This is a genomic window from Eubacterium sp. BL-380-WT-2B (assembly GCF_009696115.1).
GTDB lineage: Bacteria > Bacillota > Clostridia > Eubacteriales > Eubacteriaceae > Eubacterium > Eubacterium callanderi.
The window spans coordinates 57,672-114,158 of record NZ_VUMP01000004.1 but is presented as its reverse complement, the minus strand read 5'-3'; the positions used below and the strand labels follow the sequence as shown (position 1 = coordinate 114,158).

56 protein-coding genes and 1 tRNA gene (2 of these 57 running past the window's edge) are annotated in these 56,487 nt (G+C 50.4%); 15 read left to right on the top strand and 42 right to left on the bottom strand.

Annotated features, from left to right (window positions below; translation table 11 throughout):
* On the bottom strand, positions 1-775 hold the 5' portion of the coding sequence (locus FYJ53_RS21820) for a site-specific integrase (protein ID WP_148427894.1). It extends 140 nt beyond the left edge of the window; the window shows 775 of its 915 coding nt (coding positions 1-775); its start codon is at positions 773-775; the stop codon falls past the left edge of the window.
* Between the two features lie 754 nt (positions 776-1,529).
* Between FYJ53_RS21820 and FYJ53_RS08840 the strand changes: the two genes are divergently transcribed.
* A complete protein-coding gene (locus tag FYJ53_RS08840) occupies positions 1,530-1,739 on the top strand; it encodes a hypothetical protein (RefSeq protein ID WP_013382505.1) in 210 nt (69 codons plus the stop codon).
* A gap of 43 nt (positions 1,740-1,782) precedes the next feature.
* Here the strand turns inward: FYJ53_RS08840 and FYJ53_RS08835 are convergent, their stop codons facing one another.
* From FYJ53_RS08835 to FYJ53_RS08805, 7 genes are all read right to left on the bottom strand, one after another.
* Positions 1,783-1,983 carry a cold-shock protein gene (locus FYJ53_RS08835; RefSeq protein WP_013382506.1) on the bottom strand — a complete coding sequence of 67 codons (201 nt, stop codon included), beginning with the start codon at positions 1,981-1,983 and terminating at the stop codon, positions 1,783-1,785.
* 321 nt (positions 1,984-2,304) lie between these two features.
* Positions 2,305-3,948, bottom strand: coding sequence for an ABC transporter substrate-binding protein (locus FYJ53_RS08830; RefSeq protein ID WP_090410608.1), 1,644 nt, complete (start codon positions 3,946-3,948; stop codon positions 2,305-2,307).
* A gap of 29 nt (positions 3,949-3,977) precedes the next feature.
* Positions 3,978-4,664, bottom strand: a complete 687-nt coding sequence (locus FYJ53_RS08825) for an ABC transporter ATP-binding protein (protein ID WP_013382508.1) — start codon at positions 4,662-4,664, stop codon at positions 3,978-3,980.
* Positions 4,654-5,565: an ABC transporter ATP-binding protein gene (locus FYJ53_RS08820; protein ID WP_148427896.1), complete on the bottom strand. Its 912-nt coding sequence runs from the start codon at positions 5,563-5,565 to the stop codon at positions 4,654-4,656. Before FYJ53_RS08820 ends, FYJ53_RS08825 begins: the two co-directional genes overlap by 11 nt.
* Positions 5,562-6,413, bottom strand: coding sequence for an ABC transporter permease (locus FYJ53_RS08815; protein WP_148427898.1), 852 nt, complete (start codon positions 6,411-6,413; stop codon positions 5,562-5,564). The genes FYJ53_RS08820 and FYJ53_RS08815 overlap by 4 nt, the downstream gene beginning before the upstream one ends.
* Complete coding sequence (locus tag FYJ53_RS08810) at positions 6,403-7,395, bottom strand: ABC transporter permease (protein ID WP_090410605.1); 993 nt, start codon at positions 7,393-7,395, stop codon at positions 6,403-6,405. The genes FYJ53_RS08815 and FYJ53_RS08810 overlap by 11 nt, the downstream gene beginning before the upstream one ends.
* On the bottom strand, positions 7,392-8,273 hold the full coding sequence (locus FYJ53_RS08805) for a class I SAM-dependent methyltransferase (protein ID WP_148427900.1): 882 nt from the start codon (positions 8,271-8,273) through the stop codon (positions 7,392-7,394). The genes FYJ53_RS08810 and FYJ53_RS08805 overlap by 4 nt, the downstream gene beginning before the upstream one ends.
* A 292-nt stretch (positions 8,274-8,565) precedes the next feature.
* Between FYJ53_RS08805 and FYJ53_RS08800 the strand changes: the two genes are divergently transcribed.
* Positions 8,566-9,213: a DUF3786 domain-containing protein gene (locus FYJ53_RS08800; protein ID WP_148427902.1), complete on the top strand. Its 648-nt coding sequence runs from the start codon at positions 8,566-8,568 to the stop codon at positions 9,211-9,213.
* Between the two features lie 367 nt (positions 9,214-9,580).
* Here FYJ53_RS08800 and FYJ53_RS08795 read toward each other — a convergent pair.
* Both FYJ53_RS08795 and FYJ53_RS08790 read right to left on the bottom strand, forming a co-directional pair.
* Positions 9,581-9,657: transfer RNA gene (locus FYJ53_RS08795), tRNA-Arg, on the bottom strand.
* Positions 9,658-9,778: 121 nt separating this feature from the next.
* Positions 9,779-11,398, bottom strand: a complete 1,620-nt coding sequence (locus FYJ53_RS08790; RefSeq protein ID WP_013382517.1) for a hydantoinase/oxoprolinase family protein — start codon at positions 11,396-11,398, stop codon at positions 9,779-9,781.
* Between the two features lie 168 nt (positions 11,399-11,566).
* Between FYJ53_RS08790 and FYJ53_RS08785 the strand changes: the two genes are divergently transcribed.
* Both FYJ53_RS08785 and FYJ53_RS08780 read left to right on the top strand, forming a co-directional pair.
* The gene (locus FYJ53_RS08785; protein WP_148427906.1) at positions 11,567-12,604 is read left to right on the top strand and encodes an asparaginase; all 1,038 of its coding nucleotides are present in this window, start codon (positions 11,567-11,569) and stop codon (positions 12,602-12,604) included.
* A gap of 103 nt (positions 12,605-12,707) precedes the next feature.
* Complete coding sequence (locus tag FYJ53_RS08780; RefSeq protein WP_148427908.1) at positions 12,708-14,177, top strand: NAD(P)/FAD-dependent oxidoreductase; 1,470 nt, start codon at positions 12,708-12,710, stop codon at positions 14,175-14,177.
* An 88-nt stretch (positions 14,178-14,265) separates the two neighbouring features.
* Here FYJ53_RS08780 and FYJ53_RS08775 read toward each other — a convergent pair whose 3' ends face one another.
* Complete coding sequence (locus FYJ53_RS08775; protein ID WP_013382520.1) at positions 14,266-14,412, bottom strand: hypothetical protein; 147 nt, start codon at positions 14,410-14,412, stop codon at positions 14,266-14,268.
* Positions 14,413-14,422: 10 nt separating this feature from the next.
* On the bottom strand, positions 14,423-15,568 hold the full coding sequence (locus tag FYJ53_RS08770; RefSeq protein WP_038351062.1) for a uroporphyrinogen decarboxylase family protein: 1,146 nt from the start codon (positions 15,566-15,568) through the stop codon (positions 14,423-14,425).
* Positions 15,569-15,709: 141 nt separating this feature from the next.
* On the opposite strand from FYJ53_RS08770, the gene FYJ53_RS08765 reads away from it, so the two are divergent.
* On the top strand, positions 15,710-16,357 hold the full coding sequence (locus tag FYJ53_RS08765) for a TetR/AcrR family transcriptional regulator (protein WP_038351063.1): 648 nt from the start codon (positions 15,710-15,712) through the stop codon (positions 16,355-16,357).
* Between the two features lie 38 nt (positions 16,358-16,395).
* Here the strand turns inward: FYJ53_RS08765 and FYJ53_RS08760 are convergent, their stop codons facing one another.
* From FYJ53_RS08760 to FYJ53_RS08735, 7 genes are all read right to left on the bottom strand, one after another.
* Entirely contained in the window at positions 16,396-17,598 is a 1,203-nt protein-coding gene (locus FYJ53_RS08760) for an MFS transporter (protein WP_148427910.1), read from the bottom strand.
* 324 nt (positions 17,599-17,922) lie between these two features.
* Positions 17,923-19,314 carry an SLC13 family permease gene (locus FYJ53_RS08755; protein WP_038351065.1) on the bottom strand — a complete coding sequence of 464 codons (1,392 nt, stop codon included), beginning with the start codon at positions 19,312-19,314 and terminating at the stop codon, positions 17,923-17,925.
* An 84-nt stretch (positions 19,315-19,398) separates the two neighbouring features.
* Positions 19,399-20,820, bottom strand: coding sequence for an MFS transporter (locus FYJ53_RS08750; RefSeq protein ID WP_013382526.1), 1,422 nt, complete (start codon positions 20,818-20,820; stop codon positions 19,399-19,401).
* A gap of 76 nt (positions 20,821-20,896) precedes the next feature.
* Entirely contained in the window at positions 20,897-21,031 is a 135-nt protein-coding gene (locus FYJ53_RS21650) for a hypothetical protein (RefSeq protein WP_013382527.1), read from the bottom strand.
* A gap of 21 nt (positions 21,032-21,052) precedes the next feature.
* On the bottom strand, positions 21,053-22,207 hold the full coding sequence (locus FYJ53_RS08745; protein ID WP_227929811.1) for a uroporphyrinogen decarboxylase family protein: 1,155 nt from the start codon (positions 22,205-22,207) through the stop codon (positions 21,053-21,055).
* Between the two features lie 255 nt (positions 22,208-22,462).
* Entirely contained in the window at positions 22,463-22,612 is a 150-nt protein-coding gene (locus tag FYJ53_RS08740) for a hypothetical protein (protein WP_013382530.1), read from the bottom strand.
* A 10-nt stretch (positions 22,613-22,622) separates the two neighbouring features.
* Positions 22,623-23,762 (bottom strand): uroporphyrinogen decarboxylase family protein, encoded by a 1,140-nt coding sequence (locus FYJ53_RS08735; protein WP_148430233.1) that lies wholly within the window; start codon positions 23,760-23,762, stop codon positions 22,623-22,625.
* Between the two features lie 327 nt (positions 23,763-24,089).
* Between FYJ53_RS08735 and FYJ53_RS08730 the strand changes: the two genes are divergently transcribed.
* On the top strand, positions 24,090-24,740 hold the full coding sequence (locus FYJ53_RS08730; RefSeq protein WP_013382532.1) for a TetR/AcrR family transcriptional regulator: 651 nt from the start codon (positions 24,090-24,092) through the stop codon (positions 24,738-24,740).
* A gap of 83 nt (positions 24,741-24,823) precedes the next feature.
* On the opposite strand, the gene FYJ53_RS08725 is transcribed toward FYJ53_RS08730, so the two are convergent.
* From FYJ53_RS08725 to FYJ53_RS08690, 8 genes are all read right to left on the bottom strand, one after another.
* Positions 24,824-25,576, bottom strand: a complete 753-nt coding sequence (locus FYJ53_RS08725; protein ID WP_090410595.1) for an amino acid ABC transporter ATP-binding protein — start codon at positions 25,574-25,576, stop codon at positions 24,824-24,826.
* A gap of 9 nt (positions 25,577-25,585) precedes the next feature.
* On the bottom strand, positions 25,586-26,242 hold the full coding sequence (locus FYJ53_RS08720) for an amino acid ABC transporter permease (protein WP_013382534.1): 657 nt from the start codon (positions 26,240-26,242) through the stop codon (positions 25,586-25,588).
* Between the two features lie 58 nt (positions 26,243-26,300).
* A complete protein-coding gene (locus FYJ53_RS08715) occupies positions 26,301-27,116 on the bottom strand; it encodes an amino acid ABC transporter substrate-binding protein (RefSeq protein ID WP_090410594.1) in 816 nt (271 codons plus the stop codon).
* A gap of 148 nt (positions 27,117-27,264) precedes the next feature.
* Positions 27,265-27,702 (bottom strand): hypothetical protein, encoded by a 438-nt coding sequence (locus FYJ53_RS08710; RefSeq protein WP_148430231.1) that lies wholly within the window; start codon positions 27,700-27,702, stop codon positions 27,265-27,267.
* A 146-nt stretch (positions 27,703-27,848) separates the two neighbouring features.
* Positions 27,849-28,496, bottom strand: coding sequence for a dihydroxyacetone kinase subunit DhaL (dhaL, locus tag FYJ53_RS08705; protein ID WP_013382538.1), 648 nt, complete (start codon positions 28,494-28,496; stop codon positions 27,849-27,851).
* 156 nt (positions 28,497-28,652) lie between these two features.
* Positions 28,653-29,669 carry a dihydroxyacetone kinase subunit DhaK gene (locus tag FYJ53_RS08700; protein ID WP_013382539.1) on the bottom strand — a complete coding sequence of 339 codons (1,017 nt, stop codon included), beginning with the start codon at positions 29,667-29,669 and terminating at the stop codon, positions 28,653-28,655.
* A 48-nt stretch (positions 29,670-29,717) separates the two neighbouring features.
* The gene (gene dhaM / locus FYJ53_RS08695) at positions 29,718-30,116 is read right to left on the bottom strand and encodes a dihydroxyacetone kinase phosphoryl donor subunit DhaM (RefSeq protein WP_013382540.1); all 399 of its coding nucleotides are present in this window, start codon (positions 30,114-30,116) and stop codon (positions 29,718-29,720) included.
* A 126-nt stretch (positions 30,117-30,242) separates the two neighbouring features.
* Positions 30,243-32,258 carry a sigma 54-interacting transcriptional regulator gene (locus FYJ53_RS08690; RefSeq protein ID WP_013382541.1) on the bottom strand — a complete coding sequence of 672 codons (2,016 nt, stop codon included), beginning with the start codon at positions 32,256-32,258 and terminating at the stop codon, positions 30,243-30,245.
* Positions 32,259-32,457: 199 nt separating this feature from the next.
* On the opposite strand from FYJ53_RS08690, the gene FYJ53_RS08685 reads away from it, so the two are divergent.
* From FYJ53_RS08685 to FYJ53_RS08675, 3 genes are all read left to right on the top strand, one after another.
* Complete coding sequence (locus FYJ53_RS08685) at positions 32,458-32,907, top strand: RpiB/LacA/LacB family sugar-phosphate isomerase (protein ID WP_013382542.1); 450 nt, start codon at positions 32,458-32,460, stop codon at positions 32,905-32,907.
* A 13-nt stretch (positions 32,908-32,920) separates the two neighbouring features.
* Entirely contained in the window at positions 32,921-33,694 is a 774-nt protein-coding gene (locus FYJ53_RS08680) for a triose-phosphate isomerase (RefSeq protein ID WP_013382543.1), read from the top strand.
* A 93-nt stretch (positions 33,695-33,787) separates the two neighbouring features.
* A complete protein-coding gene (locus FYJ53_RS08675; RefSeq protein ID WP_148430229.1) occupies positions 33,788-34,852 on the top strand; it encodes a hypothetical protein in 1,065 nt (354 codons plus the stop codon).
* Between the two features lie 59 nt (positions 34,853-34,911).
* Here the strand turns inward: FYJ53_RS08675 and FYJ53_RS08670 are convergent, their stop codons facing one another.
* On the bottom strand, positions 34,912-35,523 hold the full coding sequence (locus FYJ53_RS08670) for a GyrI-like domain-containing protein (protein ID WP_148430227.1): 612 nt from the start codon (positions 35,521-35,523) through the stop codon (positions 34,912-34,914).
* A 145-nt stretch (positions 35,524-35,668) separates the two neighbouring features.
* On the opposite strand from FYJ53_RS08670, the gene FYJ53_RS08665 reads away from it, so the two are divergent.
* The gene (locus FYJ53_RS08665) at positions 35,669-36,202 is read left to right on the top strand and encodes a ferredoxin domain-containing protein (protein WP_148430225.1); all 534 of its coding nucleotides are present in this window, start codon (positions 35,669-35,671) and stop codon (positions 36,200-36,202) included.
* 3 nt (positions 36,203-36,205) lie between these two features.
* Positions 36,206-36,367 carry a hypothetical protein gene (locus tag FYJ53_RS08660; RefSeq protein ID WP_013382547.1) on the top strand — a complete coding sequence of 54 codons (162 nt, stop codon included), beginning with the start codon at positions 36,206-36,208 and terminating at the stop codon, positions 36,365-36,367.
* Positions 36,368-36,415: 48 nt separating this feature from the next.
* On the opposite strand, the gene FYJ53_RS08655 is transcribed toward FYJ53_RS08660, so the two are convergent.
* The 4 genes from FYJ53_RS08655 to FYJ53_RS08640 all read right to left on the bottom strand — a co-directional run bounded on the left by FYJ53_RS08655 (position 36,416) and on the right by FYJ53_RS08640 (position 40,237).
* Complete coding sequence (locus tag FYJ53_RS08655; protein WP_154557265.1) at positions 36,416-37,222, bottom strand: metallophosphoesterase; 807 nt, start codon at positions 37,220-37,222, stop codon at positions 36,416-36,418.
* A 459-nt stretch (positions 37,223-37,681) separates the two neighbouring features.
* A complete protein-coding gene (locus FYJ53_RS08650; protein ID WP_148430222.1) occupies positions 37,682-38,629 on the bottom strand; it encodes a glycosyltransferase family 2 protein in 948 nt (315 codons plus the stop codon).
* 285 nt (positions 38,630-38,914) lie between these two features.
* The gene (locus FYJ53_RS08645; protein ID WP_090410588.1) at positions 38,915-39,319 is read right to left on the bottom strand and encodes a hypothetical protein; all 405 of its coding nucleotides are present in this window, start codon (positions 39,317-39,319) and stop codon (positions 38,915-38,917) included.
* Positions 39,320-39,757: 438 nt separating this feature from the next.
* The gene (locus FYJ53_RS08640; protein ID WP_148430220.1) at positions 39,758-40,237 is read right to left on the bottom strand and encodes a YbhB/YbcL family Raf kinase inhibitor-like protein; all 480 of its coding nucleotides are present in this window, start codon (positions 40,235-40,237) and stop codon (positions 39,758-39,760) included.
* A 131-nt stretch (positions 40,238-40,368) separates the two neighbouring features.
* Between FYJ53_RS08640 and FYJ53_RS08635 the strand changes: the two genes are divergently transcribed.
* The gene (locus FYJ53_RS08635; protein ID WP_148430218.1) at positions 40,369-41,319 is read left to right on the top strand and encodes an alpha/beta fold hydrolase; all 951 of its coding nucleotides are present in this window, start codon (positions 40,369-40,371) and stop codon (positions 41,317-41,319) included.
* 209 nt (positions 41,320-41,528) lie between these two features.
* Here the strand turns inward: FYJ53_RS08635 and FYJ53_RS08630 are convergent, their stop codons facing one another.
* The 3 genes from FYJ53_RS08630 to FYJ53_RS08620 all read right to left on the bottom strand — a co-directional run bounded on the left by FYJ53_RS08630 (position 41,529) and on the right by FYJ53_RS08620 (position 46,904).
* On the bottom strand, positions 41,529-43,058 hold the full coding sequence (locus tag FYJ53_RS08630; RefSeq protein WP_148430216.1) for a Ppx/GppA phosphatase family protein: 1,530 nt from the start codon (positions 43,056-43,058) through the stop codon (positions 41,529-41,531).
* Between the two features lie 184 nt (positions 43,059-43,242).
* Positions 43,243-45,360, bottom strand: a complete 2,118-nt coding sequence (locus tag FYJ53_RS08625; RefSeq protein WP_090410584.1) for an RNA degradosome polyphosphate kinase — start codon at positions 45,358-45,360, stop codon at positions 43,243-43,245.
* Entirely contained in the window at positions 45,357-46,904 is a 1,548-nt protein-coding gene (locus FYJ53_RS08620; RefSeq protein WP_227929814.1) for an exopolyphosphatase, read from the bottom strand. The genes FYJ53_RS08625 and FYJ53_RS08620 overlap by 4 nt, the downstream gene beginning before the upstream one ends.
* 150 nt (positions 46,905-47,054) lie before the next feature.
* Between FYJ53_RS08620 and FYJ53_RS08615 the strand changes: the two genes are divergently transcribed.
* Entirely contained in the window at positions 47,055-47,759 is a 705-nt protein-coding gene (locus tag FYJ53_RS08615; protein WP_154557264.1) for a DUF554 domain-containing protein, read from the top strand.
* A 1,202-nt stretch (positions 47,760-48,961) separates the two neighbouring features.
* Positions 48,962-49,405 carry a MerR family transcriptional regulator gene (locus tag FYJ53_RS08610; RefSeq protein ID WP_090410582.1) on the top strand — a complete coding sequence of 148 codons (444 nt, stop codon included), beginning with the start codon at positions 48,962-48,964 and terminating at the stop codon, positions 49,403-49,405.
* 93 nt (positions 49,406-49,498) lie between these two features.
* Here the strand turns inward: FYJ53_RS08610 and rd are convergent, their stop codons facing one another.
* Together rd and FYJ53_RS08600 are read right to left on the bottom strand one after the other, a co-directional pair.
* Positions 49,499-49,663, bottom strand: a complete 165-nt coding sequence (gene rd / locus FYJ53_RS08605) for a rubredoxin (protein WP_090410581.1) — start codon at positions 49,661-49,663, stop codon at positions 49,499-49,501.
* A 158-nt stretch (positions 49,664-49,821) separates the two neighbouring features.
* On the bottom strand, positions 49,822-50,769 hold the full coding sequence (locus tag FYJ53_RS08600) for an ROK family protein (RefSeq protein WP_090410580.1): 948 nt from the start codon (positions 50,767-50,769) through the stop codon (positions 49,822-49,824).
* Positions 50,770-50,909: 140 nt separating this feature from the next.
* On the opposite strand from FYJ53_RS08600, the gene FYJ53_RS08595 reads away from it, so the two are divergent.
* Positions 50,910-51,422, top strand: coding sequence for an ECF transporter S component (locus FYJ53_RS08595; protein WP_187367999.1), 513 nt, complete (start codon positions 50,910-50,912; stop codon positions 51,420-51,422).
* 25 nt (positions 51,423-51,447) lie between these two features.
* On the opposite strand, the gene FYJ53_RS08590 is transcribed toward FYJ53_RS08595, so the two are convergent.
* The 5 genes from FYJ53_RS08590 to FYJ53_RS08570 all read right to left on the bottom strand — a co-directional run.
* Positions 51,448-52,107, bottom strand: coding sequence for an alpha/beta fold hydrolase (locus tag FYJ53_RS08590; RefSeq protein WP_148430211.1), 660 nt, complete (start codon positions 52,105-52,107; stop codon positions 51,448-51,450).
* A 93-nt stretch (positions 52,108-52,200) separates the two neighbouring features.
* On the bottom strand, positions 52,201-53,151 hold the full coding sequence (locus FYJ53_RS08585) for a cation diffusion facilitator family transporter (protein WP_333559713.1): 951 nt from the start codon (positions 53,149-53,151) through the stop codon (positions 52,201-52,203).
* Positions 53,152-53,304: 153 nt separating this feature from the next.
* Positions 53,305-54,132 carry a deoxyribonuclease IV gene (locus FYJ53_RS08580; RefSeq protein ID WP_148430209.1) on the bottom strand — a complete coding sequence of 276 codons (828 nt, stop codon included), beginning with the start codon at positions 54,130-54,132 and terminating at the stop codon, positions 53,305-53,307.
* A 16-nt stretch (positions 54,133-54,148) separates the two neighbouring features.
* Positions 54,149-54,958, bottom strand: coding sequence for a ZIP family metal transporter (locus FYJ53_RS08575; protein ID WP_148430207.1), 810 nt, complete (start codon positions 54,956-54,958; stop codon positions 54,149-54,151).
* 179 nt (positions 54,959-55,137) lie between these two features.
* Positions 55,138-56,487 carry the 3' portion of an alpha-amylase gene (locus FYJ53_RS08570; RefSeq protein WP_013382575.1) on the bottom strand. It continues 93 nt past the right edge of the window, so only the last 1,350 of its 1,443 coding nucleotides appear in the window; its start codon lies beyond the right edge, outside the window; the stop codon is at positions 55,138-55,140.

Sequence of the window (56,487 nt, the reverse complement as noted above, 5' to 3'; positions counted from 1 at the left end):
CTCGGGTGGCAAAGCTGTGGCGCAGGCTGTGGAAGGTGACGCCGGGCCGCAGCCCCAGCTCTTTTTTCACGGCCTGAAACCGGCGCTGGAGGGTGCGGGCGTCGTAGGCCCTGCCCTGCCGGTTGGCGATCAGGGGCTTTTCTTTATCGGGGTTTCCCATATTTTTCAGATAGTGCGCCAGCGCGTTTTTGAGCGCGGGATGCAGGGGGATGCTGCGGCAGCTTTTCTGCGTTTTGGGGGTCTGCTCCCTCACCGGATAGGTGTTTGTTTTGGGATCGTAGATACGCTGGCGGTTGGCCCGCACATGCAGCACGCTGGCCCTGAGATCAACATCCTTTACCCTCAGGCCCAGCACCTCCCCCAGCCGCAGGCCAGTGGACATGGCCAGCAGAATGCCCATATCCACTGGCTTCTGGCTGTACCTCAGTTTTTCGCTCAGAGCCTTGTGCTCCTGAAAATCCGGAACCTCCTTTTCACGCCATTCCACCGCTGTTTTCGGGGTTTTGATACACACCGTGTAGCCTTTCTGCTTCGCCCTTTTGAGGAGGGTGCGCAGATAGGATAAAATATCCCGCACGGTTTTATCTGCGAGGCTTTCACACAGCTGCTTTTTAAAGGCTCTCTGCTTTTTAGCTGTAATTTCGGCCAGATATAAATGACCCAAAAAAGGGCGTATATGGACCCGCTCATAGCTCTTATAGGTTTTAAGGCTGCTGCCCTTAACGTCGGCCTCCTGCTCCCCGAGCCAGGTCTCTAAAGTGATGTCTGTCTTCACTGTAAAACTCCTTTATTCTGCTTTTCTCAGCTTCTATTGTACACCCGGATTATTATAATCTGTTTGATTTTCAAACACAAAAAACCCCCGGCTTAAAAACCGGGGGTGCTTGAAAGGAAAAGTATTGGGGGAGATTAGGTATTTCGCTTAATCTAAGTAAGAGGTATGTGTGTTCAGAACTATTTATACCCCTGGGCGGGGAGTTTAAACATACGCTCTTCTTTTTAGTCTCTTTTAGGCATGTCTTAAGGATTTTTGCATAACAGACGCAGATGTGGTATAATTAAAAAGTAATTAGAAGTCTAACGTTTTTCTCAGAGCACGGTACTACCCCTATCTTTTTTAGTAGACCGCAGCCATCTGAGACAAACCTGTTAGATTTTTATTGATGTCCAGCGCTGGCTGGTCTTTTTTTATGCCTGAAATAAAAAAAGCCTCCGGCTCTTGACCGGAGGCTGCTAAAAGGGAGAGTAAAATTTGGGGGAGATGTAAATTAAATTTGAGGTATGTTGTTCAGAACTATTTATATCCAATACAAAAGCATTTAAACATAAAGCCACTCTGGAGAGTGGCTTTATGGGGGTCCCGCAGGGAGACTGAGCTAAATGAAAAGAGGTTACCATACAAATTATAGGAGATTTGTATATGCTGACAAGAATATTTATACCCTTTTAAGGTAATTTTAAACCATCTTATAGCAGTTAAAAAAAATTTCTTTTGGATATATTTATAAAAAAAACAAGGAGGCCTGTACATGAAACGATTAGCAGCTATTAAAGATTACATCATTGAACAAACCTTACACAAAACCTTTAATCCCAAAGGACAGTTAACGCTTTATTTTTCCAACTGTTGTTTACCGGACGAAATTGTCCTCGCGGCCAGGGAGCTTGGCTACACCATTCACTTGAAATCGGAACAGGCCAGTGCCTGGATATTGGAAGAACCGCCAACAAAAAAATAAGCCGGATTTTAAATCCGGCTTAAAGCTTTTTACAGCGTTTTATTTAGATAACAGATACGTTTGAAGCCTGAAGGCCGCGGGCGCCCTGTTCGATATCAAAGCTTACCTTGTCGCCTTCATTTAAAGTCTTGAAGCCGCCGCCCATGATTGAGGAAAAATGAACGAATACGTCATCGCCTTCTTCTCTTGAAATAAAACCAAAACCTTTGTCACTGTTAAACCATTTTACTGTACCATTATTCATTAATTGGTACCTCCTAAGATATTATATTATATTTGCAATCGTAGAATAAAAAAACACATATTTTTGCAAACCCTCTTGTCACCAAGCTTACATTGAACTTAAGTAGACAAAAACGACTTGCAAAAATATGTGAAATCAATTGATACTCTCTTAAATACACTCTTAGTATACCTGAATAAATATGCTTTGTCAAATTTTCTTTATAAGTCTGCAGAATCTCTTAAGAAAGCTCCAATCTCAAGCTGGAAATGCCTGAGCAAAATAAAAGCTGCATCGGCTCTTGTGGCGCAGTGCAGCTTTTATAAATTCAGGCTTCGCGTATTATTTTGCGACGGCCTTGTACCAGGTCTCGCCGTTGATCACACCGCGTGATGGGTAGTTTACCCAGCCGGTGATCTTATCGGTGCGGTAAGGGAAGTAGGTTTTCATGATGGCCAGGGCAATACCTGGGGCTTCCTGAGCGTTCATTTTCTGGATATCCTTGAAGGCTGCGCTGTACTCGTCGTAGTTTTTGGATTTCATCATTCCTGAGTAGGCGTCCAGATAGGCCGGGTCGGCGTAGGTTCCAAAATGCTGGTTGCTGGTCATGGTAATATCGGCAATGTAGCTGGCAATGCCTGTCCAGCTGGCAATGCCGACGGTGGTCATGCCCAGATAGATCTCATACGCGCTGTTGGTTCTCAGCTGTTTGGTATAGTCGGGGTTTGAAATGGTCTGCTCGTCAACGGATACCCGTATTCCTGCTTCTGCCAGGTTGGTCTGGATCATCTCTGCGATACGCTTATAGATTTCGGTTGATCCCTGGAGGGCGATTTTTACGTTCATGGGACTGCCGTCCGGAAGCTCGCGCATGCCGTCGCCATCTTTATCTACAAATCCTGCCTGGTCCAGCAGCTCGGCCGCTTTTTTGAGATCCCGTTTGTTTTCCGGGAGGCTGCTGTCATAGCCCAGGCATGCCGGAGATACAGCGCCTTCATTGGCGATCTGGCCGTGGCCGCCGCCAATGGACTGCGCAAGAAGTTCATAATCCAGGGCATAACGCACGGCCTTTCTGAAATTAAGGTCATTTGTCGGGTATTGATTGAACCCGAAAACGATCTGATAGGTGGCGGAATTCAGGCTTTCTCCCGGGTCGATATTGGGGTCGCTTTCGATGGTTGGCAGCAACGTGGTGTCCAGTGAGGAGGAGTAGCCGTACATGACGTCGATCTCCCCGGACTGCATTGCCATGATCAGGGAGGACTGGTTATCAAAGCTCTTCAGCTCAACTTTATCCACGGTGATCTCTCCCAGCGGGTAATCGCTCACTGCTTCATAATAGGAGGTCTGGGCATCCGCGTCGGCTGAAACGAATTTATAGGGTCCGCAGCCGACTGCGGCGTTGGGCTCTGTATACTTTTTGGACTCTGTGACGTTTTCCCAGATATGTTTTGGTAAAATGTAGTAAGACAGGGTTGCCTCATTCATAAACGCAAAGGCTTCGTCCTCGTCAAAATTCAGACGGATACTGGTATCGTCAATCTGGTCGACAGAAGTGATCTTTAAGAACCAGGTCATGTTCTGCTGTTTGTAGTAGTCGAAGGTGAACAGCACATCTTCAATGGTCACGGGCTCGCCGTCATGCCATTTCAGGCTGCCCAGCGGGTCGAAATGGAGGGTAACCTGCCTGTTATCATCGCTGATCTCCCATTTTTTGAAAAAGCAGCCGTCTCCGGTCAGCTTTCCTTCCTCATCAAAACGCCACAAATTCAGCTGCGAAAAGGAATGGTAGTTGAGACGGCCATAGGCACTCTCGCTGTTCATGGCGCTGTAGCCATCGTTTTTGTAGGTTGTCCCGATGCGCAGCACCTCTACATGCCCTGATCCGTTTCCCTGCTGCTCCCCGCTGGAATTTCCACAGCCCGAAAGGGGCAGCACCACCATCACGGCCGCTAAACAGGCCGCAATCACTCTTTTAATTTTCATTTCTTTTTACTCCTTTGTAAATGGTTATTTTAAACAACAGCCGGATTGAGCTGTTGGTCTTTAACAATGACGCCCTCTTCAATGGTATATATCTTATCTGACACATAACGGCAGAGGGCTACGTCATGGGTAATAAAAAGATAGGACAGCTTTCTTTTTTTCTGCAGCGCGAGCAGCATCCGCATGACCTGCGCCTGCGAGATCACATCCAGCATGGACGTGGGCTCATCCAGTATGAGGATGTCGGGCTCTGGCAAAAGCGCCCTTGCAATGGCAAGGCGCTGGAGCTCACCTCCTGAAAGCTGTGCCGGCACCCGCTTCAGCTGCTCTGGATAAATACCAAATTGCCCGGCCATTTCACGCCGCGCTTCTGTGTTATACGCTTTGCCGCAGAGCTTATAAACTTCTTCCATACTTTTATCCAGTGAAAGTCTGGGATTAAAGGACACCTCTGGGTGCTGGAAGATCATCTGGATACGCTTCCGCCTTTTTTCCCTGGCGGGCAGGGCCTGAAAGGGCTCATCATTATAGAGCACTTTTCCCTGTGCTGGTCGGAGCAGACCGGCGGCGATCTGTCCCAGTGTTGATTTTCCGCTTCCACTTGTTCCTAAAAGACCCACAATCTGGCTGTCTTCCAGTGTGATTGAAACATCCTTCAGGACAAAATCCTCCTGCTGGGGATAGCGGTGTGATACGTGGTCAATTTTAAGCCCCATAGAGATGACACCTCACATTATGCTGTTCTACTCTGACCATCTCCGGTGTTTTAAAGCATTTTCCGCTGGCCTGTGGACAACGGTTCGCAAAGGCGCAGGCGAAGCGTTTGTCAATGGAAGGCGCATACCCGCCCGGGCAGTTTAATCCGTTTTCCGGCAGCGCTTCCAGCAGCATTTTACTGTAGGGATGCTTTGGTTTTTTAAAAAACGCTTTGGCGGGGGCCACCTCAACGGTTTTTCCGCCATACATGACACAGACGGTATCGGCGATTCTGCTGGCAAAACGAATGTCATGGCTGACGCACAGCAATGTGCGGTCATCCATTGACAGCAAAAGCTTTTCCACCTCTGCGATCCTTTTTTCATCCAGGCCCTTTGTGGGCTCATCTGCCAAAAGGATTCTGGCGCCTCCGGCTGCGCCCATTGCCATGAGGGCGCGTTGGCGCATGCCGCCGCTCAGGGTATGAGGGTATGCCCTTGCCAGTTTATCGGCTGGCGTCAGGCCCAGCCTTTCCATCCACGCTTTTGCCTTTTGAAGGGCTTCGTCTTTTTTGAGGCCGCTGTGTTCAACGAGGGGTTCGGACACCTGCTCCCCGACGGTCATCAGCGGGTTCATCCCGTTTCCGCTTCCCTGCGGAATATACCCGATGACCTTTCCTCTTATTTTGCGCAGCTCACGCTCTCTGAGGCCCAGCACCTCGGTCCCGCCGATTTTTATGCTTCCCCGCACTGCGGCGTCACTCGGCAAAATGCCTAATATAGCCGCGAGCGTCACACTTTTGCCGCTGCCGGATTCGCCCAGAATAATGGTGCGTCCTCCCTCTGGCACGGTAAGGCTCATATCCTCCACCACTGGCGGCTGTCTGTTAAATTGTATGGTCAAATTTTTGATCTCAATCATTGTATCACCTGATACTCCTCACTTTTTCCCAGGCTCTTGGTTCCCAGCCCATAATAGCCGATCAGCACAAAGGCAAAGATGCAGAGGCTGATGCAGATGATTGGCGGCACGTACCACCAGGTGTAGCCCGCCACGACACCGTTTTTATGGAAGGCGTAGTATAAAATGGAGCCCCAGCTTTTCTGGTCATAGACGCCGAGCCCCAAAAAGCTCAGGCTCGCCTCGGTTACCATTGAGGTCGCTACTGCCAGAGTTGCCCGCATCAGGACAATGTCGCTCATATTGGGTAAAATGTGACGCAGCATAATAACGCTGGATTTCTGTCCCATCATCTCCTCGGCCCGGACAAAGGGGAGCTGACGGACTTCCAGCACCTTTGCCCGGACGAGGCGGGCTGTGGTCGGCCACGCGGTCACGCAGATCGCGATTACAATGTTCCACATGCTCGGCTCCATAAACGCTACAAATACGATGGCGAAGGGCAGCTGCGGGATGGTCATCCCTACGGCTGTCAGGGACTGCAGGGCCTGATCCAGCCGGCCGCCAAAATAACCGCCTGCCAGACCGATGCCTGTGCCGATAATAATGATACACGCCGCCGCGGTGATTCCTGTCAGCAGGGTTGTCCGGGTACCGAGAATGAGCTCGCTGAAAATATCCTGCCCAATATCATTTGTTCCAAGCAGGTGCTCCGGGGACGGCCTCTGAAAGGGCGCTGTGAGGGCTTCCATCCCATATGGCATAAGCTGTTCTGCAAAAACAGCCACAAAGACAAAGAAAACCAGAATCGCCATCCCGATCCAGACACAAAGGTGCACTTCTTTCAAGTTCTGTTTTTTAAGCTTCATGAATGACCGCACCGTCCTTTATTCTCGGATCAAATTTCCACGCGAGAATGTCCGCAATGAACTGAAAAAAGATGACACAGACCGCAATGAGCAGAAAGCACAGCTGAACGGTTGGATAGTCATGCTGGATAACACCGTCGTAAATAAGGGTTCCCAGGCCTTTCCATGAAAAAACAACCTCGATCAGCATTGAGCCTGCGAGCATATAGCCAAACTGCATACACAGCAGTGTCACATAGGGGACGGCCACGTTGCGCAGCACATGCCTGAACAGCACCTTGTGCCGGGGCAGCCCCTTGGCCTCAGCGGTGAGAATGTACTCTTCATCCCGAATCTGCGAGACAAAGCTTTTCATCATCAGAAAATTGGTCGAGGTTTTAAACAGGGCTAACACGCTGACCGGAAGCACCATATGGTAGAGCGTATCCGCAAATTTCGCCCACCCTGTCAATCCGCCCGAGGCCATGCCCCCAACGGGAAACCAGTGGAGGTTAAAGGCAAAGATCACCAGAACGATGAGTGCCAGGCAGTTGGCGGGTATTGTCTCGAACAGCAGAAAAACAAATGTCAGCGCCGAATCTGCCCGTCCGCCTTTATGGTACCCTGCAAAAATGCCTAAGGCACCGCCCACAAAGGCGGACAGAATAATAGCGGTAACCGACAGAACCAGGGTCCAGCGGAGCCGGAACAGCACCACCTGAACCACATTCTGGCCGCTGATATAGGATTTTCCAAATTGAAAGGTGACGGTATTCCAAAGGAAGCGGATATACTGCTCAAAAAGAGAGCCGTCCAGAGCGTACTGAGCTCTCACTTTATCCAGAATCTCCGGGTAATTGTAATAGAGTGTAAAATACTCTTCCTCTCCCAATATGTGCAGCAGCGGGTCTCCGGGCATCAGATGGACTAATAAAAAGTTCAGGCTGATTGCGACCAGGATTAATGCAAGGGCGCGGAGAAGATAATAAAGCACTTTTCTCATACAGTCATCTCCATCGCTGTTTCTTCTGATTTCAGCGAGCAGACTAAAACGCCCATAACGGTTTTCCCCTCGTTGATAAAACGTCCATCCTGTAAAGCGTCTTTTACATAAGCGCGGATCGCCTCACGCCAGTTTTTAACAATGATCCCTGTTTCCACGGTCTCATAATGGCGGATGAGGCGGCCTACTGCCAGAGCTTCCTCCTCCTCGCAGCGCCACTGGCACTGTACTGGCAGCACAACGGGTCTGTAGCCCATCGCTTTTAAAAGCTGACAGGGGTACTGCACGTGGTTGCTGCCGCTGTGAGTCATGGTGTGACCAAGCAGGATTTCGTCTAAGGATTTACAGCTCCCGTTGTCTTTCTTTTTAACGGGCGTATCGCAAATACCCACATATACCACCAGATCCCTGCTGAGGCTCAGCATTCTTAAAAAGGGTTCTGGATGGTAAAGGCCCGGATTCATGCTTCCGATTACCAGATCATAGGCCCGCGTTTCAAACGGCAGCCGGTTAAAGTCGCCAGTCTGTACCTTCACATTAAGGTCCTTTTCCCGAGCTTTCTGACGGACAATGCGGTTCATCTCCGGCGAGCAGTCCAGGGCTGTTACCGCCGCGCCACACGCCGCGAGGGGCAGCGCGAAAGCGCCTGTCCCACTGCCTATATCCAGTATTTGTTTTTTCGATCCATTCCAAAAGCCCTGTCGTTTTAAATACCCGAGCAGGACATCTACCCGTTCGTTGCTGCTGCCCATACCCGCATCATAATAATCTGCCGTGGCATCCCAGCATTTACGTTCCTCTGGAAAGGTTTCCCGGTACAGAGATTTTTCCGCTGCGTCCCTCCAGCATTTCACCCAAAATTCTTCTCTTCGATTCACTGAACTCTACCTTTACTTTTTTATTGCACAACAAAAAAAGCTCAAAAGCCATGATTACAATCAAATCAACAGCCTTCAAGCTTCAATATTTTTTATTCACTTTTAAAATTTTTCTGTACGTTTATAAGCTATAGTATAGCAGAGATAAAAGGTTTTCACAAGCTTTTTTTGTGTTTTTACGCATACTCAGTATCACCAGTACTTTCCGGATTGATTTTTACAGAGGAATAAGCTACTATAGTAGTAACCCGATGAAGGGGCAATTTTATAAAAATTCAAGGAGAAACCGCACATGGCCAACCAAAAAAAACAAAAACAAGCCCAGGATAACCGGGCCTTTAATGAAATGCTCAAGTCTGCAAAAAAGCGGCTGGAACAGCGTCCGCCGGATGACCTTGCCCGTAAGGCAGGCGCTGCCTTTGCTCCGGAGGCTGCGGTTTTCACGTTCCCAAGCCTTGGATGCACCTACACCATCACTTATCCAGGATTTGAATGTAAGGAGGCCATCGACGAGTGGTTTCACCTTGTTCTGCTCCACTATATGGATCTGGCGGACGAAACACCAGTTTCCGACGCCTTTGTTCCCTTTGCCGACCAGCAGGAGGGCCTGATCCGCGGCACTAAGTTTGACCACACTGCCGCGCAGGCCCTGCGCGCCTTTCTTACAGGCAGACGGCCTGAGCAGGTGAAAGCCGCCCTCCAGAAACTGGACGCGGCCTTTGTGCCGTCAAACGCAGACCTCTGCGCTGTCCTTCCATTTCTTCCCTTTTACCCCATCGCGCTAAAGATCTGGTTTGACGATGATGAGTTTCCACCCGAGGGTAAGCTGCTGCTGAGCAAAAGCGCCTCCCACTATCTGACCATTGAGGACGCGGTTGTGGCAGGTGAGTTCATTTTGAGGGAATTGGAGACTGCGGTTGCTTCCCAGGGAAAAAGCTGATCAAGTTTGATCAGCTTTTTATTATGCGGCATCACGATAAGTATTAAACTCAAAGGTCAGGCAGGTCTTTAATTTTGAAGGAAAACCCAGGTGAAGATTCTCGATTATAATGCCATTCTCCTTATTTTTCCCCTTTTTAACCGCTGTCATTGCAGCAACCTCCAGTAAACTCCTTACATATCCTTGCCAGCGGTTCGTTTTGTCATTCCCTTTATGCTTTTTTATGATTATAGCATAACTTTCTTAGATGTTGAACTTTTTTTCAAATGCGTATGTTTTGATAAATCTTTGTTTTGATTTTTTGAAGTCTTAATGAAAATGGGTAAAAAAATAACAGGCTCGAAAGCCTGTCTGTTTACTGTATATATGGCGTGCCACGAGGGATTCGAACCCCCGACCTTTCGGTTCGTAGCCGAACGCTCTATCCAGCTGAGCTAGTGGCACGCATTGTGAGCACCTGTCGTGCTTACCTTTCATATTATAACAGCTTTCCAAAAGATTGCAAGTCTTTTTTGAAAAAAGTTTTAAAAAATTTCAAGCAGCGCGTATTTTGCCGCTAAAATTCTTATGGACGTCTTTCGTCCTTTTCCTCCTGCATTTTCAGCTTGAGGGTGGTGGCCTTGGCGACGGCCTTTACGCGGGTCTCAATATAGCGCTCACGCCAACCGATTTTTTCCACAATGTCATCGCAGAATACCTGGACGCTGATGTCTGGGGCCCCCTGCGCCTTCGCGGCGGCAGCGGCCCGGGCTTCGGTTTCCTGCTTCACAAAGTCTACGGCTTCGGCTTTATCTTTAAAGCTCCGGCACTGGCCCGCCACATGGGCCACATAACCGTCGTTTTCCTCGTCGGGGCGCACCAGTGCGGTCACGCGCTCCTCAACAGCGGCCATGGCTGCGCCCACAGCGTTGGCGACCTCGTAATGCTCTGGGACAATGACCGTGCAGCCTGTTTCCTCGTGAATTTTCTCATACCAGGTTTTGGCCGGTGCCCCGATGGCGATGATGGGGACCGGATGCGCCTCGTACAGGCTGAGCACCTCTGTCCTGATGGTTTCCAGTATCTGCGCTGCGGCCTCGTCGACGTAGGCGTCGGGGGCTTTATCGGTCTGGGCGTCCACAGCGCCGACGACCAGCTCACGGTCCCAGCCCTCAAAATCTCCGGTGTAGTGCAGCAGATCCGTGGGGGTCAGCCCATCTCTGCCGCCGCGGCAGGCTGGTAGGACGCGCCGTCCTGTCAGGGTCGGGTGCCCGTCCACTGCGATGATCTGCGTATCGCCGCCCAGGCCGCAGGTATTGATCTGGGCGGAGTCGATCTGTGTCTGCCAGTCGCCGACACGGGCGCCGATGGGCGCAAGGGTCAGGGTATTGTCTAAAACAATGCCGCTGTCGGTCGTGGTGCCGCCCATATCGACAACCACGCCGTCTCCGCAGCCTGCCAGACTCAGCGCGCCGATGATGCTGGCTGCCGGGCCGGACAGAATAGACTCGATGGGCTTTTCCCGTATAAAGGAAAGGCTGGCCAGATTGCCGTCGCCTTTCACCATATACACGGGCGCGTCAATGCTCTGGTCGGCCAGCGTCACCTCCACCGCGCGGATAAAATCCTCGAGGATGGGGATCAGGCTGGCGTTGAGGACAGTGGTGACGGTTCGGTCATGGAAGCCCAGCTGACTGCTGAGCTCGTGGCCGCAGACCACTGGCAGGGCGCACTGCTTTTTGATGATATCCTTGACGGCCAGCTCCTGGCTGGCGTTGCGCACGCTCATCATTCCGGACACGGCAAAGGCCTGCACCTGGGGCGCGATGGCTGCGCAGGCCTCAATGACCTGCGCCGTATCCAGCGGAATAACTTCCTTCCCCTTGATATTGACCTTCCCCTTGACCTGGGCCCTGTGCGCGTCGGGCAGCTCGCCCTTTGGCAGCTCGCCGATGATGATCAGGCCTGTGGGGCGCCCTTCGCCCTCGACAATGGCGTTGGTTGCCAGCGTGGTGGACAGCACCACCTTCTCGATGGTATCTGCCGGGTCAAGGCAAAGGCCGCGGATACTCTTACCGATACCGACAGCCAGATTGTCTCTGGTGGTCGGTGATTTTGCTTTTTTCAGCACTTTCTTTGTTTTTTGTTCCAGTAAAACGGCGTCGGTATACGTTCCGCCGGTATCAATTCCTAATACTGTCTGCATCGAAATTTCCTTCCTGTCTTAAAACCTGTCTGTAATAAACCCATTATAACAAATATCCGCCTGGAAGTCTCTCCTGTTTCGCGTTCTTTCCACGCGCTTTTATCAGTGGCCTCTGGCCCTTTTCTGTGTTAAAATGATCTAAAACAAAACGAAAAGCAAGGAGTGCCTATGTATCCCACCATCCAAAATATTTTTCTGCTGCAAACCGGCGGCACCATCGGCAGCGCCATTCATGACGGCTGCATTGACGTAGACCCTGAAAAGGGCGACGCCCTGATCCAGACTTACCTGAAAAGCGCGTCCCGGCTGGTCGATTTTGAGGTCAGCCGTCCATTTACCATTCTGAGCGAAAACCTGGTGCCCGCCCACTGGTCCCAGATCATAGATGCCCTGAAAACCGTTGATTTTGACCGGTACAAGGGTATTATCGTGACACACGGCTCCGATACCCTGCCCTACACAGCGGCGGCTTTAAGCTACTTTTTTAATACCACGCCCATTCCCATTGTGCTGGTCTGCTCGAACCATCCCCTGGGCCACCCTGAGAGCAATGCCCTGCCCAATTTCAGCGGCGCGGTGGATTTTATCCTGAACACCGGCCTGCCAGGCATTTTTACCGTCTATGAGAATAAAGACGGCAAAACGCAGATCCATCTGGGGACGCGGCTTCTGGAGGCGGACTGGATCAACGACAATTTTCTGAGCTTTGGCGGACGTCCCTTTGCTGTCAATGACCGTCACTGCCTGTCTCACGGAAACGCGCGTCTTAGCCCGTCCATGGACGCCTTAAAGAAACGCGCGCACCACACCGGCTGGGTATCCACACCAGTTTTTACCGAGAAGGTGCTGGCTCTGCGCGTTTACCCGGGCATGGATTACCGTTATATTGATCTGGGCACCACGCCGCCGGCCGCGGTTCTCCACGCCCTCTACCACTCAGCCACCGGCAATGCTGAGGGCCCTGGCGGCGCTTCTCTGGCCGATTTCATCGCCAGCCATCCGTCGGTCGACCACTACCTGATCTCTTTTAAAAACGCCCAAGGCGACCTCTACGCCACTGGCCACGACCTGATCGGGCAGGGCGGTATTCCGCTGGAAAACATTTCCTTTGAGGCTGCGGTCACCAAGCTTTATTTTGCCTATAACCAGAAAGAAACCAATCCAGTGGCCTATATGCGCGCTGAACGCTTCTTTGAGTTCGTGTAAATTAAAATAATTCGTATTTAGCAAAAATTTGCATTTATCTTTTCTGTTTTTCGTTATAAAATAAGGATATATATTAAGGTAACGAATCTAGGAGGTAATATAAATGTACGATGTTGTAATAATCGGTGCTGGAATCATCGGAACGAGCATTGCCCGTGAGCTCTCCCGCTATGATCTCAAAATCGCCCTGCTTGAAAAGGAAAACGATGTGTCTATGGGCTCCACCAAGGCAAACTCTGCCATTGTCCACGGCGGCTACGCCGAAGCCCACGCCAAGCTCAAAGGCCGCGTGTGCTACCAGGGCCGCAGGCAGTTTGAAAAACTGAATGAGGAGCTGAATTTTGGCTTTGCGCCCATCGGCTCGCTGGTGCTTGCCTTTGAGGAGGAACAGAAAAAGGGGCTGGAGGACCTGCTTGAAAACGGACGCCTCAACGGCCTCCCGGACCTTGAAATTCTGGACCACGACGCCATTATGGAAATTGAGCCAAATGTCAACCCTGAGGTCAAGTACGCGCTGTACTGTAAAGGCGCTGGCGTCTGCTCACCCTACGAAATGGCCATCGCTCTGGCCGAAAACGCCGTGGCCAACGGTGTGGAGCTCTACCTTGAAACCCCTGTAAAAGCCATCGAACAGACCAAAACCGGCTTTGACGTCATCGCCGGTGACGACCAGGTCTTTAACACCCGCTACGTGGTCAACGCTGCCGGGCTGTACTCGGACAAAATCGCCGCTATGGTGGGCCTGAATGACTTCCAGATCCTCCCGCGCTCTGGCGAGTATCTGCTCATGGTGCGCGGCTCCGGCTCTGCCATCAACCAGGTGCTGTTCCAGATGCCGACTAAGATGGGCAAGGGCATTCTGGTCACTCCGACCTATCACGGCAATCTGCTCATTGGCCCGGACGCTGTCAATGAGGAGAGCGTTGACCGCGATACCCACGCCGAGCGCCTTCTGAAAATTTTCAAGGAGGCGACGCTGACCACGGACAAGCTGAACATCAAGCAGTTTATCCGCAGCTTTACAGGCGTGCGGGCGGTCAGCACCACTGACGACTTTATCATTGAGGAAAGCCGTGTGCCGCATTTCATCAATGTTGCCGGTATCCAGTCGCCGGGTATCACCTCCTCACCGGCCATCGCTCAGATGGTCGCCGGGATTCTGAAGGACGCTGGCCTTGCGCTAAAGGAAGACCCAGGCTTCAACCCGCACCGCGATCCCATCATCACCAAGAAGGAACTGGCGCCCATGAAGGAAATCCTGCCGCTTTTAGATTTGCCGCTGGGCGATCCTGAGCGCATGGTCTGCCGTTGCGAACAGGTTACCGAGGCGACCATTTTAGACGCCATGCACCGCGGTATTCCTGTCACCACCATTGATGGCATCAAACGCCGTACCCGTGCGGGTATGGGCTGGTGCCAGGGCACCTTCTGCCGGCCGCGTGTCGCTGAGGTTATGTCGAAGGAGCTGGGCTACGAAATTGACCCGGGCTTTGACATTGAGCACAGTGGGGTCAACCGCATCGGCAAAAATGAAATTGTCGCTTACATCGAAGCGCACATGAACGACGAATAAGCCTGCGTACAGCGCAGTGAAGCTTATATTATAAGTCAAAAAAAACGGTACGGTCCAAAAGACCGTACCGTTTTTTGCTGATAACCTCTTAAACCATTAAACTCATGACAAACTGAAAAACAGAATCCTCATTTTCATCCCAGAAGGATTGCATGATCTCTGTGTTTTCTTCTTTTTCAATGCCCTTTTCCACCTGGCCTTCCCAGGATTTAATTGCTTCTGATTTAATTTCCATGATTTTCCTCCTATTTGTAAATGCCGTATTCGTGCACAAACTCGTTGACTGCGCGGAAGTTTTCTGCTTTAACGTCCTTGACGGTGAGCAGGGATTTATCCGTGGTAAAGAGGTAGCCGCCGTTCGGCGCTGCCTTGTCAATGATTTCCTTGGCGGTATCGACACACTGCTGTACGGTGCCGGTTCTCAGGATGCTGAGCGGCATATTGCCCATGATACACATTTTCTTGCCCAGTTTTTCTTTGACCACGCCCAGGTCATCCTCTTCAAAATAGCCGATAACGCCCTTTGGCAGATCCTGAAGGAATTCGTAATAGCGGGTCCAGTTCTTTTCAAAGAATACCTGAATGGTGTAGCCTTCGCCCACCAGCTCGTCGATAAGCGCTTTAAAGCTTGGCCAGTAGAGCTTCTCAAAGTCTTTTGTGCGCATGTAAGAAGGCATGTGCAGCGGCATGAAAATGGAGGCGCTGCCGCCCGGTGTCGGGTTGCTCAGACGGGCAAGTTTAGCCATGAGCGGTGTTGAAACCTCAGCCGCCTGGCGAATCTGCTCGGAATGCCGGCGGATATCCATGGACGCGCCGCTGAAGCCGCGCAGCTGGTCTGCCACAAAGTCAAAGGGCGCTTCGGTGATACCGCGCCGCAGGTTTGGAACCCCGTATTTTTCAGCCACCAGGTTATTGCCTGCCACAATTTTGCCCATGATACGGTTATTGGCGTTGATGGCTCTCGCCCAGTTCAGGCCGCCCTCCATGCCTTCTGCCGCCAGCGCCGGGTACAGTCTCGGCACAACCTTGTTGACAATGGTTTTATAAGGGTCTGCGATGTACTCGTCATATTCCTCTGCCTCGAGACCGGATACCTCTGGATGCTGCACGTAGCCGTTGCTGTCGTTGGGTACAAAGGATTTAGACTGCATAACCTTGTAGAACAGCGGGAAACGGCCCATGTATCCGCCGCCGTCAAAATAAAAGTCCTCATAAACCTTTGAATATGCCTCCGCGATGCGGTCCACATTCCAGAGGGCTTCCTTCATGTCAAAGCCCGCGTACTCGATGGCAAAGGTCGGATCGACCTTACAGATGACCGGAATGCGGTCTGGTTGTTCAAGATTGACTGCCTTCTGGCATCTTTCCAAGCTTTCCTGATATTTACTCATTTTACACCTCGTAATGTTTAAAATTATTATAATTTTTTTCCAAAATTGTAATCTTATTTAAATTAATTCACAGGCATAAAGCTTGTCCTTTTCCGGAAAATGTGATATTCTGATTAAAATCTTATGAAAAGGAGCCGCTTTATGTACGAAAAAGGGGTTCAGACCCGTAACATGATCTATCAAACTGCCAAGCAGTTATTTTATGATAAAGGCTATGAAAAGACCAAGATCAAGGAGATTGCCGACACGGCCGAGGTCCCCATCGGTCTTTTTACCTATTATTTCAAAACCAAGGATAAGATTGTTCAGTACATTTATTCTGAGTTTTTTGCTCAGATCAGTCTCCGCATCACCGAAGAGCTGAAAAGCGGTCTGGACAATTCCATCCTGCGCCATGCCATTCACGCCTGGCTGTATTATGATATTATCCTAAACAATGAAAACAACCGCCGATTTTACTATGAAAACCTCAAGAAAACCTCAAACTTCCGGATTCTTGATAAAACTGCCTCGCAGATTTTCAGGCGTTTTGTTGAAGATTTTAACATTATCATCTCAGATCACGACTTTGATAACCTTGTTTATCTTGATTTTGGTGCCCGCCGGGAGTATTTCTTAAATTACTTTGAACAGCCTGAGCCCGACAGCGTGGACGATGTTGTCTTTCTACTTAATGGTATTTTTCCCAGACTGCTCGGCATCGACCAGAACAGTGTCACCACTACCCTATACAAGGGCATCAGCACCGCTAAAACTATCCGTCATCACGATATCCCCTTCCTTGTATAAAGGAGGGTACAGCCCGCTCCCAGGAGCCGGGCTGTTTTTTATTCCTCGGCCTTCCTGGCGTTTTTGGCTGCCAGCAGAACCAGAATCCCCAGAAGCGGGCCTGCCGCCATGGCGACCCAGACCGACGCGAAGCTGCCAGTGCTGTCCGACATGAAGCCGAATACCAGCGGCCCGATAAGAGACGCCAGCTGGAACATGACATTGGTAAAGCCTGTGGCCGTGGCCGAAAAGGCTGCGCCGGAATAGTCAATGACAATGGCGTTGAGATGCGGGTTGGCTGTGTAAGAGAAAAAGCCAAACAAAAAGCCGGTCAGCATCAGAGCGCCCACGCTGGTCTGCAGCCCAAAGACAATGGTCATCACGATCAGCACCAGGTAACAGCCCATGATAAATTTACGGCGGTCCAGATGGAACTTGTCAACGATCAGGCCGGATACCACAGAAGCGATAATACCGCCCGCGCTGTAGAGCATCATGACCTGGCCGGCCACAGAGCTTTCGATCCCGAGAGAGCCCATATAGGCGTTTGCCCAGGTCGCGGTGCCAAGGGAAACCCACATCAGGCCAAAACCTGCCAGACCCACAAGCACAACGCCCTTATTTTTCAGAACATCGCCCAGGCTCGAGAAAAAACCGACCTTTGCGATCTGGCTTTTATCCACCTTTTCGCTTTTAACCAGAACAAAAACTAAAACGGCAATAATCATGGCGATAATGCCGATCACTCTGAAAGCGCCCTGCCAGCCCATGCTGCTCAGCAGAACTGGTCCAAGATAATTGCTTAAGAGTAATCCGGCTGTGGGGCCGACAAGTAAAATACCAAAAGCCATACTTCTCTCGTTTGGTTTGAAATATTTACTGATCATCTTTCCGCAGCAGGCCATGATACACCCCGCGCCAAGACCAGTCGCCACTCTCAGGGCAAAGCCCATCTCATAGGTTGTCATCATAGACAAGAAGAAGGTGGCCACGCCGCCGATCAAAAGCGAGATGGACATGACAAACTTGACGCCAAAGCGGTCTGCCAGCATGCCGCCCGGAATCTGTGTGATCAGGTAGCCGGTGTAAAAGGCCGACATATAAGCCCCAGCCTCGGTGGCCGACAGACCAAATTCCTTACTCATGGTAGGAATGAGCGGCGACCAGATAAACCGTGTCATAAAGGTGACAGTAAAACTGGCCAACAAAATAAATAACATAAACCAACGGAAACCAGAGCTTTCTTTTGCTGCTTTTTCCATTTTCCCCTCCAAATTTTCTCACAATCAAATTTTATAAACCTCATGAAATTTACAATATTATTGTATTCGCTATCAACTGTTTTGTCAACTATAATTTTGTATTTTTTAAAACTTTTATAATTTTTATCTTTGAAATTTTCATATCTTTTTTCATTTTTTAGCTATTTCAAAGGATTTTTAAGTTCTTTTATGGCAGAATGGTCATTATTGACTTTTATAGATTTTATAATTCATTCTATTTTTATAATATTATTTTTTCGATTCAAAAAACAAAAAGAAGCCGAAATCAAAGGATTTCGGCTTCTAAAAATGACAGAAGCAGCGCTACCAGCCCATGAGCCCGCCGGCCAGCGGCACCCATATTGCCACCAGCGCCGCCAGCGCCAGCTGGATAAAGGCTGTGGATTTCGGCATGTCCATCATGGTGTAGTATTTGGTGGAATAGGTGATGAGCGGCACCGTATCCAGAGGGAAAAGGTAGCAGTTGCTCGCGCAGATCCCCATAGCCACCAGTAGGATAATGGCGCTCACGCCCGTGGTGCCCGCAAAGCTGACCATCGCCGGCGCCAGGACCGCAATGAGCGCCGGCGCCACCGGTATGACCAGCAGCATCAGAAATACAATGATGCTCACTGTAAACACCACGCCTATGGTCGGCAGGCTAAGGGTGGCGGGCAGCACGGTGTCGATAAACCAGGCGCTCACGCCGTTGGCCACAATGCAGTTGGCAATGCAGAGCACTGTCCCCACCAGGAAAAAAGCCTCCCAGCTCACACTCTTCACAAATTCTTTCCAGGTCAGCACCTCAACGCCTGGCAGAAAGTAGCAGACAAAGCCAAACAGGGCGATGATGGTCACATCCAGAAACGGGAGCCAGGAGCTCGCAATCCAGAAAACCAGCATCCCCAGTGTAATGATGATGACCAGCGCTTCCTTTTTCTCGATCCTGTCCGGCACTGCGATGGTCTCCAGGTATGCCTGTATTTTCTCCTGCCCGACCTCTGCGGGCTTGTAAGCCTTGACGATGGCAAACCACGCGATGGGCAGGAGGACAACGGCAATGGGAATTCCTACGAACATCCACTGCACAAAGGTAATGTTCATGCCTGCCAGCTGGTCTAACAGATCCATGGTCAGCAGATTCAGCGAGGTGCCCGCAGGCGTCATGATGCCGCCGATCATGCTGGACACTGGAATGGCGATCATGATGGCCTTTCCGGTGCGCTTCCGGTCTGCCTCCGACTCAAAAATTTCCAGGAAGCCCAGCCCGATCCCCATGAAAATGGCAGTGGTAGGCACATTGGAAACCAGCGAGGAAATGGCCGCTGCGCAGATCATAATGGCGAGCAGGATCGTCTTGACGTTTTTGCCAAAGATCCGCATGAGCCCGATGAGTATGCGGCGGGACAGCGGTACCTTGGCTACCGCCTCCGAGATGCCAAAGGATACCAGCACAAAGTACAGAATCGGCGTAGTGTAGCCGCTGAGCGCGGTCTTCAGGCTGTCTGCCGCACCCAGTGCGGGCAGCAGCGCAAGGCAGAGAATACAGATAACGCCAATGGGAAGTGCTTCTGTCACCAGAAGCATCAGGAACGCCAGCAGGATACCAATGGTGGTAAAGCCTTCATCCGTCAGGCCCTGGGGCGTCTTTAAAACAAAAACGGCCACTAAAAGAGCAATACTCACTATCAAGCCCAAAAGCTGTCTTTTTTTCATCTTATTCCTCATTCTTATTTTATTGATGGTATAAAAAAAGAGCTCCCGAAAAAAGAGAGCTCCTATGTACTTTTCTATGAATACTTATTCTGCCGCTGCCTGATCGTCTGCTTCTGCTTTTTCAATGGCGGCTTTTTTTCGGAGGGCAATTTCGCCGTCCATTTCCATGACTTCCTTGTCGTCCAGCTTATAGAACAGCAGCGGGATGATGGCAACCGCGATAAAGATGGCTGGAACGATAAAGCACATGATGGTCGCGCCGCCTGCCAGGCTGTCCGTAATGGCTGCTTCGGCAGAATAGCCGATAATGCCAAGACCAGTCGTGATGACCAGGCCTCTGAGCACAATGGACATCTTAATGGAGAATGAGCACAGACCCATGATAAAGCCTTTGGTGTTTTTGCCGGTCTTGTACTCGCTGTAGGTGGCACAGTTGGTGTAAAGACTGGTGGTGAGTCCGTAAGCCACGCCAAAGAATACCTGGCTCACAAAGATCAGCACGATCACGGCAATCTGGCTGCCTGCAAAGAAGTAGGCAATGGCCGTAAAGACAACACACCCTGCCATACCGATGATGGTTGACATCTTTGTTCCAAATTTGGCGACCGCGTGCTTGGAGAGCAGGGAGCCGACCAGTGTACCGAGGTTAAAGGCCAGCAGAACATTACCGGTTACGGCTGCTGAGCTTTCCGGGAACATAACCTTTGAATAGTAAGCTACAAAGGCCATGAGCGCATAGTAACCGATGAGACGGATAAAGTCACAGAACACTGTGGCTACCAGCGGCGGGTTGGCGAACACGCCCTTAAGCATATCCAGCACCGATACCTTTTCCACTGTCGCCAGCTCTGTTCCTTTTTCTGCCTTTGGCTCTGGCAGGTCGTAGCCGTTTGTAATAAAATAGTGCACATAATAACCAACAAGCATCAGCGCCGCGCCAACAAGGGCTGTACAGGTATAACCCCAGACAGCGCCGCCGCCGCCAAACAGACCGGCGAAGGCAACCGCCATGAGCGGAACAAGCTTCGATGCGAACAGTTTACCAATACTGGAGCCTGCTGAGATACGGCCGGATAAGTGGGCGCGCTCGGTCGGTTCGTCGGTCAGGGCGCCAACCAGTGAACGGTTAGCGGTCCAGGCGATATTCCAGATAAAATGACTGATGATGAATCCTAAACAAATGACAATCGCGGCGGTGAGATCCGTCCCGACCTTGGTAAACTGGAGTGCGAAAAAGACAATGACAAAGGGTGGTCCGTAGAGCAGCCAGGAACGATATTTACCGTGCTTCAGGTTGCATTTATCAACGATAGCTCCGGCAACAATGGCGGAAACCGTGTCGCAGACACCGGTCAAGGTTGAAATAATAGCCGCCCAGGCCAGTGGCAGGTTCGCGACGTCTGTTAAAAAAATGAGGAAGAATGACGTTTCGACCGTGGTCATGAATGAAAATCCGGCGTCCCCCAGGCCAAAGAAATTCTTAATCTTACTGTTAATACGCTTCATAATTTTACTCCTCTTTCCCCTGTTTTGAAGCTGGAGCCGGCCTTACCCGGCTCCGTAACATTTCCGTGAGTGAACTTTATAAAAACAACTGGAACACAAAGCGGTAGATGGCTTCCTCGTAGGACTGTACGACCTCAGCCTCCGCAATCTCCTCTAATTGAGGGCGTTCCTTGACATATTCTTCCCAGGTTGTGTAGTATTCGCTGTTCATGATTTTCTCTCCTTTAAATTCTTAGTAAACCCCATAGGTTCTGACGGTTTCGATGACGGCCTTCAGGTTGTCGGCAATTGGCCCTGCCAGTGAGTACAGGCTCTTGTCTGTGTTAAAGATAAAGCCGCCGCCCGGCGCCAGAATGTCGATGAGCTCTTTGGCCTTGTCCACACATTCTTTTTCGGTTGCGGTCTGGAGCATGGTAATCGGGAAGAAACCAGAAATAATGTGTTCCTTGCCCACCTTTTCCTTGGCAAGCTTTGGATCGCCGAACTCAAACTGCATTTCGACGCGGTCCTTGAGGGAAGCCAGATAATCAATCTTCTTCATCCAGTCTTGCTCAACAAACAGCTTGACGCCTGCGCCGTGGTCGGACAGGTACTGCATCAGCTGTTCAAAGGTCGGCCACCAGAATTTGGCAAAGTCTTTTTCCTTCATGAACGGTGCCATGTGCAGCGGAATAAAGGTTCTCGCGTAGCGTGAGGAGGCTGGCACAATCCCGATTTTTTCCATATGCGGCAAAATGGCCTCAACCGCTGCCACAACCTGTTCCTTGTTTCTTCGCATATCCTTGATGATCCCTGTGAAGGAACGGATAAAGTCTGCCATGAAGTCCAGCGGCGCTTCTGTCATACCGCCCTTTGGCAGTGCAGCAAATCCGTACTTGTTGGTCATTTCCACCGCGACGCCGCCCATGGCCGCGTCGATATCGCATTTTGCCTTATAGCCCTTGGCAAAGTTGAGCGCCGCGCGCATGGGTTCTGTGTCCAGCGCTGCGAACAGACGCGGCATCAGCTTTTCAACCATACATTTGTAAGGGTCAGCGATGAATTCATCGTATTCTTCTACTTCCAAACAGTGGACCTCAGGGTGCTGCATGGTACCGGTCTTGCTCATGATAATACCCTTCGCGCCTAAGATTTCGTAAAATCCAGGTGGGCGCAGCGTAGGGGCGATAGGCGCTTTATCCGTTGGGAACTCCGCGCAGACCTTGTCGAAAAAAGTCTCGAAAGTTTCAGGATTCCACTGGGCTGTTTTCATATCCATACCCGCGTACGGAATGGCCGCGTCCCACGTAATAGACAATTCGATGGGCACACGCTTTGGCTGCCTGCCATCATAAACATCTTTGAACAGCTGGGTTCTTTCCTCTTGCAGTTGTTTTACATCACTCATTTTAATTCCCTCTCTTAAAAACCAGTACATCGCTCCGGATCAATGTACTTTTTAGTATAATCTTTTTTGCTTATTGTTTTTTCAGTAAATTTCTTTTTGTTTACTGAAATGATAAACCTTTTCAGATTTTTTGTCAAGGATTTTTTTATTAAATATTTTATTTTTTACTGTTAAAACAGTAAAAAATAACACTTTTCCTGAAAAAAGGCTGTATCCAGCCCTTTTCAAAAAAAGTGCTTTTTCTTTTTTCTTAAGCTATTGCAGCAGTCCGACGACAAAATTCATGAACGCCGCTTCATCACCCTCCCAGATTTCGCGCACAAGTGCTTCCCTTTCCGGGTCAAGGGACATGGTTTCCTTTACATCCTCAAAAGGGAACAGCCCTGTTTTTACATTGGTATCCATTCTGCACCTCCTAGTATTTTCCATACTCACGGACATAAGCGTTGACCGCGGTAATGTTTTCCAGGTTAATATCCCGCACCGATGTGGTGATCTTGTCAAAACCGAAGGCATAGCCGCCGCCCGGCGCCAGAATATCCATCAGCTCCTTGGTCTTATCGATACAGGCCTCCTTTGTCCCCTGGGCAATGGTCGTCACAGGGAAAAAGCCCGTAACGCTCATGATCTTACCAAGGCGCTCCTTGATGATCCTGGGGTCTGCGTACTCAAAACGCCCCAGAATCCGTCCGGCAGGCAGCTCCTCCAGATAATCGTAATAGCGGGTCCAGTCGCCCTCAAAGAAAATATAGAGATAATGGCCTCTTTCCACCAGTGCTTCAACCATTTTTTTAAAGGTCGGCCACCACAGCTCGCCAAAGACCTTTTCGCTGAGGTACGGCGGCATGTGCAGCGGCATAAAGACCATCTGGTCCACTGCCGGGGGCGCGACACAGGCCTTCTGAATCATCAGTGGCAGCAGGGCTTCGCAGGCTTCTTTTACCTCACTCTTATGGCGGCGTACATCCTTTGAAATGCCCGTAAAGCTCCTGAGCAGATCGGCTAAGAAGTCAAAGGGCGCCTCCGCTGATGCGGAAGTGATAAGCGGCAGCCCGTTATCTGCAAGTATCTGTCCCACCGCTGCATTAAACGGCCCGAAGGTCCGGTTAAAGGTCATCATGCCTCTGGCCAGCGCCATACCGCGGTAAGGCTCAGGCTTGTCAAAGACCTGATAGAGCCGCGGCAGGCATGTGCCCGCCAGAAAGGCGGCCGGATCCGCGATCAGCTCTGCGTATTCCGTGTCCTCCATGGCGTGCACCTCCGGGTGCTGGACATAGCCTTCCTTGCTCTGCACAAAGGATTTGGCTTCCAGTGCGCTGTAATACCGCGGTGAACGGTAAAAGGTGCTGCGGATAAAATCGCCGTCATAAGCTGGAATGGCTTTACCCATCGCGTCGATAATGAGGCTGGTATCCCAAAGCCCCTCAAACATAGGATACCCTGCGTACTCGATTGCCAGCTCCGGCGTGACCACGTGCTCAATCGGCACATAATCTGGTGTTTCCAGCGCCACAACCTTGCGGATATTTTCAATCCGCTCCTGTTTTTGATTCATTTGATTACCCCTTTCTCTCTCTTGCTTTTTAATGCCTCATGGGCTTTTTCCGAAAAAGCCTTTGATTGATTCGTATTATAGGGCTAGTTTTAGTAAAAGTCAAATATTTTATTTATTTTTTATTAAATTTTATGAAATTTACTGTTATTTCATAAAGAACTTGAACTTCCAAAGCTTCATTCAAAAATAAAATCCCTGGTCTGAAATCCGAGCTAATATTTACATTGACACGTCAAAATTCTGCCCGATTCAGCAGGTTTATCCCTTGTCCTCCCCTAAAATCCATGTTAAAATTTGGGTTAGAACTTTTTTATAAGGAGCCCATCTATGCGAAAAATGACAAAAGGCGAAATGACGAAGGAGCGTATTCTCGCGAGCGCCAAGGAGCTGTTTTACGAGCAGGGCTATGACGCAACCACCATCCAACAAATCGCTGACCGTTCTGGTACAACACTTGGCTCTATGACCTACCATTTTGCGACAAAGGCCACCTTTGTGAGCCGTCTGTTTGACGACTACTTCACAAATCTTGACGCGGCCATTCGCCAAAAACAATACGAACCGTGGAATTCCTTTGAGAGTCATTTCCGGCTGACCATGATCTATTATCACAACCTTTTATCAGACCCGCACACGCGGAACTTTTACTATGAGGTTTTTAAGAACGATACGCTTTTCAGCTCTCTGCACGGAAATATCAGCCAGATCTACCATGATTTTATAAGAGACTACAGCCTGCGCATTCGCCCCATCGAGTTTGACGCTATTGTGACTGCTGACTTCGGGGCCCGCCGCGAATGTCTGCTGTCTTATTGTGAGGAGCGCCTGAAGATGCCCATCGAGGATTTCGGTATTTTTCTCCTGACCAATACCGCCCGCTGCATCGGCATTCCCGAGGCTGCCATCTATAAAACCAGCTATCAGTCTCTGGTTTTTTACAGAAGTCATGATTTCTCAGACGTTCAGCTTTTAAAATGACATTCTTTCCTGAACAGGGGTCAAAAAATACAGAAAAGTCCAAAACGCATTTTGATTTTGGACTTTTCTGTATTTTTTATGGCTTATTTGCGCGTGATACTGCTTAAAAATTCCTTTGTCCGGTCATTTTTCGGGTGCTCAAAGATGTCCTCAGGCGCGCCCTCCTCCAGAATGATGCCGCCGTTCATAAAGAGGATCTTGTTGGCGACCTCTCTGGCAAAGCTCATTTCATGGGTTACGACGATCATGGTCATGTGTGCCTCGGCCAGCTGCTGCATAACGTTCAGAACCTCACCGGTCAGCTCTGGGTCCAGAGCGGAGGTAGGTTCGTCAAAGAGCAGAATGTCCGGGTTCATCATAAGCGCCCGAGCGATGGCCACACGCTGTTTTTCACCGCCGGAAAGGGTGGACGGCATGGCGTCGATCTTTTCCAGCAGGCCAACCTGGGCCAGGTGCTTTTCACAGCGCTCATCCATTGCCTCGCCCTTTTCCTTTTTGACGACCTTGGGGGCAAGCTCGAGATTCTGGCGGACGGTGAGGTGCGGAAAGAGATTAAAATGCTGGAACACCATCCCCATTTTCATGATAATTGCCCGGATCTCGTTCTGTGAGGCGTAGACGCCATCCTTCATCAGGTCTTTGCCCTCCATGGTGATCGTGCCGCTGTCGGCCTTTTCAAGGTCGATCAAACAGCGCAAAAGGGTCGATTTCCCAGAGCCGGAGGAGCCGATCACAGCCACAACATCGCCCCGGTTCACCTGAAAGGAGATGCCCTTCAGCACATGATTGGTGTCAAAGCTCTTGTTCAAATTGGATACATTGATGATTTCTTTCATGGCAGTCTCCTAAAATTCATATTTCTTTTCCAGCTTTTTAAAGATAAAGGTGAGCACAAAATTGATGACCAGATAAATCGCTGCTGCCACCACAAAGGCAAAGGGGTTGGCGTCCCGGTTCACCGCTGTTTTGGCATAGTGAATAATTTCCGCCACACCGATGGTGGTGACCAACGCTGTATCCTTGAGCAGCGTGATGGTCTCATTGCTGATGGAGGGCAGGCAGACCCTGATCATCTGCGGAATCACCACGCGGGTCATGGTCTCAAACTTGGTCAGCCCCAGCACCTTAGACGCCTCATACTGCCCCTTGTCGATGGCCAGGAGCCCGCCTCTGAAAATCTCGGCAAAATAGGCAGCATAGTTGAGTCCAAAGGCGATGCAGGCAGCCGAAAAGCGGTCAAACACCAGAAATTTGCCAACGCCCGGCAAAAGCGGCAGGCCAAAGTAGACAAACATCAGCTGTAAGAGCAGCGGCGTCCCTCTGAGGATATAGATATAGACTTCTGCAAAGCCCCGCAGTACCATAATCCTGCTTCTGGACATCAGGGTAAACAAAAATCCCAGCGGCAAGGACGAAATGATCGTTACCGCAAAAACAGCCAATGTCACCAGACACCCCTGGAGCATTGGCGTAAGCACATTCATAAAATAGGTTGAATCCATAATATCTCCCGTAATTATCAAATGGAGAATGGAAGGTCCTTCCATTCTCCATTACTATTTAGTTTCCTGTATAGAAAATATCTTCGCCGAACCATTTCTTGGAAATTTCAGCCGCAGTGCCGTCAGCGACCATGTCGTCGATGGCTTTCTGAATTTTTCCCTGTAATTCGGTGTTGCCTTTCTTGACGGCAACCGCGTAGGTTTCCGGTGACAGGCTTTCGTCAAGGATGACATAATCGGCGTTTTCGCTTGAAATGTAGTAGCGCGCGACAACAGAATCCACGATGACTGCATCGATACGGCCAATGCCCAGATCCTGGAGAGCCGATACATTTTCAGGGTATTCGTTCATGCCTGCAACCTTGGTGTGGATATCGTCCGCTTCAAAGGCGTCATAAGCTGAGGAGCCCTTCTGGAGGCCGACGTTCTTACCTTCAAGATCTGCCTTTTTAGTGATGCCAGAGTCTTTTTTAACCACGATCACCTGGTCGTTTTTCAGGTACGGCTTGGTCATCAGCATGGCTTCCTCGCGTTCCGGTGTGACAGACAGGCCGTTCCAGATGGCGTCGATGTTGCCGCTGTCCAGTTCAAGCTCTTTGGTATCCCAGTTGACTACCTGCATTTTAGGTTCCATTCCCATACGTTTGGCGGCTTCGGTGGCTAAGTCCACATCAAAGCCGACAATGTTGTTCTGATCATCGCGGAAGCCCATAGGCGGGAAAGAATCGTCCAGACCAACCACAAAGGTCGCATCGTCATTGGCACTGTTTCCTGCTGCCTGGTTGTCGTTTCCGCCGCTGCTGCTGCAGCCTGACAGCATCGCCAGGGCCAGAAGCGCAACGAAGAGTAAGGTCATCATACTTTTCTTTTTCATTTCTCTCTCCTTTTAAATGACAGTATTCATATACCTGTATTATACACTTCATTACAGTAAAATGCTACTACAAAATACATATTTTTTTATTATTTATTTGTTGCGCTTATTGATTGGCCATTAGCCTCAGAGTGCCTTTTCCTCACAATCAATCCTCACCGTCCAGGGGCGAAAAGGCTGAAACCGCCTCGTAAAGCTGCTTCTCGCCACACTCCGGGCAGATACACGCTGTCAGGTCAATGGTGTCGGGATCAACCGCTTCAAGCGTTTCACCGCATTCACAAATATATTCCGGCATGGTTTTCTGTCCATCGGCTTTCTCCACCGCATAGGCAAAGTGCTTGTAAAAAGCGCCGCAGGCCGGGCAATGGTAAACCCCGTAGCGGTAATCAGTGATGAGGGTGCCGCCCTCCTCAGTCACCATGCGTTTTATCCGGGCCAGCGCCTCCGGATCCCTGACCAGCCTCGGCAGCACAGCGTACTCCGAATCAAAATCCGGCTCCCCAAAGTGGAGCAGCCCGACCCCAAGATAAAAATCTTTTTCATAGCCGCATTTCCGGCAACTGATTGCCAGCGTATTTTTCATATAATGTTCCTCCCGTGTTTTTATCTTTCAGATGCAAACAATGCGGACAGGGTCTGGGCCGCTTATCGGCATTGCTTGCACCTCAAAGTGTTATAAAAAAACAGGTGCGCCTGTAACACGGCGCACCTGTCTGCTTTTTCGTTCTCTTACGGCATATGGTTGTAGAATACTTCCAGAATTTCTGCGGAGGATGCAGCACCCGGGTCCAGATGGCCGATGGCACGTTCGCCGAGACGCATGGCTCTACCCTTGGTTGCAACGATGTTGCGGGTCGATTCCAGGCCGTCCTTGCCGGCTTCTACTGCCTTCGCCATGGCTTCCTTCGGAGCTGCGCCGCCTTCATAGGCGGATTTTAAGGTTTCTACAGCTGGTACTAAGGTATCCAGCATTGTTTTTTCACCAGTAGTGGATTTCCCACGTTTTTTAATAATGTTGACGCCGGTTTCCATCATTTCGATGAATTCTTCAAAAGTTACGCCATCATCCGGGCCCTTTGTCTTGACCGGCAGGCCAAATTTCATGAAAAAGCTGCCGTATAACGGTCCGGAGGAACCGCCAACCTTGTCGAGCAGCGCGGTGCCGACTTTTTTGTAAAAGCCGTTTACGCTTTCTTTCTGCCATTCGTCCAGGTTTTTATCAACTTCTCTGAAGCCGATGGACAGGTTCATACCGTGGTCGCCGTCGCCGATGGCAGAGTCCAGCTCGGTAAAGTATTCCTTGCGGTCCTCCGCCAGTTTGATCAGATCTTTGATGACATCTACAAAATACTGTTTATCTAAAACATATTCGCTCATTTTATGGTCTCCTTTTTGTTCTTATTTCACCAAATGCGCCCTGTCCTATCGATAGGGACATAGGACAAGACGTACTTTGTGAAGTAAAGAATCCCGGACCCCGCAAAGGGCCCGAGACACGGTTAAAATTTATTCTCTTAATGCGTTAACGTCTTATTATTTTACCTGTGTGAAGTAAGGTGTGTCACATGGATAGTCTAATAATTCTTTCAGTTCGTCATCCAGTTTACATAAGGTAACGGACATGCCAGCCATATCCATGGAGCATGCGAAAGGACCAACTAAAGCTCTGTGAACCTTGATGCCTTTTTCTTCCAGGATCTGGGCAACGCGTCTGTAGCAGATATGTAAGTCAAGAACTGGCGTTGCGCCTAAGCTGTTAACCAGTACATAAACTTCATCGCCAGCTTCGTATGGCAGGTCTTTCAGGATTGGGTCCATGATTTCGTCAATAACTGCGTCAGCCGGTTCGATCTTGCCTCTTCTGACACCAGGTTCGCCGTGAATACCCATACCGATTTCCATGTCGCCGTCTTCCATGTCAAAGATTGGGCCGCCCTTAGATGGTAAGGTAGCGGAAGACATTGCAACGCCCATGCTGCGGGTGTTGTCATTACATTTTGAAGCAGCAGCAACAACAGCGTCCAGGTCTGCGCCCATAGCAGCTTTTGCGCCGGCAGCCTTGAATACGAAGAAGTCACCTGCAATACCACGACGGTCAGGGATATTTTCTGAGGAAACAACGTCATCTGTTACCAGAACGGTTTCAACACGGATATCGTCTTCTTCATCGGCCTTTTCTGCGCCCATGTCAAAGTTCATAACGTCGCCTGCGTAGTTACCATATAAGTAGATAACGCCTTTGCCATTGTCAACTGCTTTAGCGGCTGCATAGCATGGGTCCGGAGAAGGAGAAGTATTGATATTACCAATTACAACGCCATCTGCAAAATTTTCACCGACATAACCGATGAACAGCGGTTCATGACCGGAGCCACCACCAATAACAACACCAACTTTGTCTTTTGTTCCAGCATCTTTTGCCACAACGACACGGCCCTGTGCTTCTTCAAGGTCACACATTTTTACATAACGGTCATGCGCTTTGACATATCCTTCCACCATTTCTTCCACTACGTCGTAGGGATCGTTGATCAAACGTTTCATTGTCATGATAAATTTCCTCCTGAAATTCTTTATTTTAACGGGTGACTCCCGTTATTAACATTTACACAGCTCTTTGGCTGATTTGGACACATTCATGATTTCTTCCGGGTCATCGGTGATAGTCGCCTGTACCACACCAGCGAAAGCACCCTCCACGATGGGGCAGTCCACCATATGAACTCTTTCCTGCAGATCATCATCGAGCATATCGATGGCGGTTTCCGCACTGATGATCGAGCTGCCCATATCGGCGTAAATCAAAATGTTCTTGCAGTCCTCCAAGGACTCGATGGCGTCCTGAATCTTAATCGCGCTGGTTCCGATTCTTCCGCCGTCAGCACCGCCTGCCGCGATTACCTTTACACTACCATCATTCATTTCTTCGACAATTTCTGCCAAACCTTCTGCCAGCTTTGCGCTGTGAGAAACGATTACAACACCTGTACCTGCCATAAATATCCTCCTAAAATTTGATTCACTTAGCCATGAAGCTTCTTTCGCGCCTGCTGGGCACTGCCAAATAGGCACGCTGATTATATAACGCAAGATGCGTGCCAAAACTTATATTAACGCTTGTTTTTATGTTAACCCATATTTCTTAGCTTTGGCTGAAACCGTCTTGTGGTCAAGGCCAAGGGCCTCTCCAGCTTTTCTGAAACTTTTATATTTAGACAGGGCTGAAGCGATAAGATCCCGCTCCATTTCTGCAAATGTGGGTATCTTTTCCCCACTTTCGTCCGAAGCGCCCGAAAATCCGGGGATATTTTCCCCAATCGCTCGGACGTAGGACGGCAGGTCGTCCACACCGATCCACTCACCCGCGCTCAGGGTAACCCCACGCTCGATAATGTTCTCCAGCTCGCGGACATTTCCAGGAAAGACATAGTCCTCCAGGCACTGAAGCGCAGGCTTTGTTATGCGCTTTGGCGGCAATTGGTATCGCATACATATTTTATCAATAAATGCTTCCACAAGCAAGGGAATATCACCTTTTCTTTGTCGCAAAGGCGGCAAAATGACCGAAATAACATTCAAACGGTAGTATAAATCCTTGCGGAAGCTGTTATTTTCCATTAATTTCTCAAGGGGCGCGTTGGTGGCTGCGATAACCCGCACATTAATCTTGACAGGTGCAAGTCCGCCGACCCGCTCAACCTCCTGTTCCTGAAGCACCCGAAGCAGCTTGGCCTGCATGGCGCGGTCCATATCTCCAATCTCGTCCAGGAAAATGGTGCCGCCGTCGGCCAGTTCAAATTTCCCCGGCTTCATGCGCACGGCTCCCGTAAAGGCGCCCTTCTCATAGCCAAAAAGCTCGGCCTCCAGAAGGTCGGCTGGGATGGCCGCGCAGTTCATGCTCACAAAGGCCGCATCTTTCCGAGTGCTTGCATTGTGAATGGCCTTGGCGACCAGCTCCTTGCCGGTGCCGCTCTCACCCCGGATAAGCACCGTGGCATCGGTTTTCGACGCCTTAGAGGCAAGGGACAGGGCTTCTAAAAGCACACCGCTCTTGCCAATGATCTTTTCAAAGGAAGTGCCAATATCCTCCCGCTTTTCCAGTTCCTTTTCGAGCATGACCGTTTTAGCAGAAAGCTCCTCCACCTTGGCCGCCAGCTTGGTGATCTCAGTCAGTTCACGCGCCACGATGGCGTTGCCGCTAACTGCGCCGTCAACGGCGATAGGGCGGACATCCAACATGAATTCCCTTCCATCGGCATTGGTGATGACGGTACCGCTCTGTCCGTTAAAAAAACCATTGGGGATTTTTTCCCCAGAAAATAAAATGCTGATACTCTGTTCAGTAAGCTCGGACACTCTCTTTTTCAAAATACCGGTGAAAGCGTCGTTGGCATAGGTGATCCTGTGATCCTTGTCCACCAGGCAGATACCATCATACACAGCCTCCAGAATACTGATGAGCTTTCCCTCCAGTTCCTTTACGCTGCTCAGCTCCCAGGACAATGCCTCGATCTGGGTGATGTCCTGAAGCACAGCCACAGCGCCCACATTACTGTTTTCCACCACCACCGGGCTTTTATCGCTGATAACCCAGTTGCCGTTAATGGTTTCCTTCACACCCAGCTTTTCCCTGCCGGTTGTAATCAATTCTACTGCGCCGAAGCCAGGGATCAGGTCGTCCACCAGACGGCCGATGGCCTGCTCAGCGTCGATGCCAGTCATGGCCTCAGCGGCCGCGTTAAAAATCGTGATGCGCCCCGCGCCGTCCATGACAATGAGGCCATTGTGGATGCTCTCAAAAATCTTTTCGCTGGTCAGGGTATTCTTCTGAATAATGTTGTCAACCTCATCCTGATCCACCACACCGGCGCCATCCATGAACTCAGCCAGTGAAGACACGGCCTGTTCGCTCCGTGTGCCGTCGCCGAAGAGCTCAATCTGCTCGCCCTTTTTCAGCTTCATCCCCACCAGCGGCAGTACAGAATTACAGGGGACGATCAGAGCGTGATCCACCCGCTTGATGTACAGGCGGCATCCAAAACGCTCCTCAAGCTCTGTTGTTTTCTGAACCACCATCGCGGCCACCCGGGTATGAATACCCTTCTCGTAGCCGATGGTCACTGTTTTTTGTGTTCGCAAGCTGCGTCCCTCCTTCTCTTTCCAATTGCATTCATTCTATCCTGTTTTTATGCTTTTTTCCAGTGTTTATTTTGTCGTGTTCCTGTAACCTTAATAAAACTTTGTATTTAGTTCAGAAATTAATTTCCGCTATGCAAATAATTAAAAATATGGCATAATAGACTTAAAGAAACTAATAAAATTCCAGGAGGATTTACAAATGAGAATTGCAATTGATTGTGATGATGCTGCTTTTGATTTCAAGGATGCGATCTACGAACATTTAAAAAGCGAAGGTTACGATATTACGGACTTAAAATATTCTGCTGACCATGACTGCGATTACCCGGACATTGCTTTTAATCTGGCTGAAAAAGTAGCAGACAAAACCTATGACAGAGGAATCATCATCTGTGGTACCGGCCTTGGCGTTGCCATGATGGCAAACAAGGTACCAGGCGCTTTCGCTGGCACCTGCCACGATACCTTTGCCGCAGAACGCCTGGCAAAATCCAACGATGCCAATATTATCACCATGGGTGCGCGCTGCATCGGTGTTGAGCTTGGCAAAATGATCGTTGACGCTTACATGAAGAGTGAATTTGCCGGCGGCGGTTCTACCAAGAAAGTAGAACGCATGCGCGAGCTCGAAAAAACTTACATGAAATAATCCAGGTTCCAGCATGAAAAAAATGTTTTTAGGAACAAACTGGAAAATGAATAAGACAACCGCTGAGGGACTGTCTTATACGGACGCGCTGACCGACATTATTTCAAAGTATCCGGAATTTGAATTTTTCATCATTCCGCCCTATGTCCAGCTTTGGAAAATCCGTGAGCTCATCGACTCTAAAAAATCCACATTAAAACTGGGCGCCCAAAATGTGCACTATGAGGACGCCGGACAGTTTACCGGAGAGATTTCTCCAACCCAGCTAAAGGAAATCGGCGTGGACATCCTGGAAATCGGCCATAGCGAACGCCGCCAGTACTTTAACGAAACAGACTACACCGTCAACCTCAAAACCCTTGCAGCCTTAAAGCACGGCTTTACGCCGCTCGTCTGCATCGGTGACAGCATGCAGGACAAAAAATACGGTGTGTCTAAGGAAGTGCTGGCCCGTCAGCTGAAGATCGCCCTGCACGATGTGCCTGCAGATGCCATCGGCAAATTCTGGGTTGCCTATGAGCCCGTCTGGGCCATCGGCGTCAACGGAATTCCTGCAGAGGCACCACTGGTGAACGACATCCACAACCATTTGCGGGACGTCACGGTTGAGCTTTACGGCGAAGCCGGACGCGGCATTCCGCTGCTGTTCGGCGGCAGTGTCAACATTGACAACGCCAGACAGTATGCGCCCTTCGAAAACGTCAACGGCCTGTTCATCGGCAGAAGCGCCTGGCAACCGGACTCTTTCGAAGCCATCATGAAATCTTTACACGAAACCTTAGCATAAAAAAAGCCCTTCGGGGCTTTTTTGTTGTTTTAAACACAAACAATGCGAAAAATATGATATAATCCCTTTAATTATCTTTAAAGGGGAGGGACCATGAAAAAAATTACCACGCGTCAGGTCATGATGACTTTTATCGGCATTTATCTGGGAGCAAGCTTTGTCTCTGGACAGGAAATCTATCAGTTTTTCGGCGTGTTCGGCGGCTATGGCATTGCGGGGATGGCTGTAGCCGTATTTGTGTTTTTCATCTTTGGCTGTATGATCATGCGTATTTCTCACCGCACCGGCATCCATGATTTTGAGAAGCTGGTGGTCCGGGGCTACCACCCGGTTCTGCGCCTGATCTTCGGTGGCTTTACCCTGTTTTTTATGTTTACGGTTGTCATGGTCGTGGTCGCTGGCGCCGGCGCTCTCCTCGAACAGCTCTGGGGCTTTCCCGCTTTTGCAGGCAGCATTTTCATGGGGCTTCTGCTCGCCGTGGCCGGCACGACCGGTGCCCGCGGCATGGTCTCAGCCTTTGGTTTTGTGGTGCCCTTTATGGTAGCGGTGGGCCTGCTGGTCGGTCTTATGTCCTTTTTTAATCTGGAGCTTTCTCCGCTTGCCACATCGCCTGTATCTGGAAGCAACCCACTGGTTGGCAACTGGTTTATCGCTGCCCTGACCTTTGTCTCTTACAATCTGCTGGTGGCTATTTCTGTCCTTACCCCCATCGCCCCCTCGGTGGAATCGGATCGCGCTATTACCCGGGGAATACTCTGGGGCTCGCTCCTGCTGTTCGTCATTGCATTGTGCGTTCTGGTTCCCATCGCCCTGCATTTACCGCTCGTTCAGGAGTCCAGCCTGCCGATGCTCACCCTTGCTTCGGCTATCCATCCGGCGCTGGGCATCCTCTACGCCCTCCTTCTGCTTTTTGGCATGTTTGGTTCTGGCCTTTCCTGCCTATACGCGGTGTCCACACGAGTGCGCAAAATCGGCCCGATTCATGGAAAGGGATTACTGGTCGTCATCATGGTTGCCGCTACGCTCGGGAGTATCGCCGGGTTCAAAAATCTTATCGCCACCCTTTTTCCCCTGTTTGGATACTTTGGCCTGCTGGCGCTGGCGAGCGTTGGACTTCATTACTGGTCAGTGCGCAAAAAGGAAAAAACAAACCATTAACACACGCAAAGCGGAAAAGCCTGGCTTTGGCTTTTCCGCTTTTTTATAAGTGCATAAAATCATACCGGGATGCGCAGGACGGTTTTCAGGCGCTCTGGCTTTGCCCGGCGTGGGTCGGAGAGATAGATTTCATGGTGCTTCTCCTCCCAGCCCGGGCGGCGGGACAGGCCCTCGGCTTCCATAAAGGCGGCCAGCTCATCAAAGGATCGGCCCTCGTCCGCATATGGGCCGACATGCATGATCTGGACGCAGTCGCCCTCATCAAAGGTCTGGAACCGGACCCCCTCAAAATCAATCTCTGGCTTTTTCTTCCTGCTTTCCAAAAGCACTGCTTCGTACAGCGCAGGCGTTACAAATTCCGGCTGGCGTATCATGGACGTCCACTGCCAGTCATCACGATTGTCCGAAACACCCCACCAAAGGCCTTCCAGAGGCGGCACAACATATTCAAAATAACCCTCTGGCAGATCGCCTGACATTTTTTTCATCTTGATGCCAAAGCTGATGGCGTACAGCGCGCTGAGCGCATTCTGATAGCAGGCACTTTCTGGAGCGCCGGCGCCATCTGCCATAACAAAAGCAATCTCCGGCACCGTGACTCTGCCAGGCTTCTTTCCTGGCATGTATAAATCCTTGTATTCTTTTTTATAATCCATCTTGGAAACCGTCATCTGAGTATCCTCCTGTTTCTTTTTATCCTTAGAATAACCTCTCCCGCGCAGGGGAAGGTCAAGCTTTTTTAATGTATTTTTGGTTTCTTACAGGGCTTTGTGCTATAATTTAAAAAAGCATTGTCATAAGAAGGAGGCTTTTAAAATGATTTGTCATTCTCAGGATGCTGAGACATCCGGTATTTTGCACATCGCCCAGAGCATGTGTGTGGCTGCCCGCACAGCGCCAAAGGCCCGGGGCGTTGACCACATTGATTCCTGTTACCTGACCGGCGATGAAAAAGAGGCGCTGGCCGCCGAAATGGACCGCCTTGGCCGTGAGCAGGATCTCGCGTTTTTTATCCGCGACGCTGAAAATGTGCGAAACAGCACCGCCGTGGTGCTCGTCGGCACAAGCATTTCCCAGCGGGGCCTGAACGAAGCCTGCCAGTACTGCAATCACCAGAGCTGTGCTGAGTGCGCCCGTGAAAATGGCCTCTGCGCCTTTGATCCCATGGATCTTGGCATTGCCCTTGGTTCTGCTGTGGGCGTGGCATCGGCGGCCCATGTGGACAACCGTATCATGTTTTCTGTGGGTAAGGCGGCCATTTCTCTGGGATATTTGGATAAAAAAATAACCATGGTGCTTGGGATTCCGCTTTCCGCCAAAGGAAAATCACCTTATTTTGACCGGGGATAGAGCATGAACGCTGGGGCCATTATTCGTATAATGCAGATGGTTTGCCTGCTCCTCATGCTGGCAAGCCTTTATTTCAAAGCGACATTACCCTTGATCGTCGCGACCGTTATCATGGTTATCTGTGTCGCACTGAGCTTTTATTTAAACGCTAAACAAAAACCGTAAAAGCAACAGGACAGCTTATCCGTCGGACGGGCTGTCCTGTTTTCATGGCTACACCATTTTAATATCAAAAACCGCGATCTCGGGCACAGCGCCAAGGCGGGCTGGAATCTGGGTACAGCCGATCCCTTTGTTAACGTACAGCTCTGTGCTGTTTTCAGGGTTGATGGTGTAAAATCCGCGGATATATTTCTTTCCGAGGTCTGTCGTCACAGTGGGCAGCAGCGGGAGGCGGATCTGCCCGCCGTGGGTGTGGCCGGAGAGAATCAAATTCACACCGCTTCCCTGCAGACGGTCCGCACCGTCGGGTTCGTGCATGAGAATGATCTGATAATCGCTGCCTGCTGTCCCCCGAACGGTCTGTTTTATATCGGGTTCTCCATAGAGCAGATCATCGGTGCCGCCAATGGCAAGGGTCCTGCCTTCTCCAGCAGGGAGGATTACCGCCTCGTTTTCCAGCAGGATAAATCTCGCCCGCTCCAAAACCGGCGCATACCATCTTGCCATTTTGGTGCAGTCGTGATTGCCCCAGACCGCAAATTTTCCCAGGCTGGCTTCAAGCTCTACCAGCGGCTTTGCTGCGTCCTCCCGCCGATAACGGATAAAGCGGTCGTACAGGTCTCCGGTGAACACCACCACGTCGGGCGAGAGCCTGTTTACCTTACGCACCAGGCGGGCAACCTTGCGCCTGGGATAAAAGGGACCAATATGAATATCCGTGAGCTGGACGACCCTCAGTCTTTTCTGCCCGGTGCCCATCTCATATTTTTTAACCGCCAGACGGTTCGGTTCCACAAGGATACTGTAAGCCGCCAGCAGCCCGAGCCCTCCAAACGCAGTCATAATTGTTTTTTTCATCTGTTTTCAAGTCCTTTCAGGTCATCATTTCTTAGAGGTAAGGTACAAACAATGCCGAAAAGTCCGCCATAAGACCTTTCGGCATTTTCTGTATGCTGTGTGAGGCTTATTGTAACGGATGATGCTTAAATTATTCAAAATAAGGGCCTTTGTGTGCTGTCAAAGCAGCGCTGCCGCCCGAGACTGCACCTTTTATCTAGATAAGAAAAAGGTCCAGGCGCTGTAAATAACAGCCAGAAATCGTGCCGAGCGGCCTGCACAGCCGAAGAAGCGCCATCTTTTCCCTAAGCGGGAAAAGATATCCTGCGGCAAAAGTAACAATCCGAAACCACCTTTACTAAATTAAAAAAAGCAGATCATCCCTGCCCGGCTGTTCCAGACAAAAGCCTCGATATCGGACCGTCACCTCAGCGTCTGGATTCTTTTCCTGTCTGGATAAAAGACAGCGCTTCGTCGCCCTTACCCCTGCTCTTCCTCCTCCGACGCTTCTCTGACAATATAAACCGGGCGCTCCTTGACCTCCAGGTAGGTTTTGGCCAGATACTGGCCGAGAATCCCAACGCACAGCAGTTGAATGCCGCCGATAAAAATCACGATACAGGCCATGGAGGGCCACCCAAAGGCAGAACCGCCGTAGAGCAGCTGACGGACGATGATAAATAAAATGGCGATAACCGCCACGCCGCAGAGGGCAATACCGCCGAAGGAGGCCAGCGCCAGCGGCGCGACGGAAAAGGCGGTGATGCCCTCCATCGAGTATTTGAACAGTTTCCAGACCGACCACTTGGTCTCCCCGGCCGCACGTTTGATGTTTTCGTACTCCAGCCACTTGGTCTTAAAGCCCACCCAGCCAAAAATGCCCTTTGAGAAGCGGTTGTACTCGGTCACGCTGAGGATCGCCTCGACTACCTGCCGGGTCATCATCCGGTAATCCCGGGCGCCGTCCACAATGTCGGCATTGGATATCCGGCGCATGATCCGATAAAACCGTCTGGCCAGAAAGGAGCGGATTCTGGGCTCGCCCCTGCGGCTTACCCGCCGGGCTGCCGCACAGTCATAGCCCTCCTCGGTAATGGCGTCGTACATCCGCTTCAGATAGTCTGGCGGGTCCTGCAGATCGGCGTCCATCAAAGCGACCAGCCCGCCTCTGGCGTGCTTGAGGCCTGCATAGATGGCAGCCTCCTTACCGAAATTGCGCGAGAAAGACAGGTACCGCACACGGCGGTCACGTTCTGCAAACCCCTGGATCACGGCAAGGGTACTGTCAGCGGAGCCATCGTCCACAAACAGAAACTCGAAGGCTTCGGACTTCTTAAAGGATGCGGCCACCTCACAGACAGCCTCATAAAAGGCTGGAAGCACTGCTTCCTCATTATAACAGGGAACCACAATGGTGATTAAGCCCATAACATTCTTCCTTTCCAAGTTACTTTTCATTCATTATAACATGACCAGGACGGGAATTGGCTTTAATTTTTCTGACAAAACTTTGAAATTTTACAGGTTCGGCCAATACATCAGAATTGTTCTCATAGTGATAAAAATAAACCAGAAGAACAGCGGACTGGAAAACCTGGTATTCTGATTGTGCATAACGCTGGATAATTATAAGTAGTTTGAAAGGAAGAAGTTTAATGGCAAAAAAATACGGAAAAGTCCAAAAATAAGACTTTTCCGCATTCATTGTACTGTCTATTTCAACAAAACACTGCCGCAGTAAGGGCAGATGCTCCGCCGGCAGCTGGCCCGCTCGCCGCACACAATACAGACCACCTCTGAATCGCCGGATTTATCATACTTTTCCGGAATCTCATGGCCGTAATGGTGCCGTACCCGGTCACCTTCCTTAAAATAACCGGTCAAATCGATCTCCTTCACACCTTTAAAGACATAGGTTCGGGTTTTTGCGCCCTTTTGGATCACAAAGGTATGAAAGCTGTAAAGCCGTTTAGAGTCTGGCGCACGGGGATCACGGGCCACATGGCGCTCAACGCGCATCAGCCTGCCGTCAAAGGTTTTATCCTCGTCAAAAAAGCTTCCCTTTGCATAGTATTTCTTCCCCTTCTGGGAAAACCCCAGGGAGCATTCTTTTTTCATTTTCCTGCACCTCCCATTCTTATATTCCGTTTCCGTGAATAAGCAGACAGCGGAAAAGGCCTGCCTCCCCGCTGTCCTGAGAAAGTCCAAATAAAAAAGCTGTGCAGGGCAGACATCCCCCATACACAGCTAAAAAGATTCTTCTTCTTAAAAATGCTAACACAAACAAAAGCCTACTTAAATAGTTAAACGAATCCCTTGTTTTTGGAACCCAAATCATCTATAATAAGTAATGCGGTACGTGCCTCCTGAGGCCGTTGTGTACGGTGGGTCTACACCTTGCGCAAGCCGGATTAGTGGTGCGAACACTTTTCCGGATGCCGCATTTTTTATTCAGTTTTCTACCCTTTATTATAAACTGCTTTTGCCTTTTGCGCAATCTCTTTATTTAAAATCCTAAATTTTGTTCAATCCTCAAAATCTCCCTGCAAACCTCATCTACTCCGTGCGCCTGCTCTGGAATTTTCCTGACAGGGTCGCTCTCTGCAGCACATGCCCTGCCATTACCTCGAGCAGCTCTGCCCGGTGGCTTTCTGGCGGAAGACTGATCTCACAGTCCAGCACGTAAGCGGTAAAGGTATAGGTATGAACGGCTTTAAACGGCGGTTTCGGACCTTTGTAGGCATGTCTTCCATAGGCCATGCCCTGCACCGCGCCGTCCAGGCTGTCCACGATTTTACCCGGCGGTATACTGCCCGGAATCTCTGCCTGCACGGGCAGGTTCCAGATAACCCAGTGGTTATAATTTTTAAATAAGGGGTGGGAAGCGTCGTCCATCATGATGGCCAGTGACCTGGCCTCTGGGGCGATTCCTTCCAGTGTCAGAGCTGGTGAACGGTTTTCACCTCTGGCCGAATTTTTCCTGGAAATCCACCCCCCTGCCTCAAAATCTCTGCTGCTCAATTTTAATGCTTCCATCAGTAATCCTCCAATCATCTTACTGACCCCATTATACGCTGTTTTACTTTTTATTTTCTTTTATAAACCTGAAGCCCCTTTTCTTTCCTCCACTTCTGGGGTACACTAATAATAATCCAAAGGAGGCCATCATGAAAAAGAAACCACCCATACCCGATAATTTCACTGAAGAATACATTGCTGTCGGCGGCATTGAGGAGTATACCCTTCACTACACGGCCGCGCCCGAGCTGCCTGTCCTGCTCTTTATCCACGGCGGGCCTGGCTCCTCCGAGGCTTATTTCGCCTATGTGATGGAGGAAATTTTCGCCGACCTGTGCACTGTAGTCTACTACGACCAGCGCGGAACCGGCAAGACCTTTATGCGCAATCCCGGCGCGTCCCCTGATCTTCAAAATCTCATGAGTGACCTGCACGAGACCGTCGAATCCCTGAAGGCGCATTATCAAAAGGACAGGCTCTTTATCCTCGGACATTCTTGGGGAACGGTGCTGGGGGCGCTCTATGCCCTGGAGCATCCTGAAAATGTGGCGGCCTATATCGGCGTGGGCCAGCTGGTGGACGTGGTCGAAAACGAGCAGGCTGGTTATGACGCGCTTAAGCGCGCAGTGATCCGCTCCGGCAACAGCCGTGACATCCAAAAGCTCCGCCATATTGGCCCATACCCAGAGCGTCCCTTTGATGAGGTCATGCTCCGCAAAATGACCAAGATCAACGCCCTGAAGCAGAAATACTTTCCGGATGGCAAAACCGGGTCGATCATTAAATCCGCCCTCAAAAGCCCTATTTTTAAGCCATCGGATGTTCTCGGACTGTTCCAGAGCAATAAGCTCAACGCTGCGCTGCTGGTTTCTGTGAGCAATTTCACCCTTTACGACTACAGCCATGACTACAAGGTGCCCGTCTACTTCATCTCCGGCGACCGTGATATGACCACCCCAGCCAGCGAGGCACAGAAATACCTGAAACGCCTCACGGCCCCGGCCAAAAAAGAATTCCGGATCAAAAATGCGGGCCACACCCCCATGTTCGACGATCCCAAGGCCTTTAAAGAGGCCATGTCCGCCATCCTTAAAAATTAAACAAACGTTGATCTCACATACAAAAAAACCGAAGGACGGAGCCTTTTACCTAAGGAAGAAAAAAGCGTCCTGCGGACGGTACCATCACACTTGGCCTTTTTTCTTATCTGGATAAAAGGCGCAGTCCGCATTGTCTTATGATACAAATAATGCCGAAAAGTCAAAACTCCGACTTTTCGGCATTTTTTGTATCCTGCATCACAGCCAGCCTACACTGGCGCAATGACCTTGTTCTTAATGGCGATCTCACGGCCCAGCACACGCTTGAATTTTTTGCCGCATTCGCTGATAATCATATCCGCAAAGACGGAGTGGGTGGTGGTCAGCACCATCATCTCAACCACATCGTCCTTAATGTTACAGTCAATGTCCTTCACGATGCCGTCCATGCTGCGGTCCAGATACTCAGCGATCTGGAGGAAAAGACTGAGCTTGTCGATGAGGCGCTTATCCTCTTCGCACAGCAGCGTCATGTATTCTGCCTCGACCTTGACCTTTTTGTTGGTCCGGTGGTTCAGGGCAATAAAAGCGCTCATGAGCAGTTCCTTTTGCAGCAGCCCCTCAAGTCCGGAGTTCAGAATCAGGTAAAAGCTGTGCTCGTGGTGGTTGCTGTACTGGATTTTGATGCCCACATCGTGAAGCATAGCGCTGGTCTTCATCATCCGGCTCACATCCTCTTTAATGCCGTGCAGCGGCGCAAGCTGTTCAAACAGCTTTACGGACAGCCCGTACACGTGGTAAGCATGGGGAATGTTGACATCGTAGTTGAGCATGGTGTTGACAAGAGAATTGTCAAAAATGTTATGGACAAGATCCTCTGGTCCATTGCCGAAATGCTTGAAAATCAGGCCATCCCGCAGACCGGCGTCTGAGATGATCAGCTCCGGTGAGAAAATGGTCTGCATGACCTTATAAACCGCCTGGCTGGCGCCCACAAAAATATCGGTCCGGCCCTTGGACAGCCCCTTGAGATTTTTGCGTTCCTCCAGGTTCATCTTCGCGGTCATATGACAGATTCTGGCGACCTCGTCCTCGCACATACGGTAATTATGGGCGATTTCCAAAGGATAGTCGACCACCCGGCGATGGATACGCCCGATATTCCGAATGGTGCCGCCCACGCCCAGCACTGGCAGTCCTCTGGCCTTTTCAAACAGATCGACCTTAGAAAAAGCGTCCTCTAAAAAGGCGTGGAGGCTCTTAAGCCTGCCCGGCGTGGCCACATCCTCCAGCTCAAATTTTTCCGTCAGGTCAATGGAGCCAAAGGGCAGGCTCACCGCGTCTGCCATTTTGCGGTCACGGATGAGAACAAACTCGACGCTGCCGCCGCCGATATCCATGAGCAGCGCGTCGCGGATGTCGATGGTGTTCACAGCGCCTAAATAATCCATGGCGGCCTCGGTCTCACCCGGTATAACCTCAATCTCAATGCCGGTGGTTTTCCGGATCAGGTCGACAAAAACCTGGCCGTTCTTCGCCTTGCGCACTGCCGCTGTGGCGACGGCGATCACCTTGTCCAGCCTGTAGGTATCACACATGTTTTTAAACATCATGAGGGTCTGTTCCCCCAGCGCCATGCGGTCCTCCCGCAGGCAGCCGGTTTCAGACAGCCCCTCGCACAGGCGCACGTTTACCTTGACATCATCAATGATGTGAAAATATTCGTTGTTGTGGTATTCCCCCACCACCAGATGCACACTGTTTGAGCCAATATCAATGACTCCAATACTTTTATCCATAGTAAAGCAATGGAGAATTGAGAATGCAGAATGGAGAATTAAAAGAACAAATTTGCAAAGCAAATTTGATTTAAATCAAACCGGCAAAGCCGGTTTGGTCCTTTAATTCTCCATTCTCAATTCTTCATTCTCCATTCTCCCCCTTTCTCTACTTAACTCTTTATATCAAAATTTTAAAGCGCCGCTACTCTGCCTTCAGACGCAATCTGCGCTTCGCTTCCTCAAACTGCTGTTCGGCCTCCTCGCAGAAGTACTGCTGACAGCTTAACAGTTCCTTGCCCCGCTTGTCAACCCGGATATACTCGCCGGTCTCGGTCATCACACGGGTTTTGATGGTATCGCGCAGCGTGATGTCCAGTATATGCTTCAGCTCGGCCTTTAAGTCCGGGTCCTCCACGGGAAACAGGGTCTCGATACGACGGTTCAGGTTCCGCTGCATCCAGTCTGCGCTGGAAAGATAAATATCCTCCTTGCCCTGATTATAAAAATAGTAGATGCGGCTGTGTTCCAGGAAGGTGCCCACAATGCTGTGGACCGTGATGTTTTCACTCACGCCCGGTATGCCCGGGATCAGGGAGCACATGCCCCGGACGACGAGGCGTATCTCGACGCCGGCCTGGGAGGCCTCGTACAGCTTTTCCACAATCTGGTCATCAATCAGCGAGTTCATTTTGGCGATAATCCGGCCGCGCACGCCCAGCTTCACGTTCTCGATCTCTCTGTCAATGTGGCGGTTAAAGGCTTCACGCATGGTAGTGGGTGCTACCTCCAGCTTTTTCCAGAGCGTGTAATGGCTGTAGCCGGACAGCACGTTAAACAGAGTGGAGACATCCGAGCCGTAGCTCTCCTTGGCGGTAAACATCCCGATGTCGGTGTAGAGCCGGGCGGTCACGTCATTGTAATTGCCAGTGCCCAGATGCACGTAGCGGCGGATACCATCCTCCTCCTTGCGCACCACCAGAATCATTTTGCAGTGGATCTTGAGCCCCACCAGGCCGTAGATCACATGGCAGCCCGCGCGCTCCAGCTTCTTCGCCCAGACGATGTTATTGGCCTCGTCGAAACGGGCCTTCAGCTCAACCAGCACGGTGACCTGCTTGCCGTTCTGGGCAGCCTCGATGAGGGCCGCTATGATGGGCGAGTCCCCGCTCACGCGGTAAAGGGTCTGCTTAATGGCCAGCACATCCGGGTCCGCGGCGGCCTTTCTCACAAAATCGACCACGGTGTCAAAGGACTGGTAAGGGTGGTGCAGCAGCCGGTCCTTCTCGCGGATCACCTCAAAGATATCCTCCTGCTCGTAAAAATCTCTGGACGGCAGCGGCTTGTAGATGGGCTCGCGCAGCTCGTCAAATTCCGGCCGCCCCTGGAATTTCATAAAGCAGGTCAAATCCAGCTGTCCCTTGAGCTCATAGACATCCGCTTCTGAGATTTCCAGCTCCTCGATGAGCTTCCGCTTGGCTTTTTTGCTCATGGCCTTTGTGATTTCCAGCTTGATACAGGCGCCCCATTTGCGCTGCTGGATGGATTTTTCAATCTCGATCAGCAGATCCTCGGCCTCATCCTCGTCAATGGCGAGGTCCCCGTTTCGGGTGATACGGAACTCGGAGACATGCTTGACGTCATAGCCGGTAAAAAGCTGTCCGGCGTTGTGGATAATGATGTTCTCGATGAAGATATAGCGAAAGGGCGCCTCACGGTCTGCCCTCGGCAGGGCGATGATCCGGTCCAGCACTTTTGGGATTTCCAGGATCGCCATGTATTCCTCATCCTCTTTGCTGTCCTTCTTCTTTTTCTTTTTGTCTTCCTGGGTGTCCAGAAGCTGGACGCAGAGGTATACCTGGTTGTTCTTGACCAGCGGGAAGGGGCGGCTGTTGTCAATGGCCTGGGGCGTGAGCACTGGGTAACAGGTTTCCAGAAAATAGTCGTCCGCATATTCCCGTTCCTCGGGGGTCAGCTCGTCATACTCCACAAAAAAGATATGATTCTGGTTCAGCTCAGGTACCAGAGATTTCAGCAGGCAGTTGTACTGCCTTTTCATCATCTCCTGGGTGATGGTGTTGATCTCTGCCAGCTGCTCAGTGGGCGTTTTGCCGTCAAGTCCTTTCTTGTTATAGCCGACATTTACCTGATCCATGAGGCCGGCGATACGCACCATAAAAAACTCATCCAGGTTGGAGGCTGTGATCGCCAGAAATTTCAGCCGGTCCATGATCATATTGGTCTTGTCATAGGCCTCCTCCAGTACCCGGTAATTAAAATCCAGCCAGCTTCGCTCTCGGTTAATGTATAAATTTTCTTTCATATTTTTTCCCTCTTGATTTTTAACACCGGCTTCAGGCCAAAGACCTTGCGCATGGCCAGCTTGCTGGTATTAAAGAAATAGCTCTCCAGCTGTACGTTTTTGCTGGTAACCGCAGTGATAATGAATTCCCGTTCCTCGATCCGGCACTGTATTTTGCTGATCTTCTGCTTGTGGCTTTTATCCAGGGCTGTGGCCAGCTTTAAAATAGCGGTGAGGCAGGACACTGCCAGCTGTTCCTCAGCTGTCATGGATTTGTCCAGCAGGGACTCGTCAAAGGGGATGGTCCTGACACAGTCCGCCACTGTCCCGATGATGAGGCGTTCCTTTGCGCTCACCCCGATAATGTCCGCATTCTCAATGATCATACTGTTCATGGGCTTGCTGTTCTGCCCGCCCACATAACGCCCCACATCCAGAAGCTGGGCGGTGAGCCTGAGCAGGCGGCGCTCATTTTTATCCAGCTGGTAACGCTTTTTCAGAAAATCAAAAAGCTTGAGCGCCAGCTTTTCAACTGTCTCGGCGTGCTTGCCGTCCACGTGGTATTTTTTCCCAAGCATCCGGGCCGAGCTGTAGCTGCTCTCCTCAATCCACTCCCGCAGGCGCTGGTCCTTGGTCAGGTTGAACTTGAAATCCACCAGCGCATCGCAGAGACTCAGCTGTACCAGGACGATTTCATCCATTTTGGTATCGTCCAGCAGCTTCAGATAAAACATCAGGGTGTGCCGCATGGTCTCCGCCTCAAACAGGTTAAGCTCAGGGTATTTCCTCTGAAGCTGTCCGGAGGTCAGGCCCTTGAGGCTTCCGTGCAGCTCCACAAAGCGCTCCCGGCTGATCCTGTAATAATCGCTCCCGGCTTCCATGCCGCAGAAGCAGGCAATAATCTCGGCGTCGTGGGAGGTGACCACCAGATTTTTGATCTTCCGCTTGTGGATATTGTCTGTCACAGCATGAAGGTTGATGGCGAAAAAATCCGAGAGGAGGTTTTCAAAGTTTTCGGTTTCCTCCTCGATGGCGCGCAGAACCTCGCGGATCTTCAGATACCCCATTTCAAGGGTCTGGTAATAGTCGATGAGGCCGCCGTTCATCAGAGCGAGGGCGATGTTTCCGCTGGAGATGGAGCAGAGCATTGTCTCCTCCTGCACCCGCTCCTCTGTCAGGAAATCCTCGCATTTGAGCAGCATATAGCGGTAGATCAGCTCAATCTCGTCTTCTTTTTCCAGCAGGTGTACCCGGTAGCCGCCAGTGTAGGTTCTTATCTGCTCAAGCAGATAGATCCGGTTTTCTGCCTCGCGCAGCGCGGCGGTGGCTACGATTTCAATCTCTTCGACAGCCGAAGCTTTGGCGATCTCAATATATTCACCGATAATCCGGCACAGGGCGTAGACTGAGCTGAAGGATATCTTCCCCCTGGCAAAGCTCTGCTCGCCAAAGTCAATGGGATAGACCGCACGGTCTAAGATATTAATGGTTCCTTTTCCGCGCTGGCCTACCACCAGCTCACATTTGCTGGAACCGATATAAATCGCTGCAAATCGTTTAATCAAGGCGGTTTCACCTCTTTCGTTTTTATTTAGTATTATAGCACAAGAAGCTTTTTCGAATGTTAAATCTTTGAAAAAATTTCTTTTTTCGCTCCGCCGGTTATGATAAAATTGATGGAACAAACGCTTTAAAGCATTCTCGTAAAGGAGGGCATGTCTGTGCTCGGTACCATCATCAATGTGGCCGCCATCTTAGTGGGCGGTTTTTTAGGACTTCTTTTCAGAAAGGGGCTGCCTGAGCGCATCAGCGCCACCATCACCCACGGGCTCAGTCTTGGCATCATGATGCTTGGGATTTCCATGGGCGTCCAGACACAAAATTTTCTGATCGTTCTGATTTCACTGGCCCTCGGGGCTGTGATCGGCGAAGCTTTAAATATCGAGGGGCATCTCAACAGCCTTGGCGGCCGTCTTGAACGGAAATTTGAGGGCGGCGAGAACAGCAGCTTTGCCCAGGGCTTTGTCACCGCTTCTCTTCTGTATTGCACGGGTTCAATGGCGATCATGGGCGCCATTGAGGGCGGTATTTCCGGCACCTACACCATTCTGGTGACCAAAGCGCTTCTGGACGGTATTTTTGCCATTATCTTTGCTTCCACGATGGGGGTCGGCGTTCTGTTCGCCGCTGTGCCTGTGCTTCTCTATCAGGGCGCCATCACGCTGGCAGCAGGCACAATCAAGGTCTTTTTAACCAATCCGATGATCACAGAGATGAACGCTGTTGGCGGCGTGCTCATCATGGGTATTGGCATCAACCTGTTAGAGATAAAATCACTTCGTCTCGGAAATTTGATCCCTGCTATCTTTATACCCATTCTGCTGCTCTGGATCATGGGCTGCTTTGGGCTTTCTCTATAAAATAAAAAAGCAAAACGGACAGGTCAAATAAGGGGGATTGCCTGTCCGCTTTGCTCTTTAGATATATTTATATGAGGGATGAGGAGTCACTTTAAAGACTTCTCCTAAGTTTTCGCAACTGCTTTATTTTCTGTCTGTGTCACAGCAGAACCCGCAGGGGGCGCCGACACTGTGTTTATTTTCTTTACCAAATACAAACATTATGCTTACCTCCTAATGTCATTTGAAGGACCAGCCGCTGTTATTCAGCTGTTTCTTCTAATTCTGAGTATAATTTTCTTAATGGATTGTAGTACATCATTTTAAGTACCTCCCTTTTCTTTTCAAAATTTTGTTATTAAACCGCCTGTCAATTATTTAGCGGATTTTTCTGCTAACTCAATTTCTTCTAATAATTTACGGATTGGATTGTAATACATCATGGTGTTTACCTCTTTCCTTGTCAATTTATTTTATATAAAGCGAATCGTTCGCCGGTTTATCTTTATTATCTGGATGCTTTTTCTAACAATTTACGGATTGGGTTATAGTACATCATCTTCGTTACCTCCTTTTTAGTTTATTGTATTTTTTATTCTATTTACTTGGAAGCTTTTGCTCCGCGTTCTAATTTTTCCAGTAATGATTTCATTGGATTATAATACATCATTGTGTTTACCTCTTTCTTCAATTTTTATTTTTTATATCAATCTAACAAGTTACCAAATACGGATCATTTTGATTCTTCTACAACTTTTTTAAGTTTCAGCAACACTGCTCTTCTTGGATTGTAGTACATCATTGTTATGACCTTCTTTCCTGTTTGTCTTGGGTGTTTCCCTTAACTTGGTTATAATTCTAGACCCTAGAGCATACTCTAGGTCAATACCCTTTCACAGTTTATTTTTATTTTAGTTGTTTCGCAAAGTCCTCACAAGTTGTGATGAATTTAACCAAATTCTGACAGGTCGTTTACATCAGCTAAATACAGTACTTTCCGATGTTCTGATTCCCGAACAATATTCCATGGCTTTAATTTAGAATGATTCCTTTTTGACTAAGAATTTTTTAAGAATTCGGATTGTATTTCCGAAAGAACATTATTTTAAACGAAAACAATAGAGTTTACTCTAGGTTTTTTGCCGGAAATGATTGACTTTGATTCCTTTTTGGGGTATACCTATAGAGATAAAACAGCTGTTTTATGGAAAGGAGAGGCGTTTATGAACATCTACACGATCAAGGAAGTATCTGAAAAGACCGGACTCAGCATCTATACCCTCCGCTATTATGACAAGGAAGGCCTGCTCCCCTTTGTGGAGCGCAGCGAGAGCGGCATCCGCCAGTTTACCGACGCCGACCTGGAATGGCTGTCGACAATCTGCTGCCTGAAGGATACTGGCATGCCGCTGAAGGAAATAAAGGAATATATCGATCTGTTTCTGGAGGGCACCTCCACCCTTGAGACAAGGCGGCAGATCTTTATCGACCACCGGGTCCGCCTGCTTAAAAAAATCGAAGAACTGGAAAAAAACCTGGAGATGGTTGAACACCGCATCCAGTTTTACGACGAGGCCTGCGCCATCTACGAGGCACGGAAGCGTGAAAACGAGACCGATAAAGGGGAAAAGGCCGAAGCTCCTGGTTTACGGCAGCCAAAAAAATAAAAAATGCCGGATAACCGGCAAAATTAATAATTGTTATTGGGATTATCGGGCTCTCCAAACAGAGCCCTTTTTCTTTTCCTGCATTCTTTGTAGCTAGTTTGCCACAGGCTTAAACGCGTCCTTATCCACACCACAGGTGGGACAAAACCAGTCTTCCGGCAGGTTTTCGAACGGGGTACCCGGAGCAACGCCATTTTCCGGGTCACCTTCCTCCGGATCATAGACATACTCACAAATTTCACATTCATACTTCTGCATGATCGTGCCTCCTTGACGGTCCCTCTTATTTTAACAATCCGTTAACACTCTTAACCTATTATTATATTAATAAGAAGGAAAATTTTAAATTCACTTACCCTATCATAATAAAATAAAAAGAAATTTGCAAGCACTTTCTATAAATGCAGGAAGTTTTCTTAATCATATAAGTATTCCTTAATACAAGACGCTCCCACCAGGCCCGCGTCGTTCTCAAGCGTCGCCAGGACGATCTCAGGCTTTACCAGGCTTTTATAGGTGATTTTTTTCACCGTGGACTTCTGTACCGCCTCCAGCAGAAAAGCGCCCGCATGCGCTACTCCGCCGCCCAGAACACAGATCTCAGGGTCCAGAACATCCACAAGGTTGGAAATGGCGGTGCCAAGATGATCTGTCATCGACCTAAAGCATTCAAGGCCCACCGCGTCGCCGTTTTTGGCCGCATTGATCACCATCTCCGCGTTAACTGCCTCTGGATCGCCTCCGGCCATGGACAGAACCTCCGTTTCACAGCCCTCCTCAATGCGTTTCTTTGCCAGCCAGATCACCGCCGTTGCAGAGGAATAGGTCTCCAGACAGCCCATTTTGCCGCAGTTGCATCGGTAAAGCCCATCGCCCACGATCATGTGCCCAAACTCCGAGGCCACGCCGTGCACGCCGTTTACGACCCGGCCGCCCAAGATCACACTGCCGCCCACGCCAGTCCCCAGCGTAAACATAACAGCATCCCGGCAGCCCTGGCTGCTGCCAAAACGGTTTTCCGCGATGCCAGCCACAGTGGCGTCATTGGCAAGGTAAACCGGAAGATGAATTTTTTCCTCTAAATCCCGCTTTAATGGCTTGTTTTTCCAGAAAAGGTTCGGGCAGGACACCACGTTTTTCCCGTCCGCTGAGACAATTCCAGGTACGCCGATGCCCACACTCTCAGGGGACTGTCCTCTCATCTCCGCCATCACCTGCCCCACCAGGGCTTCAATTCGTCCAAGGACAGCCTCATAGCCCTCTCTTGCCCTGGTCGGCTGTTTTTTCTTGAAAAACACCTCGCCGCTGTCCCCGATCAGCCCGGCTACCAGATTGGTACCGCCGACATCTATTCCAATATTCATGCTCTGCTGCTCCTCCGTTCTTAAGTTTCATTCTTATTATAACATTTTATACCCCTAAGTTCATCCTGCTTTACATTCCCCGGTTTCTGCGATATAATTACTCTCGCAATTCATTTATCTTAATGCAACCGGAGGACTCCATGAAGAATCAATTGAATACGAAAACCCTTGTTTTTACCGCACTGCTGATCGCCTTATCCTATTTAGGCTCTCTTGTTAAAATATTTGGCAGCGTGGCACTGGACGCCCTGCCAGCCTATTTTGGCGCGCTCATGCTCGGCGGCCCCATCGGCGCGCTGATCGGTGCGGTGGGACACCTTTTCTCATCTGCCCTGTCCGGCTTCCCTATGGGCCTGCCAATGCATATTCTGGTAGCCGCCTGTATGGCCGGCGCCTGCTACGCCTACGCCTGGATCAACAAAAAAACCAATCTGGTCGTCGCTTCAGTCACCGCCATTCTGATCAATGGCGTTGTCATGACCTTCCTGTCCGGCGTCCTGGCTGTGATCCTTGGTATTTCGCCCTCTGTCATGGGCTTTGTCATCCCCATGCTGGTGCCGCTGCTCATCGCTTCCACCGTCAATGTGGTCATCGCTGCGCTTTTGTATCTGGCCTTTGAGAAAGCACTGAAGGGCAAATTTACACAGGAATGAAAAAATCCCCCAACCGGGGGATTTTTTATTTCAGCAGAAAGTCTCGGATCACCGCAGCCATTTTCGGGTGGTGCTCCACATAGCTTTCATGAGTTTCGCCCTCATAAATCTCAAGGCTGCTGTCTGGAATGGAATCGGCGATATAGCGGGTGTGGTCGTCCTCGATCATATCGTCGCTTCCGGCGGTCACCAGAACCGGGATACGGATACTGGCCAGGTCTGCCTTGGAGATATTGGGCTGCTCCAGCATCATTTTAATGCTGTCCTTTCCGGTGCGCTCGTAAGCCCGGCGGAACTTGTCCAGCCAGATTTCCTTCAGTCCGTCCGGCGTGGTATTGGCGCCGCTGACCACCAGCGCAGAGAGCAGCTCCGGGTGTTTGTAAGCCAGCATCAGCCCGATGATCCCTCCGTCGCTGAAGCCGTAAACCGCTGGCCGCTTAAGCCCCAGGGCTTTGATAAAGCCGCGGACATCCTCTGCCATTTCGCTGTAGTCAAAGGTATCCACTGGCGTGCTGTCCCCATGGCCTCTGGAATCCAGGGCGTAGACCGTAAAATCCGCGCTCAGCGGCTCCATGATCGCGTCAAAAATCGTGTGATCCTCGCCGTTTCCGTGGATCAGGATCAGGGGCTGCCCTTCTCCCTTTTTTTCATAACAGAGCTCAATGGCTCCAACTTGTTGTTTCATTTTCTACCTCCGGTCATTTTATCCCCTATTTTATCCGATTCCAGGGGAAAAGAAAAGCGCCTGTTTCTTTTTTAAGGAAATCAGGCGCTTCTGCTATTCATTTTCCGTTTTTTCATGCCCGTAGGGATTGACATGGATCATACAGTGCTTAAGGGCCGGGTAGGCTGCCTCCAGCACATCGTGCACATTTTCGGCGATGGCGTGGGCTTCGACCAGCTTCATCTCGCCGTCCACAGCGATTTCCAGATCCACATAAAATTTAGAAGCGAAGGTCCGGGATTTGAGGTCGTCAATCCGTTTGACACCTGACTGCTTCATGATCAGCTCACGGATTTCCTTCTCGGTTTTCTCATCGATGGAGCTGTCCAGCATTTTGCTGATGCTGTCCTTGCCGATGTCATAGGCGGCCTTAATGACCAGCAGCGCAATGACCACAGCCGCGATAGGGTCCAGAATCGGCAGGCCCATGCGCGCGCCGGCGATCCCGATCAGGCTGCCGATGGAGGACAGGGCGTCAGAGCGGTGGTGCCAGGCGTCGGCCTTCAGCGCGCTGGAGTTAATCTTGTTGGCCGCGGCGCGGGTGAACCAGTACATCCATTCCTTGACCCCAATGGAGACCACAGCCGCCACCAGCGCCAGTATCCCTGGAATTTCCAGAGAATGGCTCTCGGCATCCATGATCTTTTCAATCCCGGTCCAGCCGATCCCCACACCAGTGGCAAACAGGATGACCGCCAGCAGAATGGCCGCCACGCACTCCAGCCGGTCATGCCCGTACTGATGCTCGTGGTCGGCCTTCTGGCCAGAGATATTGACCCCGATGATGACCACAAAAGTGCTGAGCACATCCGACGCTGAATGCACCGCATCGGAAATCATCGCCCCGGAATTGGCTAAAATCCCGGCGATAAATTTAAAAACCGACAGGGCGATGTTGACAAAAATGGATATGATGGACACGCGCATGGCGATCTTTTTATTACTGCTCTCGCTATACTCTACTTCTTCAATATTTTTCACAGATAACCCTTCTTTCATTGGCATGACAAAGTTAATACCCCTTAACTAATCTAGATTCATTCTATATTACACATCTTCAGTATAAATAAAAAACAGACCTGCGTCAAGGGTGTTTTAAATTTAAGGCAAGAAAAGACCTGAAATACAGGGTTTTGTATTTCAGGCCTTTTTTAAGCTTTATACATTCTGGAGCAGCTCAACCTCTTTGGCATAATCGGCAAACTTTTCCTGGGGTGTCTCAAGAAAAAAGGGCTTATCCCGGAGCAGCGGATGCTTCACAATGGCGATGAAGGTGTCCACCCCTATGCTGCCAAAGCCAATTTTCTCATGACGGTCCTTATGGCTGTTAAAGGGCGTCAGGCTGTCGTTCAGATGCATGGCCCTGAGGTAAGGAAGCCCTACGATCCGGTCAAACTCAGCGATCACGCCGTCCAGGTCATTTACGATATCATACCCTGCTGAATAAATGTGGCAGGTGTCAATACAGACGCCGATCTTATCCTTGAGCCGGACGCCGTCAATGATGGCCCGCAGCTGCTCAAAATCCCGGCCAACCTCGCTGCCTTTACCCGACATGGCTTCCAGGAGCACAATGGTTTTCTGGTCTGGCTTCATATTGCGGTTGAGGATATCCAAAATCAGCTCAATGCCTTTTTCCGGTCCCTGGCCGACATGGCTGCCGGGATGAAAATTGTAAAGATGGCAGGGCAGCTGATCCAGCCGCTCCAGATCCTCGCGGAACGCGCGCTCCGCGAAATCCCGGGTCGCCTCTGTGGCAGACGCCATGTTGAGCGTATAAGGCGCGTGGGCCAGCAGCGGCCCAAAGTCATGGTTCTCCATGATCTGCCGCAGGCCGTCCACATCCTGCGGATCAATGGCCTTGGCGTTGCCGCCCCTTGGATTTCTGGTAAAGAACTGAAAGGTATTTGCCCCAATGGATACCGCGTTCTTTCCGGCGGCGGTAAAACCCTTGGCAATGGAAATATGTGGTCCTATGTTAATCATATTTGTCCGTCCTTTCTCAGCCCAGCGCTACATCCATGAGCATCATGACCGTAAAGCCGACCATCACACCAATGGTAGCGATATCGCCCTCGCCGTCATGGCCGAGCTGTGATTCCGGAATCAGCTCTTCTGCCACAACATAGATCATGGCACCGGCGGCAAAAGCCAGCGCGTAAGGCAGAATCGGGTTGATAAAGACAACCGCCGCCGCGCCGATGACCGCCGAGATCGGTTCTACCAGCCCAGAAGCCTGGCCGTACATAAACGATTTGACCCGGCTCATATTCTCACGCCGGAGCGGAATGGAGACCGCGGCGCCTTCAGGAAAGTTCTGAAGCCCGATTCCCAGAGCCAGCGAGATGGCGCCGGCCAGCGTCATGTACTCATTGCCTGTGGCCAGCCCGCCAAAGGCAACCCCGACCGCCAGCCCTTCTGGGATATTGTGGAAAGTAATGGCCAGAACCAGCAGCACGCTGCGCTGCCATGAGGTATGAATCCCCTCCTCATGGCCTGTTCCCTGATGGATATGCGGCAAAAGCTTATCCACGCACCATAAAAACGCGCCACCGCCCAAAAATCCGACCACAGCCGGCACATACGGCGGCACCGGACCACCCTCCGCCATCTCAATGGACGGCGCCAGAAGCGACCAGAAGCTGGCCGCGATCATAACGCCAGCGGCAAAGCCCAGCATGGCGTTTAATACCTTTTTATTAATCTCTTTAAAGAAAAAGACCATCGCAGCGCCCAGAGCCGTGAGGCCCCAGGTAAAAAGCCCGGCGACCAGAGCCTGGCCCACCGGAGGGATATTGTTTAAAACTTCCATTTTCTCCTCCTGTCTTTCTATTGTTTATAGTCATTATAATTTACTAAATCATAACACATCCCACACACCATTTCAAAGCATTTTAATCATTTATACCCCATTTGCTTTAAATAGCACTGCAAAAAAACAAAAACGGCAGGCAACAACAGCGTTGCCTGCCAGTGCAGCGTTTTTTAAATTTACCTTGTTCTGACCCAGACCGATACCGAACCGGGCGCCACGTGAAAAACGCCGTCGCCGTTTTCGTTGACAGTGACCGTGCCCTCCACATTGCCCGTGATGTCATAAAAATCCTTTCCGGCAAACTGATGTCCCATATACATCTGCTTTGAGCCGCCGTCGCCGTTTGTCATCAGTACTGCCAGACCGGATTCCGGCTCTGCCGGGTCACCTTCGCGCACCCATCCGATGATATGGAAATCGTCAAAATAATCCCTCTGGGCGCCGTAGGCCGATTCGCGCCGGGCACAGAGCAGCTTGTCCAAAAGCGCCTGCATGGGCTCGATGTTCTGGGCGGGAATACCATAATAATCGCCGTAAAAAACGCAGGGATAGCCGTCGGCCCGCAGCAAAATAAAAGCGTAGGCCAGCGGCTTAAACCAGGGCTGTACCCAGGATTCCAGCGACTGGCCGGGCTGCGTGTCGTGGTTATCCACAAAGGTGACCGACCGTGTGGGGTCATGGGCTGTCAGGGTATTGCTTAACAGCTGCCGCATATCATAGCCGTCACCGCTGTTCGAGGCGTCAAAAAAATGATAGTGGAGCGGCACGTCAAACAGGCACATGGTCCGGCCCGTGGTCTCCATATAGCGCTTGAGATCCTCCAGATCGCCAGACCAGTATTCGCCCACGGCAAACAGCTCCTGGTCCCAGTCACGCCTGACTGCGTCCAGCCACTCATTAAAAAAATTAAAATCAATGTGCTTGACCGCGTCCATACGGAAACCGTTGACCCGGGTTTTATCCAGGTACCATCTGCCCCAGCGGATCAATTCCTCAACCACCTCGCGGTTGTTTAAATCCACGTCCGCGCCCATTAGATAGTCAAAATTGCCATTTTCACGGTCCACGTCACTGGCCCAGCGCTTGCCCTGAAACTGGAAAACCGCGCTGTCCTCTTTCTTCTCATCCCAGTCAATGCCCGCAAAATGCGTCCAGTTCCATTTAAAATCCGAATAGGTATCGCCCCGGCCTGGAAAGTCAAACTGCGTCCACGCCTTAATGGGGCGGATAGGCTCAATCTGCTCATTCCGGTTTTCGTCATTTTCCTTGCAGGCGTAGACATTTTCCGTCCGGTCCGCGCCCAGACGGTGATCCAGCACAATATCCGCGTAAACCTCGATTCCGTTATCCTGAAGGGCGCTGATGGCTTCGCAATATTCACTGACTGTTCCGTATTTTGTGGCGACGCTGCCTTTCTGATCAAATTCACCCAGATCATAAAGGTCATAGGGCGCGTAGCCCACATCGCTTTTACCCGCCGCGCCCTTGTAGGCCGGAGGCAGCCACACCGCCGTGATCCCGAGCGC

Excerpts from the sequence above, each read along its gene's own strand:
- FYJ53_RS08670 (WP_148430227.1), bottom strand. The coding sequence starts at position 35,523 with ATGACGGTTTCCAAGATGGATTATAAAAAAGAATACAAGGATTTATAC.
- FYJ53_RS08755 (WP_038351065.1), bottom strand. The coding sequence starts at position 19,314 with ATGAAAAAAAGACAGCTTTTGGGCTTGATAGTGAGTATTGCTCTTTTA.
- FYJ53_RS08665 (WP_148430225.1), top strand. The coding sequence starts at position 35,669 with ATGATTTGTCATTCTCAGGATGCTGAGACATCCGGTATTTTGCACATC.
- FYJ53_RS08775 (WP_013382520.1), bottom strand. The coding sequence starts at position 14,412 with ATGGAAATTAAATCAGAAGCAATTAAATCCTGGGAAGGCCAGGTGGAA.
- FYJ53_RS08810 (WP_090410605.1), bottom strand. The coding sequence starts at position 7,395 with ATGAGAAAAGTGCTTTATTATCTTCTCCGCGCCCTTGCATTAATCCTG.
- FYJ53_RS08630 (WP_148430216.1), bottom strand. The coding sequence starts at position 43,058 with ATGGATAAAAGTATTGGAGTCATTGATATTGGCTCAAACAGTGTGCAT.
- FYJ53_RS08700 (WP_013382539.1), bottom strand. The coding sequence starts at position 29,669 with ATGACAATGAAACGTTTGATCAACGATCCCTACGACGTAGTGGAAGAA.
- FYJ53_RS08765 (WP_038351063.1), top strand. The coding sequence starts at position 15,710 with ATGTACGAAAAAGGGGTTCAGACCCGTAACATGATCTATCAAACTGCC.
- FYJ53_RS08600 (WP_090410580.1), bottom strand. The coding sequence starts at position 50,769 with ATGAATATTGGAATAGATGTCGGCGGTACCAATCTGGTAGCCGGGCTG.
- FYJ53_RS08655 (WP_154557265.1), bottom strand. The coding sequence starts at position 37,222 with ATGAAAAAAACAATTATGACTGCGTTTGGAGGGCTCGGGCTGCTGGCG.
- FYJ53_RS08780 (WP_148427908.1), top strand. The coding sequence starts at position 12,708 with ATGTACGATGTTGTAATAATCGGTGCTGGAATCATCGGAACGAGCATT.
- FYJ53_RS08675 (WP_148430229.1), top strand. The coding sequence starts at position 33,788 with ATGAAAAAAATTACCACGCGTCAGGTCATGATGACTTTTATCGGCATT.
- FYJ53_RS08835 (WP_013382506.1), bottom strand. The coding sequence starts at position 1,983 with ATGAATAATGGTACAGTAAAATGGTTTAACAGTGACAAAGGTTTTGGT.
- FYJ53_RS08770 (WP_038351062.1), bottom strand. The coding sequence starts at position 15,568 with ATGAGTAAATATCAGGAAAGCTTGGAAAGATGCCAGAAGGCAGTCAAT.
- FYJ53_RS08710 (WP_148430231.1), bottom strand. The coding sequence starts at position 27,702 with ATGAAAAATACGCTGGCAATCAGTTGCCGGAAATGCGGCTATGAAAAA.
- FYJ53_RS08645 (WP_090410588.1), bottom strand. The coding sequence starts at position 39,319 with ATGAAAAAAGAATGCTCCCTGGGGTTTTCCCAGAAGGGGAAGAAATAC.
- FYJ53_RS08760 (WP_148427910.1), bottom strand. The coding sequence starts at position 17,598 with ATGGAAAAAGCAGCAAAAGAAAGCTCTGGTTTCCGTTGGTTTATGTTA.
- FYJ53_RS08610 (WP_090410582.1), top strand. The coding sequence starts at position 48,962 with ATGAACATCTACACGATCAAGGAAGTATCTGAAAAGACCGGACTCAGC.
- FYJ53_RS08625 (WP_090410584.1), bottom strand. The coding sequence starts at position 45,360 with ATGAAAGAAAATTTATACATTAACCGAGAGCGAAGCTGGCTGGATTTT.
- FYJ53_RS08595 (WP_187367999.1), top strand. The coding sequence starts at position 50,910 with ATGAAGAATCAATTGAATACGAAAACCCTTGTTTTTACCGCACTGCTG.
- FYJ53_RS08685 (WP_013382542.1), top strand. The coding sequence starts at position 32,458 with ATGAGAATTGCAATTGATTGTGATGATGCTGCTTTTGATTTCAAGGAT.
- FYJ53_RS08585 (WP_333559713.1), bottom strand. The coding sequence starts at position 53,151 with ATGCCAATGAAAGAAGGGTTATCTGTGAAAAATATTGAAGAAGTAGAG.
- FYJ53_RS08660 (WP_013382547.1), top strand. The coding sequence starts at position 36,206 with ATGAACGCTGGGGCCATTATTCGTATAATGCAGATGGTTTGCCTGCTC.
- FYJ53_RS08840 (WP_013382505.1), top strand. The coding sequence starts at position 1,530 with ATGAAACGATTAGCAGCTATTAAAGATTACATCATTGAACAAACCTTA.
- FYJ53_RS08825 (WP_013382508.1), bottom strand. The coding sequence starts at position 4,664 with ATGGGGCTTAAAATTGACCACGTATCACACCGCTATCCCCAGCAGGAG.
- FYJ53_RS08740 (WP_013382530.1), bottom strand. The coding sequence starts at position 22,612 with ATGGATACCAATGTAAAAACAGGGCTGTTCCCTTTTGAGGATGTAAAG.
- FYJ53_RS08745 (WP_227929811.1), bottom strand. The coding sequence starts at position 22,207 with ATGAGTGATGTAAAACAACTGCAAGAGGAAAGAACCCAGCTGTTCAAA.
- rd (WP_090410581.1), bottom strand. The coding sequence starts at position 49,663 with ATGCAGAAGTATGAATGTGAAATTTGTGAGTATGTCTATGATCCGGAG.
- FYJ53_RS08640 (WP_148430220.1), bottom strand. The coding sequence starts at position 40,237 with ATGGAAGCATTAAAATTGAGCAGCAGAGATTTTGAGGCAGGGGGGTGG.
- FYJ53_RS08725 (WP_090410595.1), bottom strand. The coding sequence starts at position 25,576 with ATGAAAGAAATCATCAATGTATCCAATTTGAACAAGAGCTTTGACACC.
- FYJ53_RS08820 (WP_148427896.1), bottom strand. The coding sequence starts at position 5,565 with ATGATTGAGATCAAAAATTTGACCATACAATTTAACAGACAGCCGCCA.
- FYJ53_RS08590 (WP_148430211.1), bottom strand. The coding sequence starts at position 52,107 with ATGAAACAACAAGTTGGAGCCATTGAGCTCTGTTATGAAAAAAAGGGA.
- dhaL (WP_013382538.1), bottom strand. The coding sequence starts at position 28,496 with ATGAGCGAATATGTTTTAGATAAACAGTATTTTGTAGATGTCATCAAA.
- dhaM (WP_013382540.1), bottom strand. The coding sequence starts at position 30,116 with ATGGCAGGTACAGGTGTTGTAATCGTTTCTCACAGCGCAAAGCTGGCA.
- FYJ53_RS08790 (WP_013382517.1), bottom strand. The coding sequence starts at position 11,398 with ATGCAGACAGTATTAGGAATTGATACCGGCGGAACGTATACCGACGCC.
- FYJ53_RS08650 (WP_148430222.1), bottom strand. The coding sequence starts at position 38,629 with ATGGGCTTAATCACCATTGTGGTTCCCTGTTATAATGAGGAAGCAGTG.
- FYJ53_RS08580 (WP_148430209.1), bottom strand. The coding sequence starts at position 54,132 with ATGATTAACATAGGACCACATATTTCCATTGCCAAGGGTTTTACCGCC.
- FYJ53_RS08785 (WP_148427906.1), top strand. The coding sequence starts at position 11,567 with ATGTATCCCACCATCCAAAATATTTTTCTGCTGCAAACCGGCGGCACC.
- FYJ53_RS08800 (WP_148427902.1), top strand. The coding sequence starts at position 8,566 with ATGGCCAACCAAAAAAAACAAAAACAAGCCCAGGATAACCGGGCCTTT.
- FYJ53_RS08715 (WP_090410594.1), bottom strand. The coding sequence starts at position 27,116 with ATGAAAAAGAAAAGTATGATGACCTTACTCTTCGTTGCGCTTCTGGCC.
- FYJ53_RS08830 (WP_090410608.1), bottom strand. The coding sequence starts at position 3,948 with ATGAAAATTAAAAGAGTGATTGCGGCCTGTTTAGCGGCCGTGATGGTG.
- FYJ53_RS08730 (WP_013382532.1), top strand. The coding sequence starts at position 24,090 with ATGCGAAAAATGACAAAAGGCGAAATGACGAAGGAGCGTATTCTCGCG.
- FYJ53_RS08680 (WP_013382543.1), top strand. The coding sequence starts at position 32,921 with ATGAAAAAAATGTTTTTAGGAACAAACTGGAAAATGAATAAGACAACC.
- FYJ53_RS08815 (WP_148427898.1), bottom strand. The coding sequence starts at position 6,413 with ATGAAGCTTAAAAAACAGAACTTGAAAGAAGTGCACCTTTGTGTCTGG.
- FYJ53_RS08750 (WP_013382526.1), bottom strand. The coding sequence starts at position 20,820 with ATGAAGCGTATTAACAGTAAGATTAAGAATTTCTTTGGCCTGGGGGAC.
- FYJ53_RS08575 (WP_148430207.1), bottom strand. The coding sequence starts at position 54,958 with ATGGAAGTTTTAAACAATATCCCTCCGGTGGGCCAGGCTCTGGTCGCC.
- FYJ53_RS21650 (WP_013382527.1), bottom strand. The coding sequence starts at position 21,031 with ATGAACAGCGAATACTACACAACCTGGGAAGAATATGTCAAGGAACGC.
- FYJ53_RS08635 (WP_148430218.1), top strand. The coding sequence starts at position 40,369 with ATGAAAAAGAAACCACCCATACCCGATAATTTCACTGAAGAATACATT.
- FYJ53_RS08720 (WP_013382534.1), bottom strand. The coding sequence starts at position 26,242 with ATGGATTCAACCTATTTTATGAATGTGCTTACGCCAATGCTCCAGGGG.
- FYJ53_RS08735 (WP_148430233.1), bottom strand. The coding sequence starts at position 23,762 with ATGAATCAAAAACAGGAGCGGATTGAAAATATCCGCAAGGTTGTGGCG.
- FYJ53_RS08615 (WP_154557264.1), top strand. The coding sequence starts at position 47,055 with ATGTCTGTGCTCGGTACCATCATCAATGTGGCCGCCATCTTAGTGGGC.